Origin of the sequence: Succinispira mobilis DSM 6222, assembly GCF_000384135.1 — a bacterium.
Taxonomy (GTDB): Bacteria; Bacillota; Negativicutes; order Acidaminococcales; family Succinispiraceae; genus Succinispira; species Succinispira mobilis.
Genome location: NZ_KB913028.1, coordinates 244,351 through 302,021 on the forward strand (window position 1 = coordinate 244,351; position 57,671 = coordinate 302,021).

General features: G+C 37.1%; 58 protein-coding genes (2 of these 58 only partly in view). 33 read left to right on the forward strand and 25 right to left on the reverse strand.

The genetic code is table 11. The features are described 5' to 3' along the window. Both SUCMO_RS0101170 and SUCMO_RS0101175 read left to right on the forward strand, forming a co-directional pair. Window positions 1–676: the final stretch of a hydantoinase/oxoprolinase family protein gene (locus tag SUCMO_RS0101170; RefSeq protein WP_019878553.1), read on the forward strand. The gene continues 962 nt to the left of window position 1, outside the view; 676 of the gene's 1,638 nt are visible here — the last part of the coding sequence; its start codon lies beyond the left edge, outside the window; its stop codon occupies window positions 674–676. Window position 677: 1 nt separating this feature from the next. Next, window positions 678–1,988 carry a histone deacetylase family protein gene (locus SUCMO_RS0101175; RefSeq protein WP_019878554.1) on the forward strand — a complete coding sequence of 437 codons (1,311 nt, stop codon included), beginning with the start codon at window positions 678–680 and terminating at the stop codon, window positions 1,986–1,988. 146 nt (window positions 1,989–2,134) lie between these two features. Here the strand turns inward: SUCMO_RS0101175 and gyrA are convergent, their stop codons facing one another. The 12 genes from gyrA to dnaA form a co-directional block, all read right to left on the reverse strand. Beyond that, on the reverse strand, window positions 2,135–4,570 hold the full coding sequence (gene gyrA / locus SUCMO_RS0101180) for a DNA gyrase subunit A (protein ID WP_019878555.1): 2,436 nt from the start codon (window positions 4,568–4,570) through the stop codon (window positions 2,135–2,137). Window positions 4,571–4,605: 35 nt separating this feature from the next. Further along, window positions 4,606–5,343, reverse strand: a complete 738-nt coding sequence (locus tag SUCMO_RS0101185; RefSeq protein WP_051084563.1) for a TSUP family transporter — start codon at window positions 5,341–5,343, stop codon at window positions 4,606–4,608. A gap of 30 nt (window positions 5,344–5,373) precedes the next feature. Next, complete coding sequence (locus SUCMO_RS0101190) at window positions 5,374–6,075, reverse strand: thiamine diphosphokinase (protein WP_019878558.1); 702 nt, start codon at window positions 6,073–6,075, stop codon at window positions 5,374–5,376. A gap of 67 nt (window positions 6,076–6,142) precedes the next feature. Beyond that, on the reverse strand, window positions 6,143–6,436 hold the full coding sequence (locus tag SUCMO_RS0101195) for a hypothetical protein (RefSeq protein WP_019878559.1): 294 nt from the start codon (window positions 6,434–6,436) through the stop codon (window positions 6,143–6,145). 11 nt (window positions 6,437–6,447) lie between these two features. Continuing rightward, entirely contained in the window at window positions 6,448–6,864 is a 417-nt protein-coding gene (locus tag SUCMO_RS0101200; RefSeq protein WP_019878560.1) for a hypothetical protein, read from the reverse strand. A gap of 31 nt (window positions 6,865–6,895) precedes the next feature. Then, window positions 6,896–8,818 (reverse strand): DNA topoisomerase (ATP-hydrolyzing) subunit B, encoded by a 1,923-nt coding sequence (gene gyrB / locus SUCMO_RS0101205; protein ID WP_019878561.1) that lies wholly within the window; start codon window positions 8,816–8,818, stop codon window positions 6,896–6,898. Window positions 8,819–8,848: 30 nt separating this feature from the next. After that, a complete protein-coding gene (remB, locus tag SUCMO_RS0101210; protein WP_019878562.1) occupies window positions 8,849–9,100 on the reverse strand; it encodes an extracellular matrix regulator RemB in 252 nt (83 codons plus the stop codon). A 12-nt stretch (window positions 9,101–9,112) separates the two neighbouring features. Then, window positions 9,113–9,952: a DciA family protein gene (locus SUCMO_RS0101215; protein ID WP_019878563.1), complete on the reverse strand. Its 840-nt coding sequence runs from the start codon at window positions 9,950–9,952 to the stop codon at window positions 9,113–9,115. Continuing rightward, on the reverse strand, window positions 9,949–11,085 hold the full coding sequence (gene recF / locus SUCMO_RS0101220) for a DNA replication/repair protein RecF (protein WP_019878564.1): 1,137 nt from the start codon (window positions 11,083–11,085) through the stop codon (window positions 9,949–9,951). The genes SUCMO_RS0101215 and recF overlap by 4 nt, the downstream gene beginning before the upstream one ends. After that, entirely contained in the window at window positions 11,072–11,302 is a 231-nt protein-coding gene (locus tag SUCMO_RS0101225; RefSeq protein ID WP_019878566.1) for an RNA-binding S4 domain-containing protein, read from the reverse strand. Before SUCMO_RS0101225 ends, recF begins: the two co-directional genes overlap by 14 nt. 25 nt (window positions 11,303–11,327) lie before the next feature. Continuing rightward, a complete protein-coding gene (gene dnaN, locus SUCMO_RS0101230; RefSeq protein ID WP_019878568.1) occupies window positions 11,328–12,443 on the reverse strand; it encodes a DNA polymerase III subunit beta in 1,116 nt (371 codons plus the stop codon). A 226-nt stretch (window positions 12,444–12,669) separates the two neighbouring features. Further along, window positions 12,670–14,163, reverse strand: coding sequence for a chromosomal replication initiator protein DnaA (gene dnaA / locus SUCMO_RS0101235; protein WP_019878569.1), 1,494 nt, complete (start codon window positions 14,161–14,163; stop codon window positions 12,670–12,672). A 534-nt stretch (window positions 14,164–14,697) separates the two neighbouring features. Here dnaA and rpmH point away from each other — a divergent pair. From rpmH to SUCMO_RS10855, 27 genes are all read left to right on the forward strand, one after another. Next, window positions 14,698–14,832 carry a 50S ribosomal protein L34 gene (gene rpmH, locus SUCMO_RS0101240; protein WP_019878570.1) on the forward strand — a complete coding sequence of 45 codons (135 nt, stop codon included), beginning with the start codon at window positions 14,698–14,700 and terminating at the stop codon, window positions 14,830–14,832. A gap of 62 nt (window positions 14,833–14,894) precedes the next feature. After that, the gene (gene rnpA, locus SUCMO_RS10090; protein ID WP_019878571.1) at window positions 14,895–15,269 is read left to right on the forward strand and encodes a ribonuclease P protein component; all 375 of its coding nucleotides are present in this window, start codon (window positions 14,895–14,897) and stop codon (window positions 15,267–15,269) included. Window positions 15,270–15,273: 4 nt separating this feature from the next. After that, entirely contained in the window at window positions 15,274–15,489 is a 216-nt protein-coding gene (gene yidD, locus SUCMO_RS0101250) for a membrane protein insertion efficiency factor YidD (protein ID WP_019878572.1), read from the forward strand. Window positions 15,490–15,526: 37 nt separating this feature from the next. Next, window positions 15,527–16,165 (forward strand): YidC/Oxa1 family membrane protein insertase, encoded by a 639-nt coding sequence (locus SUCMO_RS0101255; RefSeq protein ID WP_019878573.1) that lies wholly within the window; start codon window positions 15,527–15,529, stop codon window positions 16,163–16,165. Between the two features lie 26 nt (window positions 16,166–16,191). Further along, window positions 16,192–16,923: an RNA-binding cell elongation regulator Jag/EloR gene (gene jag, locus SUCMO_RS0101260; protein ID WP_019878574.1), complete on the forward strand. Its 732-nt coding sequence runs from the start codon at window positions 16,192–16,194 to the stop codon at window positions 16,921–16,923. A gap of 66 nt (window positions 16,924–16,989) precedes the next feature. Continuing rightward, the gene (gene mnmE / locus SUCMO_RS0101265) at window positions 16,990–18,363 is read left to right on the forward strand and encodes a tRNA uridine-5-carboxymethylaminomethyl(34) synthesis GTPase MnmE (protein WP_019878575.1); all 1,374 of its coding nucleotides are present in this window, start codon (window positions 16,990–16,992) and stop codon (window positions 18,361–18,363) included. A 15-nt stretch (window positions 18,364–18,378) separates the two neighbouring features. Next, the gene (mnmG, locus tag SUCMO_RS0101270; protein ID WP_019878576.1) at window positions 18,379–20,256 is read left to right on the forward strand and encodes a tRNA uridine-5-carboxymethylaminomethyl(34) synthesis enzyme MnmG; all 1,878 of its coding nucleotides are present in this window, start codon (window positions 18,379–18,381) and stop codon (window positions 20,254–20,256) included. Further along, window positions 20,246–20,962 carry a 16S rRNA (guanine(527)-N(7))-methyltransferase RsmG gene (gene rsmG, locus SUCMO_RS0101275; RefSeq protein ID WP_019878577.1) on the forward strand — a complete coding sequence of 239 codons (717 nt, stop codon included), beginning with the start codon at window positions 20,246–20,248 and terminating at the stop codon, window positions 20,960–20,962. Before mnmG ends, rsmG begins: the two co-directional genes overlap by 11 nt. 31 nt (window positions 20,963–20,993) lie before the next feature. After that, entirely contained in the window at window positions 20,994–21,878 is an 885-nt protein-coding gene (locus SUCMO_RS0101280) for a ParB/RepB/Spo0J family partition protein (protein WP_019878578.1), read from the forward strand. A 19-nt stretch (window positions 21,879–21,897) separates the two neighbouring features. Continuing rightward, on the forward strand, window positions 21,898–22,722 hold the full coding sequence (locus tag SUCMO_RS10095) for a ParB/RepB/Spo0J family partition protein (protein WP_019878579.1): 825 nt from the start codon (window positions 21,898–21,900) through the stop codon (window positions 22,720–22,722). 9 nt (window positions 22,723–22,731) lie between these two features. Then, the gene (locus SUCMO_RS0101290; RefSeq protein WP_019878580.1) at window positions 22,732–23,421 is read left to right on the forward strand and encodes a DUF554 domain-containing protein; all 690 of its coding nucleotides are present in this window, start codon (window positions 22,732–22,734) and stop codon (window positions 23,419–23,421) included. Window positions 23,422–23,447: 26 nt separating this feature from the next. Beyond that, window positions 23,448–23,939 (forward strand): DUF4446 family protein, encoded by a 492-nt coding sequence (locus SUCMO_RS0101295; RefSeq protein WP_019878581.1) that lies wholly within the window; start codon window positions 23,448–23,450, stop codon window positions 23,937–23,939. 168 nt (window positions 23,940–24,107) lie between these two features. Then, the gene (locus SUCMO_RS0101300; protein WP_019878582.1) at window positions 24,108–25,031 is read left to right on the forward strand and encodes a M23 family metallopeptidase; all 924 of its coding nucleotides are present in this window, start codon (window positions 24,108–24,110) and stop codon (window positions 25,029–25,031) included. A 94-nt stretch (window positions 25,032–25,125) separates the two neighbouring features. Next, window positions 25,126–25,500 (forward strand): bactofilin family protein, encoded by a 375-nt coding sequence (locus SUCMO_RS0101305; protein ID WP_019878583.1) that lies wholly within the window; start codon window positions 25,126–25,128, stop codon window positions 25,498–25,500. 239 nt (window positions 25,501–25,739) lie between these two features. Further along, window positions 25,740–26,912, forward strand: a complete 1,173-nt coding sequence (locus SUCMO_RS0101310; protein WP_019878585.1) for an ABC transporter substrate-binding protein — start codon at window positions 25,740–25,742, stop codon at window positions 26,910–26,912. Between the two features lie 95 nt (window positions 26,913–27,007). Continuing rightward, the gene (locus tag SUCMO_RS0101315) at window positions 27,008–28,195 is read left to right on the forward strand and encodes an ABC transporter substrate-binding protein (protein WP_019878586.1); all 1,188 of its coding nucleotides are present in this window, start codon (window positions 27,008–27,010) and stop codon (window positions 28,193–28,195) included. Window positions 28,196–28,280: 85 nt separating this feature from the next. Beyond that, the gene (locus tag SUCMO_RS0101320) at window positions 28,281–29,177 is read left to right on the forward strand and encodes a branched-chain amino acid ABC transporter permease (RefSeq protein WP_019878587.1); all 897 of its coding nucleotides are present in this window, start codon (window positions 28,281–28,283) and stop codon (window positions 29,175–29,177) included. Window positions 29,178–29,186: 9 nt separating this feature from the next. Beyond that, window positions 29,187–30,146, forward strand: coding sequence for a branched-chain amino acid ABC transporter permease (locus tag SUCMO_RS0101325; protein ID WP_019878588.1), 960 nt, complete (start codon window positions 29,187–29,189; stop codon window positions 30,144–30,146). Continuing rightward, the gene (locus SUCMO_RS0101330; RefSeq protein ID WP_019878589.1) at window positions 30,124–30,891 is read left to right on the forward strand and encodes an ABC transporter ATP-binding protein; all 768 of its coding nucleotides are present in this window, start codon (window positions 30,124–30,126) and stop codon (window positions 30,889–30,891) included. The genes SUCMO_RS0101325 and SUCMO_RS0101330 overlap by 23 nt, the downstream gene beginning before the upstream one ends. 1 nt (window position 30,892) lies before the next feature. Continuing rightward, a complete protein-coding gene (locus SUCMO_RS0101335) occupies window positions 30,893–31,597 on the forward strand; it encodes an ABC transporter ATP-binding protein (protein ID WP_019878590.1) in 705 nt (234 codons plus the stop codon). A gap of 25 nt (window positions 31,598–31,622) precedes the next feature. Beyond that, window positions 31,623–32,273, forward strand: coding sequence for a CBS and ACT domain-containing protein (locus SUCMO_RS0101340; protein WP_019878592.1), 651 nt, complete (start codon window positions 31,623–31,625; stop codon window positions 32,271–32,273). Between the two features lie 135 nt (window positions 32,274–32,408). Continuing rightward, a complete protein-coding gene (locus SUCMO_RS0101345) occupies window positions 32,409–32,609 on the forward strand; it encodes a DUF951 domain-containing protein (protein ID WP_019878593.1) in 201 nt (66 codons plus the stop codon). Window positions 32,610–32,640: 31 nt separating this feature from the next. After that, window positions 32,641–33,744: a redox-regulated ATPase YchF gene (ychF, locus tag SUCMO_RS0101350; protein WP_028953823.1), complete on the forward strand. Its 1,104-nt coding sequence runs from the start codon at window positions 32,641–32,643 to the stop codon at window positions 33,742–33,744. Between the two features lie 146 nt (window positions 33,745–33,890). Further along, the gene (gene rpsF / locus SUCMO_RS0101355; protein WP_019878597.1) at window positions 33,891–34,175 is read left to right on the forward strand and encodes a 30S ribosomal protein S6; all 285 of its coding nucleotides are present in this window, start codon (window positions 33,891–33,893) and stop codon (window positions 34,173–34,175) included. Between the two features lie 17 nt (window positions 34,176–34,192). After that, window positions 34,193–34,609 carry a single-stranded DNA-binding protein gene (locus SUCMO_RS0101360; protein WP_019878598.1) on the forward strand — a complete coding sequence of 139 codons (417 nt, stop codon included), beginning with the start codon at window positions 34,193–34,195 and terminating at the stop codon, window positions 34,607–34,609. Between the two features lie 87 nt (window positions 34,610–34,696). Then, window positions 34,697–34,927 (forward strand): 30S ribosomal protein S18, encoded by a 231-nt coding sequence (rpsR, locus tag SUCMO_RS0101365; RefSeq protein ID WP_028953824.1) that lies wholly within the window; start codon window positions 34,697–34,699, stop codon window positions 34,925–34,927. A 467-nt stretch (window positions 34,928–35,394) separates the two neighbouring features. Continuing rightward, complete coding sequence (locus SUCMO_RS10855; protein ID WP_019878600.1) at window positions 35,395–38,376, forward strand: PAS domain S-box protein; 2,982 nt, start codon at window positions 35,395–35,397, stop codon at window positions 38,374–38,376. A 174-nt stretch (window positions 38,377–38,550) separates the two neighbouring features. On the opposite strand, the gene SUCMO_RS0101375 is transcribed toward SUCMO_RS10855, so the two are convergent. The 3 genes from SUCMO_RS0101375 to SUCMO_RS0101385 all read right to left on the reverse strand — a co-directional run bounded on the left by SUCMO_RS0101375 (window position 38,551) and on the right by SUCMO_RS0101385 (window position 41,589). Continuing rightward, entirely contained in the window at window positions 38,551–39,954 is a 1,404-nt protein-coding gene (locus tag SUCMO_RS0101375) for an anion permease (RefSeq protein WP_019878601.1), read from the reverse strand. 518 nt (window positions 39,955–40,472) lie between these two features. After that, on the reverse strand, window positions 40,473–40,682 hold the full coding sequence (locus SUCMO_RS0101380) for a tautomerase family protein (RefSeq protein ID WP_019878602.1): 210 nt from the start codon (window positions 40,680–40,682) through the stop codon (window positions 40,473–40,475). 19 nt (window positions 40,683–40,701) lie between these two features. Continuing rightward, a complete protein-coding gene (locus SUCMO_RS0101385) occupies window positions 40,702–41,589 on the reverse strand; it encodes a LysR family transcriptional regulator (RefSeq protein ID WP_019878603.1) in 888 nt (295 codons plus the stop codon). A 226-nt stretch (window positions 41,590–41,815) separates the two neighbouring features. Here SUCMO_RS0101385 and SUCMO_RS0101390 point away from each other — a divergent pair, with 226 nt between their 5' ends. Continuing rightward, window positions 41,816–43,219, forward strand: coding sequence for a sodium:solute symporter family protein (locus SUCMO_RS0101390; RefSeq protein WP_019878604.1), 1,404 nt, complete (start codon window positions 41,816–41,818; stop codon window positions 43,217–43,219). 180 nt (window positions 43,220–43,399) lie between these two features. On the opposite strand, the gene pdxR is transcribed toward SUCMO_RS0101390, so the two are convergent. Further along, window positions 43,400–44,803, reverse strand: a complete 1,404-nt coding sequence (gene pdxR, locus SUCMO_RS0101395; RefSeq protein WP_019878605.1) for a MocR-like pyridoxine biosynthesis transcription factor PdxR — start codon at window positions 44,801–44,803, stop codon at window positions 43,400–43,402. A gap of 216 nt (window positions 44,804–45,019) precedes the next feature. On the opposite strand from pdxR, the gene SUCMO_RS0101400 reads away from it, so the two are divergent. After that, the gene (locus SUCMO_RS0101400) at window positions 45,020–45,655 is read left to right on the forward strand and encodes a LysE family translocator (RefSeq protein ID WP_245539358.1); all 636 of its coding nucleotides are present in this window, start codon (window positions 45,020–45,022) and stop codon (window positions 45,653–45,655) included. Between the two features lie 105 nt (window positions 45,656–45,760). On the opposite strand, the gene SUCMO_RS0101405 is transcribed toward SUCMO_RS0101400, so the two are convergent. Together SUCMO_RS0101405 and SUCMO_RS0101410 are read right to left on the reverse strand one after the other, a co-directional pair. Further along, entirely contained in the window at window positions 45,761–46,084 is a 324-nt protein-coding gene (locus SUCMO_RS0101405) for a hypothetical protein (protein ID WP_019878607.1), read from the reverse strand. A 490-nt stretch (window positions 46,085–46,574) separates the two neighbouring features. Continuing rightward, the gene (locus SUCMO_RS0101410) at window positions 46,575–46,952 is read right to left on the reverse strand and encodes a rhodanese-like domain-containing protein (RefSeq protein WP_019878608.1); all 378 of its coding nucleotides are present in this window, start codon (window positions 46,950–46,952) and stop codon (window positions 46,575–46,577) included. 267 nt (window positions 46,953–47,219) lie between these two features. On the opposite strand from SUCMO_RS0101410, the gene SUCMO_RS0101415 reads away from it, so the two are divergent. Then, a complete protein-coding gene (locus SUCMO_RS0101415) occupies window positions 47,220–47,576 on the forward strand; it encodes a hypothetical protein (protein ID WP_019878609.1) in 357 nt (118 codons plus the stop codon). Window positions 47,577–47,709: 133 nt separating this feature from the next. Further along, on the forward strand, window positions 47,710–48,711 hold the full coding sequence (locus SUCMO_RS0101420) for a permease (protein WP_019878610.1): 1,002 nt from the start codon (window positions 47,710–47,712) through the stop codon (window positions 48,709–48,711). 260 nt (window positions 48,712–48,971) lie between these two features. Here the strand turns inward: SUCMO_RS0101420 and SUCMO_RS0101425 are convergent, their stop codons facing one another. The 7 genes from SUCMO_RS0101425 to SUCMO_RS0101455 all read right to left on the reverse strand — a co-directional run. After that, window positions 48,972–50,258, reverse strand: a complete 1,287-nt coding sequence (locus SUCMO_RS0101425; protein WP_019878611.1) for an adenylosuccinate synthase — start codon at window positions 50,256–50,258, stop codon at window positions 48,972–48,974. A gap of 36 nt (window positions 50,259–50,294) precedes the next feature. After that, on the reverse strand, window positions 50,295–51,587 hold the full coding sequence (gene purB, locus SUCMO_RS0101430; RefSeq protein ID WP_019878612.1) for an adenylosuccinate lyase: 1,293 nt from the start codon (window positions 51,585–51,587) through the stop codon (window positions 50,295–50,297). A 149-nt stretch (window positions 51,588–51,736) separates the two neighbouring features. Next, window positions 51,737–53,080 (reverse strand): replicative DNA helicase, encoded by a 1,344-nt coding sequence (gene dnaB, locus SUCMO_RS0101435; RefSeq protein ID WP_019878615.1) that lies wholly within the window; start codon window positions 53,078–53,080, stop codon window positions 51,737–51,739. Between the two features lie 21 nt (window positions 53,081–53,101). Continuing rightward, window positions 53,102–53,554, reverse strand: a complete 453-nt coding sequence (rplI, locus tag SUCMO_RS0101440) for a 50S ribosomal protein L9 (protein WP_019878616.1) — start codon at window positions 53,552–53,554, stop codon at window positions 53,102–53,104. Continuing rightward, window positions 53,526–55,553: a DHH family phosphoesterase gene (locus SUCMO_RS0101445; RefSeq protein WP_019878617.1), complete on the reverse strand. Its 2,028-nt coding sequence runs from the start codon at window positions 55,551–55,553 to the stop codon at window positions 53,526–53,528. The genes rplI and SUCMO_RS0101445 overlap by 29 nt, the downstream gene beginning before the upstream one ends. Before the next feature lie 31 nt (window positions 55,554–55,584). Next, the gene (locus SUCMO_RS0101450) at window positions 55,585–56,547 is read right to left on the reverse strand and encodes a YybS family protein (protein ID WP_019878619.1); all 963 of its coding nucleotides are present in this window, start codon (window positions 56,545–56,547) and stop codon (window positions 55,585–55,587) included. A 567-nt stretch (window positions 56,548–57,114) separates the two neighbouring features. Continuing rightward, window positions 57,115–57,671: the 3' portion of a calcium-translocating P-type ATPase, PMCA-type gene (locus SUCMO_RS0101455; RefSeq protein ID WP_019878620.1), read on the reverse strand. The gene runs 2,071 nt beyond the window's last position; only the last 557 of its 2,628 coding nucleotides appear in the window; its start codon lies off the right edge, out of view; its stop codon occupies window positions 57,115–57,117.

A 57,671-nucleotide genomic window follows, 5' to 3' on the forward strand; every position in this document is an offset into this window, starting at 1 on the left:
TCAAGGTACAAGTTTAACCTTAACGGATATTTTAGCCTATTTAGATTTAATTTCCCTCGGCGATAAACTGCTAGTGCAAACTTATTTACAGAATAATTTTCCCCAATATCCCGCTCTAAGCGTGGCGAAACAAATTTTGCAAATTGCTTTGCAGCAGTTTAAGCAAACAATTCAAGCGCTACTAAGTGAACTTAATCGTCAACCAGTCTATACCGTAGCTGATATTACGCAACCTAAGTTATTTCAACCAACGACACTTATTGGTGTGGGCGGCGCTGCGGCAGGCTTAATTCCTTTAATAGCTCAAGAACTAGCTTTAGAATATATAATCCCAGAGTTTGCTGCCGTAACCAATGCTGTCGGCGCGGCTTTAGCAAAACCGACCATTATGGTCAACCTACAAGCCAATACGTTAAGTGGTTACTATACTTTATCGCAAGCTAGTCAAAAATTTCCCACACAACCAAATTTCACCAGCCAAATAGCTTATCAAATAGCTAAAGAGCATTTATTAGCTTTAGCCGCCCAAAACAATTTAGCGATTGATGCTACAGATATTAAAGTGGTAAATCATGAAGAATATCCAATCTTGCAAAATTACCAACAAGGGCTTGCAATAAATCTAACTTTACAAATTCAACCAGGTATTGCTTTTTCTTTACTGGAGGTGCAGTAATATGTATAAATGTCCAAAAGATTTAGGCTTAATTTTTTTTCCAGCCTTTGACTGGATGCTTAGTCCTACCCACCCTGAACGTAAAGAAAGGCTGTTATATACCCGCGATCAACTGACAGAAGAAGGAATTTTTGATTTAGCTAATATTCAAGAATATAAACCGCGTCTGGCTACTTTAGCTGATATTCAGCGTGTACATATCGGGCCTAATTTAGATAAACTGTTAACTCCCGCACATTTAGTTTCAGCTGGCGGTTGTTTAGTGGCCGCCGATAGCGTGCTGCGCCAAGAAGTTCAACGTGCTTTTGCCTTAGTACGCCCCCCTGGACATCATGCGATGCGCGTAGTTCAAGGCATTCGCGGTTTTTGCACAATAAATATTGAGGCAATTATGATTGAATACCTCCGCCAAACTTATGGTATCAAAAAAGTCGCGATTGTGGATACGGACGTGCATCATGGCGATGGCACTCAAGATATCTACTACCATGATCCCAATACCTTATTTATTTCTTTTCATCAAGATGGACGCACGCTTTATCCTGGTTCAGGCTTTAACAATGAGTTAGGTAGTCCAGCCGCTTATGCAAGCACTATTAACCTGCCCTTGCTACCTGAAACTGGTGACGCTGGTATTCATCTGCTATTTGATGAGTTAATCCAACCAATTTTACAAGATTTTGCTCCAGATTTAATTATCAACTCTGCTGGACAAGACAATCACTTTACCGATCCCCTAGCTTCTATGCACTTTACCGCTCAAGGTTATGCTAAGTTAGCCAGTAAACTTCAAGCTGATATTGCGGTACTAGAAGGCGGCTATTCCGTAACTCAAGCTCTACCCTATATTAATACTGGTATTATTTTAGCCATGGCGAACTTGGATTTCAGTTGTGTTCAAGAACCATCGCAACCAGACTATTTACGTTCGCAACCTGTAGCTTGTACTAAGCATCTTGAACACTTAATCAAACACACCCAAAATATTTGGCAAAATCGTAAGCAAAAACAACAAGAGTTACTGGCACAAGCCCAAGGTGTTTTCCGACGCGATAAACATATTTTTTATGATCACAGTAATTTACAAGAACAGCAACAAGAAACGGCCTTTTATTGCAACAATTGCTCCGGTTATTTAGAGATTATTAGTAAAACCCGTGCCCATAGCACTATTATTTATATTATAAATCACGATACTTGCCCACACTGTCAACAACAGGTGCATGACAAGCTTACCAAAGCTAAAAAACAGCAAGCTTATGACTTTTATTTTCTCCAAAACAGACAACTCGATCAACTTAGCACTTGGTAAAGAGGGGTAAATAAACACTATAAATTCCATCCCTAACTATAGTTAACACTATAAGCTCTTTCAGCAACTAAATATCACCAACTAAGCTTATAGGCGCAAAAAACGAGTAACTACAGGAAAATACCTGTGTTACTCGTTTTCATTTTTTATTCTTCGATTATTTTTTTATTTACAGTCGCTAAGGCAACAACCTTATCGCCATCATCAAGACGCATAACTTTAACGCCTTGAGCACTGCGACCCACAATGGAAATGGCATTAACATCCGTCCGAATAACTATCCCTTCACTAGAAATGACGATCAATTCATCATCTTCGCGAACTATCCGCACACCAGCAACTACACCAGTTCTTTCATTAATCTTAATATTAATAATACCTTTACCGCCCCTAGTTTGAGCCCGATATTCAGATATTAAGGTCCTTTTTCCTAACCCTTCTTCCGTAATAGTCAAAATATAGCTATCATCACGGACTACATCCATAGCTACCACTGAATCATTTTTCTTAAGTGCAAGTCCACGTACCCCACGAGCTGTTCTACCCATAACCCGTACATCTTGCTCTGAAAAATGAATAGATAGTCCAAGTTTAGTAGCCATAATAATATTAGAATTACCATCCGTCAATTTAACACTAATTAGTTCTTCATTTTCTAATAAACTAATCGCGTTCAAACCACCCTTACGGGTATTGCCAAAATCTGTAAGTCGACATTTTTTTACAGTACCCATGTTAGTAGCCATAAACAACATTTTATCGGCCGTAAAACCTTCTACAGAAATAACCGTATTAATTTTTTCCTGCGGTTCAAACTGCAATAAATTTACAATTGCTGTACCTTTAGCCGTGCGGCTTGCTTCTGGGATTTCATAACCTTTTATTTGATACATCCGACCCCGATTAGTAAATACCAAAATATTATGATGTGTGGTCGTAATAAATAAATGCTCAACAAAATCTTCTTCCTTGGTCCCCATACCAGTAACACCGCGCCCACCACGTTTTTGATTTTTATAAGTGTCTGTTGGCAAACGCTTAATATAGCCATTGTGAGTTATCGTAATAACAATATCTTCTACCGCAATCAAATCTTCTACGGGAATTTGGGAATTATCAATCGTAATGATAGTTTTCCGAGCATCACCAAATTTCTTTTTAACTTCTAATAAATCTTCTTTCACCACTTGCATAATCTTTTCATCACTATGTAAAAGACTTTCTAAATAATTAATCGTCTCTAATATCTGTTTGTATTCATTATCAATTTTTTCTTGTTCTAAACCAACCAAGCGTTGCAAACGCATTTCTAAAATTGCTTGAATTTGTTTATCAGAAATACTCAAAGCTTCACTTAAACCGGTTTTAGCAGCATCGGTATCAGAAGAAGAACGAATAATCTTAATAACATTATCAATATTTTTTAGAGCAATTCTTAAACCTTCTAAAATATGCGCCCGATCTTTGGCTTTATTTAATTCATAAGTACTACGTTTTACCAAAATATCGCGTTGATGATTAATATAATGTACTAAGACCTGTTTTAAGTTTAAAACTTCTGGCTTCCCGTCTACCAACGCCAGCATAATAATCCCAAAAGAATCTTGCATTTTTGTGTGTTTGTATAATTGATTTAAAATTACATTAGCATTAGCATCACGTTTCAACTCAATAATAATCCGCATGCCTTGCCGATCACTTTCGTCACGTAAATCTGTAATACCTTCGATAATTTTTTCATTTACCAAATGAGCAATACCTTCGATTAAACGACTTTTGTTTACTTGATAAGGAATTTCCGTAACTAAAATACGTTCCTTACCATTACTCATGCGTTCAATTTGTGCTTTAGCTCTAATTTTTACAACACCACGACCAGTTGCATAAGCTTCATGAATACCTTCATTACCTAAAATCATCGCCCCAGTTGGGAAATCTGGACCTTTAATATGTTGCATTAATTCAGGTAACTCGGCCTCAGGATTATCAATTAAAGCTACTATTCCATCTACAACCTCACTAAGATTATGCGGGGGAATATTAGTAGCCATCCCTACAGCAATACCAGATGAGCCATTTACCAGTAAATTAGGAATCCGTGCTGGTAAAACTTCTGGTTCTTGTAAAGATTCATCATAGTTGGGAGTAAATTTCACGACATCTTTTTCGATATCTGCCAACATATATTCTGAAATTTTACTCATTCTTACTTCAGTGTAACGCATTGCTGCTGCCGAGTCACCATCTACCGAACCAAAGTTTCCATGTCCATCTACTAATAAGTAACGGGTGGAAAAATCCTGTGCCATCCGTACAATAGAACTATACACTGACTGGTCACCATGAGGATGATACTTACCTAGTACTTCCCCGACAATTCTCGCTGATTTCTTATAAGGCTTATTAGCCGCCATACCAGCTTCATGCATTGCATATAAAATACGTCGATGTACTGGTTTAAAGCCATCACGAACATCTGGCAAAGCCCGCATTACAATTACACTCATTGCGTAATCAATATAAGAATTTTTCATTTCTTTGTCTATTTCTATTGGTCTAACTCTTCCTAAGCCAAAATCCACAATCTCACCCCACAAAAATTTTCTTAATTAAAAATTTACTTTACCGCGATATCCCATAATTGTTTGCCAATCATAGCCATTGTAACCATTAAAAACAAAGGACGCACATAAGTAACTCCTTTGTTTATCGCAAATCTAGCTCCCACTAAAGCCCCAGCAATCATTGCTACCCCCATAACTAAACCATAAGCATAATTCACACTATCCATATAAATAAAAGTTACCAAAGCACCTAGATTACTAGCAAAATTCAAAGCTTTAGCATTGCCTGCCGCTGTTACAAAATCAAAACCGATAAGTAAAAAGGCAAATATCAGAAAAGAACCTGTTCCTGGACCAAAAAAACCATCATAAAAACCTAAAACTAGTGCAAATAATAGAGCTATTACACTATTTTTACGTGTGGCTCCATAAGTCGATATTTCGCCCCAATCTTTTCGAAAAAAAGTATAAATAGCTACTAAGGCCAACATAACAATAATAATATTCTTTAAATAAGCTACGGGAATTAATTTTATTGAAGAAGCACCTAGCATTGAACCTAAAATTGCTAAAATAAAAGGATATTTAATTGCCGCTAAATTGATTTTACCTGAGCGAAAAAAAGTAAGGGTACTGGTACTGCTACACATAATACTAGCCATTTTATTAGTACCTAAAACAATATTAATTGGTAAGCCAGTCATCATCAATGCTGGTGTACTAATTAAACCGCCACCGCCAACAACCGAATCAAAAAATGCAGCCACAAAACCGGCGCTTAGCAAAAACATAATTAGCTCTAAATCCAAACACTTCACCGCCTATCTTTGAATATAAACTGCTACACAGCCACTTTGTAAACAAATATGTGCATCTTTATTTAACTCAAATTCATTACTAATACTAAAAGGCTGTTGTTTTTCTAATTTTTTTTCATGTAGAGGCCATTTTACCCCAGTAATACTCACATAACTAGTTTTAGCTAAAGGTAATAAAGAAATATTTTTCACCTTAGCTTGGTATTCAATAATTACCTGCTCATCTATTTTATCTAAAAAGAAAATTATTTCTTTTTGATCTACTAAAATTATCCGTCGCTTATACTTGTTTTGGTAGGCCACAACATAATTAAATAAACTCCATAAATGATCAAAACGCCCTGCAAAAACTCCAGTACAAAGCAAATCATTAGGATTATCTTTAACAATCCTGTCTAATAGTATTTTAAAATCTGTATCATCTTTGTTAGGATTAAGTTTTTCAACTAATACTTTGTTTTTTTCCGCCCAAGCAATCGCGGTTGTAGAAACACTATCTAAATCTCCTAAAACCATTTGCGGTTTTAGCTGGGCTTTATAGCAAATATTTAAACCACGATCAGCACAAAAAATTCGCTTCTCGGTAGCTAAAGCCCGTAAAAATTTTTTCTTAGGTTTACGTCCCCCAGCGACTAAAAGATTGGTAAAAAAAACTTGAGTATTAAAAGTCAAGGTAACATCAACTAGCCTTACTTTTCCCGTCATTTTCTCAACCTACTTTATCACAAGTCAAAAATCCTCCCAACAAACTAACCTTGGAAGGATTTTGAATTTATTGTTTTTCTTTTACATAAATTATTATTTGATTATTCTCTTTTTTAACTTTCCATTCCACATTAGTTTTTTTATCCTTCAGTAATTGTGTCCGCATTTCTAGCATTAACTTAGAAAATTTTTCTTCAATTTCCGCTGGTAAAAAAACATTACTGGCTTCAGCTCCGCTTTTTTTATTGTTTTTCAGCCTACTATTCGCTGCTTCTTGTGGTTGGATGCTATTTTCAAAAGATAGCGTTTCTGAAAATCCGCGCAACATATCTTCATCAGATAAGTTCTTTTTTATTTTCATAACTATACCTCCTATCTACTTGTATACATACGCGGTCCGTTATGTTCACTGTTTTGAGCTTGTTTTTCACGTTGCTTTTTCACTAATTCCAATGTTACCGCTTCAATATCATTGGCAAATTCATGCTTAATTCGCTCTAAAACAGCTTGGTCTTTGGGGCTAATATCTATTTCTACTCGCCCTTTATCAATTAATTTTTCCAAAATTGCTATTTCTACACCAGTCGATTCAATTACCTTTAAAAAACTAGCACCTTGATTTTCTCGCAAAAATTCCCTTACTACTACTACTGCCTGTTCTTCCGCTTCATATTGCTCAAAAGCCAAACATAATTTTTTATTGGCGGCTCTAAATAAAGGATTTTGAATTTGCTCCCGCAAACGTTCTTTATCGTAATTGTCAAAATTTATTTCATCATCAAAACGCATACGTAACATCCTTTCTAAAATTTTTTATAAATTAAATATCAAGATTTCTTACTAATTTGGCATTGTCCTCAATAAATTTCCGTCTTGGTTCTACTTTGTCGCCCATTAAAACGGAAAAAATACTATCTGCCGCAATGGCATCATCAATAGTTACTTTTAAAATTAAACGCTCCTCGGGATTCATAGTAGTTTCCCAAAGTTGTTCAGCGTTCATTTCGCCCAAACCTTTGTAACGTTGAATATAAATATTATCGCGGCCAATTCTAGTTAGCAAAACATTTAAGTCATTATCATTATAAATATACCATTGTTCGCGACCTTTTTTTACCAAATATAAAGGTGGTTGCGCAATAAACACTTTGCCTTCACGAATCAAAGGCTGCATATACCGATAGAAGAAAGTTAATAGCAAGGTACGAATATGTGCCCCATCTACGTCAGCATCTGTCATGATGATAATTTTACCATAACGAGCTTTAGCTACATCGAACTCTTCCCCAATCCCACTACCAAAAGCTGTGATCATGGCTCTAATTTCTTCGTTATTTAAAATTTTATCCAAACGCGCTTTTTCAACATTTAAAATCTTACCTCTTAAAGGTAAAATTGCTTGAAAACGACGATCGCGCCCTTGTTTTGCTGAACCACCCGCTGAGTCCCCTTCGACTAAAAAGATTTCCGCTTGTTCCGAATCCCGAATTGAACAATCAGCCAATTTACCAGGCAAAGAACTACCATCTAAAACACTTTTACGTCTAGTAAGTTCACGAGCTTTACGAGCTGCGGCCCGTGCTCTTGCTGCCATTAACGCTTTTTCGATAATTTTCTTAATTACTAAAGGATTTTCTTCAAAAAATTCATTCAATCCTTCTGATACAAGATTATCAACAATTCCGCGCACTTCACTATTACCTAGTTTAGTCTTGGTTTGACCTTCAAATTGTGGTTCACGAATCTTAATACTTAAAACTGCAGTTAAGCCCTCACGCACATCATCACCGGAGAGATTTTCTTCCGCATCTTTTAAAATATTATTTTTCTTAGCATAATCATTAATTGAACGAGTTAAGGCTATTTTAAAGCCACTTAAGTGCGTTCCACCCTCTTCAGTATTAATATTATTAACAAAAGAATAGATATTTTCGCTATAGCTATCGTTATATTGCATAGATAACTCTACTACTACGTCATCTTTTTTTCCACTAATAAAAATTGGTGGTTGATGTAAGCTATCTTTATTTTCATTTAAATATTCAACAAAAGAATTTAAGCCACCTTCATAATGAAAAATTTCTTGATAAGCTTCTTCAGGGCGCTCATCAATTAAAGTTACATAAATTCCTCTATTTAAAAATGCTAACTCGCGAATGCGATGCTTTAAAATATCAAAAGAATAAACGGTGTCTTCAAAAATTGTAACATCGGGTTTAAAATGAATTTTCGTACCTGTTTGTTCAGATGAACCAATAACTTCTAAAGGATTAGTTGTAATTCCACAAGCAAAACCAATTCGATAAGTTTTGCCGTTACGCTTTACTTCAGCATATAACCACTCACTTAACGCATTTACTACCGAAACACCAACACCATGCAAACCGCCCGAAACTTTATAACCATCCCCACCAAATTTACCACCGGCGTGTAAAATAGTCATAACTACTTCAATCGCTGGTTTGCCGACTGTATGCATATCAACGGGAATACCGCGGCCATCATCTTCAACTATGATGCTATTATCTTTACAAATTTTAACACTAATTTTGCTACAATAGCCAGCTAAAGCTTCATCAATACTGTTATCCACTACTTCGGTCACTAAATGGTGGAGACCTTTACTAGAAGTACTCCCAATATACATGCCGGGACGCTTGCGTACAGCTTCTAGACCTTCTAGTACTTGAATCTGCCCAGCATTATAACTGCTTTGCACCATACTCTCATCTTGATTTGACATTGTCTTCCTCCAACTTAAATATTAACTGTATTAAACCTCACTTAATAATGTTTGACCTCTGCGCTTTAAGGTTATTGATGAGATGTTAGAAAAATAAACATTTCTATCTGTTAAAACACAGCTTTTAATATCTTTTTTATTTATATAAATATGTTGTCGGTCATTAAACAAATTATTCGCTTGAATTTGTTTATGTACTTCCGACAAATTTCCTTGTAACTCAAAAATCCCGATAATCTCTTTGTATTTAATCAATACATCATTGCCTATATGTAAAAACAAAACAAACTCTCCTCATTTTTTATTAACATGCACAATCTCCATTAAAGTATCCGCAATTATTTTCTCTGTTAACTTATCAGGCGCAATTCCTGTACAAAGCATCACATACGTTAATAATTCTTTCCGGTTATTAACTTGTTTTTCCAGCTTAACTTGCAGTTGTTTTTTTAACTTTTCTTTAATAGAGTCAAATAATATTGTATCACATTTAATATATTTTTGACACTCTTGGTAATTTATGTAAGGAACTTCTTGAAACACGACCCAAAGATTTTTAATTTTTTCTTGCTCTTGAATTTGTAAACAATTATGGCAAAATTCAGCTTGATTAATAAGTTGCCCACAAGTTTTACAGCCATAGTAGCCTTGGAGTTTTAAATGTTTCTTAAATTTAACATCAACGAGCAACAGTTTTTCTAGTTTTTCCTTTAATTCCAAATCCTGCACTGTAGATAATAAATTTTCTATTTGTGCTTTTTCTTCAGAATTAATGATTATTTGGTCCTGTTTTTTTTTAGTTAAACTTATATTCGCTGCTATAGAGTTTTCAATATTTACTGGTTTTTCAATTTTCCCCTGAACAAAAAAAATATCTTTAATAAAATTATGTGCCAAAAAATTATTTATCTCTTTAATTATTCCGCGACGCATCATTAGCAGTTGGCTATTTAGCATACTACTTTCAGAATAAATAAATAAAATCCCATTTTCCACCCGCTGTGGCAAACACTTGCCCGCTAAATCTTCGCCAACAATTTGAGCCCAATTATGAATAATTCGCAACTCATTATATTTTTTACTGCCAATATGTTTTTTCAATAAGGGAATTAAAAAACTCTCTAGCTTTTTCATAACACATCCCTCTTAACTTGACCTGCTTGTATTTGAAAAAAATCAACTTCAGAATTTGTTAATAAGGAATCAGGTAATAATTCTTTTTCTGTTACAGTAATAAATAATTGCAGTTTTTCACAAACAAAAGCCAATAATTTTTGCTTTTTTTGTTCGTCTAATTCACTTAAAACATCATCTAGTAATAACACAGGATATTCCCCGGCTTTTTGGTAAATATAGAGTATCTCCGCTAACTTCAAACATAAAACAATTGTTCGTTGTTGTCCTTGTGAGGCAAATTTATGCGCATCATGCTCATTTAAAAAAAATTGACAATCATCTTTATGTGCTCCTAGGGAAGTGCTACCCCTCTTTAAATCCAGCGGTAAATTAACATGTAACTTTTCTAGAAAACTCGCTTTATCTTGAGCCGTTACTGTGAATTTAGTGGCTGTCAACTCAACACAATTTGTTAAATATTGACAGTCTAAGCGTTCATGTGTTCCGGTCAGCTGTAAATAAATCTGGGAAACTAACGGTAAAAACTCCCGAAAAAATTCCGCGCGAATTTTAATAATTTCTAAATTAATTTCAGCATATTGTTCATTCCAAACTACTAATTGTGAGGCTAGTAATCGACCTTCTCTAATTTCTTTTAATAGTTTATTACGCTGTTTGAGAATATTTTGATTTTTTAAAAGCAAATTATAATAATAACTATTATTTTGCGCAATTTGAATATTAATAAAGCGCCTTCTGGTTGCTGGTTCACCCTTTATTATCTTTAGATCTTCCGGGGAAAATAGTACACTTTTAAAATTTCCAATATATTCTTTCGCCCCTAAGAGTTTTTCATTTAAGTAACAATGACGTTTTCGCGTCGTTTTGTTTTTTTTGATTTTACAGGTATGGCTTTGATATATATTTTCATAACGTCCAGCAACTAAAAATTCTTCACTACCATGATTTATTAGTTCATTTTCAATATTTGTCCGATAAGAAGATAACAAACTTAAATAATAGATTGCTTCCAAAATACTACTTTTTCCTTGAGCATTTTTGCCATAAAAGACGTTAATTTTTCTAGAAAAATCAACGTCTAAATTTAGATAATTTCTAAACCCCTTAAGAAATAATCTATTTATTTGCATTTTTATACACAGTAATACTGTATAAATTTTCAACAACTACCGTAGTATTGGGATAGATTTTCTTTCTTTTTGCTGTTACTTCTTCTCCATCTAATTGTACTAATCCTTGAGTAATTAAAGTATTTGCTTCCCCACCACTAGCAGCTAAATTTACCATTTTCAAGAGTTTATTTAACTCAATATATTCTGTATCTATTTCAATAGTTATTTTTTCCATATTTTCGGCCTTCTTTTCTTAATTTTTAATTATTTACACGCATGGGTGATAACACATAATTATAGCTTTCATCTTCTATTTGACGAATACTACAAGGAGCAAAAGCCGTATTAATTAATAATTCTGCTTCTTCTTTTTCTAATCTTTTCAAAATTTGAATAACATATTCCGAGTTAAAAGTTATATTTAAACTATCTCCTTGTGTAAAACAACCAATAACTTCTTTAGCTTTTCCGAGTACAGGGTTATCTACGGTAATAATAATTTCTTGTTTTTCAATTTGAAAATTAATATATTTACCATCTTTAGAAAATAAAGCTGCTCTTTCGACAGCACCGACTAATTCATCAACTTTAAACGTAGTTTTAATCGTAAAATTTTTCGGAATTACTCTAGTATAATCTGGGAACTCCCCTTCTAAAATAGAGGTTTGCATATACAAATTATCTATTTGCACTGCAATTTTTTTATGTTCTAAGAAAAAATTAATATTTATTTTTTCTTCAGGATTCGTAGGAATGTTTTTAGAAACTTCAATTAAAAATTCATTCGGCAATAAAATTTTAATATCAGGATAAGTTTTTTCTAAAACTGTAGTTTTAATTGCTAAGCGATGCGTATCTGTAGCCACAAAAGAGATATTATTTTCTTTTATTTCTAATAAAACACTTTTAAAAACAGAACGAGCATCGTCTTTTGCACAAGCAAAACTTGTTTTAGTAATTAAATCTTTCAACATTTGGGCATCAATAGTTAAAACTGCCGCTTTTTTATCTATTTCACTTAATTGAGGATAATCTTCTACGGGCATACTTAGCAAATTATATTCTGAAGAAAGTGTTTGCAGATAAATTAGGTTATCTTGGTTATTTTTAAAAATTTCTATTTCATCACTAGGTGTTCTTTTTAAAACATCAGTAAGATAGCGACCAGAAACAACAATTTTACCAGGAGTTTGAATTTGTGCTGGAATCGTAATTTTTACAGCAAAATCTAAATCGGCACTTTGTAGTTCTATGGCGTTATCTAAAGTTTTTATATAAATACCTGTAAGAATAGGTATTACTTGTTTACTGGTAAGTGGTTTTTGTAAGGCTTGTAAAGCTTTATTGAGAATTGAAGTTGAGCAAATAATATGCATGTTATCCACCTCTTAAATATATATATTACTTATTATTTATAAAAGATAATAGTCGTTGTCGTAGTAGGGGCTGTTGATATGTTGATAACTACTCTAACCGAGAAAAGAGCTTATTTTTAGGCGCTTAATAAACTGTGGATAAGTTGTATCGAGTTATACACATATACACAGAAATTTTAAAGTTGAAAGTTATACACATATTACACAGATAGTTACTAAGAAGTTATTAACTTTGAATACGAGTTACTAAATCTTTTAAAGTACTATCTAGTTTTAAATCTTGCAAACGTTCTTGAGCAATTTTATCATGCGCATGTATAACTGTTGTATGATCTCGGCCGCCAAACATTTCCCCAATTCTTGGTAAGGAAGCATTGGTAAGCTCTCGACAAAGATACATGGCAATTTGACGTGGATAAGCAATTTGGCGCGTACGTTTTTTAGCCATAAAATCTTCAAGTTTAATTTTATAGAAGTCCGAAACCATTTCTTGAATTTTTTCTATGGTTACTGGTTTTTTAATATTTTCAGGGAAAATATCTTTTAAAGCACTTTGAGCAAGTTCCATGGTAATAGGTTCTTTATGAATAGAAGAGTAGGCCATAACACGAATAAGAGCACCTTCAAGTTCTCGAATATTGTTGTCTATTCTACTGGCAATGAGCAGCATAATATCATTGGGAATATCTATTTGTTCTAAGAGGGCTTTTTTTCGTAAAATAGCAATCCGTGTTTCTAAATCAGGTGCCTGGACATCCGTAATTAAACCCCATTCAAAACGAGAACGGAGTCGGTCCTCTAAGGTAGGGATTTCTTTTGGTTGACGGTCACTAGAGATGATAATATGTTTATTGGCTTCGTGTAAGGTATTGAAAGTATGGAAAAATTCTTCCTGAGTATGTTCTTTTTTGGATAAAAATTGAATATCATCTACTAATAGGCAATCAATATTGCGGTATTTTTGTCGGAAGGCTTCGGGATTACCGTCTCGAATAGAATTAATTAATTCGTTGGTAAATTTTTCACTGGAAATATAAAGAACTTTAAGTCCAGGATTATTTTTTTTAATTTTATTGCCGATGGCATGCATTAGATGGGTTTTACCCAAGCCAACACCACCGTACAAAAATAGGGGATTATAAACACGACCAGGATTTTCGGCCACAGCTAAAGCTGCAGCATGGGCAAATCTGTTGGAGCTGCCCGTAACAAAATTTTCAAAAATATATTTAGGATTTAAATTAGAATCTAAATCCTCGGAAAAGTTTTGCGCAAAGAGATTGCCAGTTTCCGAATTTTGAGTTTTGGTTACATTAGAAAGCTGTTTTTTATCCGAACGTTCTGATGTCTGTGAAAATTGTAGCCCATTGCGGCTAGTTTGATTCGATCTATAAGTATTATTGGTAGGTGGCTGTTCAGCCTGATACTCTTCTTGAAAATTTGCTTGAGGCTGATCTTCTTCAGAAATATTTAAATTAATAACTTTCAGGGTTAAATTTTGTTTGGTTATGCTATTAATTTTTTCTTGGAGGCTGGCTTTATAATTTAGTTCTAACCATTCTTGAACAAATTGTTTAGGTACCCCTATTTCAAAATTAGTTTCATCCATGCGTAGCGGTATGGCTGTTTTAAACCAAGTGGAATAAATTATCGGGGATACTGTTGGTTGCATTTCTTTTAAAACACAATCCCAGATGTCCGCAAGTTGTTTTGTGTTCATAGGTAAGTCCTTTCAGTTATTTTGGTAGTTGGTGGTGTTTGTGGAAAAAAGATAGAGTTATCAACAAAAAAATATTTTGTGTGCATAAAATAAAAGTGTTAGTGCGAAAAAAATATTAATCATAATCTGCCTCACTTGAAAAATGGGGAGATATGATTAATTTTCGTTTTTGTGGATAACTCTGTGGATAAAAGGTTAATTTGTGGATAAGATGGGTGAAAGTAGTGATATTTTGCAAATTCAAATATTATCTCGACCCACATTTTAACAGATTATAAGTAAGTTATCAACAGGAAAATATTATTCCACAAGCAATAAAAAAGTTATACACATCTTTTTAAGAGTTAAAAGCGAGATAGCTTCTTGACAGGAGGGGCAAGCTAGACTATAATCGATATAGTTAAAATGTAATTGTAGTTTCAACAAGTTAATTTGAGTTTATGAAATAATTTTTTTGTTTTATAGACTATATTAAATAAAAAAAATAGCTATAGTACTATTTTTGATTAGATTTGACTGAGGAGGTGTTTAGTAGTGAAAAGAACATACCAACCAAACAATTTGTGGAGAAAAAGAACTCATGGTTTCCGTGAGCGTATGAAATCTTTAGGTGGACGCCAAGTTTTGAAAAGAAGACGTGCGAGAGGCAGAAAGAAAATATCTGCATAATAGGCCACTTTTGTTGGCCTATTTTTCCTATTTAAATTATTGTAGATGTTATAGGGTCAGATATGATAAAAAGAAAAAGATTTACATTTCGCAAGAAAAATAAGCTAACAAACAAGTCTGGTTTTCAAATGGTTTATCGCGTAGGGAAAGCATACGTGGACTACTATTCGGTCTTGTATGTACTCTCTACGGGTAGCGAAAATTTACGGATTGGCTTAGCCGTAGGCAAAAAATTAGGTAATGCAGTCTTACGCAATCGATTGAAACGTAAAATGCGGGAAGTTTTTCGGCATCAACAACAATTATTGAAACCCGGATATGATTTGGTCTGGGTAGCCCGCAAAGCTTTAATTAATAGTGAAATTGCCGTATATCAGAGAATTTTTTTGCGGTTAGCAAAAAAAGCAGGCATAATGAATTCACACAATAAGGATTGATTTTATGCATATTGGACAAAAAGTTTTAATTGCGTTAGTACGTTGTTATCAGCTTACTATATCCCCTTTGTTAGGCAATAACTGTAGATTTTATCCGTCCTGTTCTACTTATAGTATGCAGGCCATAGAAAAATATGGTTGCAAACGAGGGGTTTTTTTGACTTTAAAAAGACTTTGCAAGTGTCATCCTTTTAATCCTGGTGGCTACGATCCTGTTTGACAGGTTAAAAAATAAACAAAAAACGGAGTGATAGTGGTTGGATTTTTTGAGTGGAATAGTTCAAAATGTGTTGACAGTTTTTTATAATGTCACAAATAGCATCGGCTTTCCAAGCTACGGCTTGGCAATTATCCTGATGACAGTAATGATTAAAGTAATTTTATATCCTGTAACTGCCAAGCAAATTTCATCAATGAAAGCGATGTCAGATTTACAACCCAAAATGAAAGCGATACAAGAAAAATACAAAAATGATAAAGAACGCTTAAACGTAGAGTTGGCTAATTTGTATAAAACAGAGGGCATAAATCCGTTAGCTGGTTGTTTGCCAATGATTATTCAAATGCCAATTTTAATTGCGATTTTCTACGGAATTAGGGATTTTAGTTACGTGGGTACACCATCATTTTTGTGGTTACAGAGTTTAGCTGCTCCAGATCCAACGTATATTCTACCGATTGTTTCAGCATTGTCGACTTATGTACAATCTAAACAAACAATAACAGACGTAACAAATCCACAAAATAAAGTAATGCTGTATTTTATGCCTGTGTTTATCGGCTATATTAGTTTAACATTTCCCGCAGGGTTGGTATTATATTGGATAATTACTAACTTTATGCAAATTGGTCAACAGTGGTTAATGATGCAAAAAGAGGCTGCAAAGGCAAAATAAGTAGGAGTCGTTTGTGGGGGGAGCTTATGAGTTTTATAGAAAAAACAGGTAAAACTGTAGATGAAGCTGTTGAGGCAGCATTAAAAGAGCTAAATGTTCTAAAAGAACAAGTAAATATCGAAGTAGTAGAAGAATCCAGTAAAAAGTTTTTTGGGTTATTTGGCAAACAAATGGCCAAAGTTCGTGTAAGTTTAATTGAGCAAATGCGTGAGGCGGCTGACAAGCTAGATGAATTCGCAGATCAATTAGAACAAGAACCAGTATTAGAAACCAGTGATAGTGATAATGTAGATAAAGTTTCCCAAGAACAAGCCGTGGAAATGGCTAAGGATTTCTTGCAAAACATCTTTAAAAATATGCAGTTAGAAGTTTTAATGGAAAAACTAGTGGCGGCTGATGGTGTGGTTACTTTTAATTTACATGGGAAAGATTTAGGGATTTTAATTGGTAAACATGGACAAACTTTGGATTCGTTGCAATATATCACTAATTTGATTGCCAATAAAAATTCTAATCAACGTGTTCGAATCGTAATTGATGTCGAAAACTATCGCAGTCGGCGGGTGGAAACCTTGACTACTTTAGCAAAAAGATTAGCTAGTAAGGTGCGGAGAACAGGTGAAAGAGTTGTTTTAGAACCAATGAATCCGCATGAACGCAAGGTAATTCATTTAGCTTTACAAGAGGATCGCCGCATTGTAACTAATAGTGAAGGTGAAGAACCTTATCGTTATGTAGTCATTGAATTGAAAAAGTAATTTTGATATCATAAACCCAGTAATAAATAAATTACTGGGTTTAATTTTTCAGGAGGGATAGTTGTTATGACTATAGCGGCTATTGCCACGCCTTTAGGAGAAGGTGGCATAGGAATTGTACGGCTTAGTGGGAATAAAAGTTTAGCGATTGTAGAAAAAATTTTTCAGCCAGCAAGCTCAAAAAAATTAAAAAACAATTCACACTGCTTAATTTATGGGACGATAATTGAGCCTAACGGGCAAGCTATTGATGAAGCTTTAGTGGTTTATATGCGTGGACCACATTCTTATACGGCTGAAGATGTGGTCGAAATTCAAGCTCACTCTAGTATTGCGGGATTGCAAAAAATCCTTAGTTTAGTGCTAGCAAATGGGGCTAGATTAGCAAACCCTGGGGAATTTACGCAGCGGGCTTTTTTAAATGGGCGTTTAGACTTAACGCAAGCGGAAGCAGTTCTTGATATAATAAAATCTAGAACACAGGCATCTTTAAAACTGGCAATGCGACAACATAAAGGTTTATTGTCAAAAAAAATCAGTAGCTATCGACAACTATTAAAAGATATTGTGGTACAATTAGAAGCAGTTATTGATTATCCTGAGGAAGATATTGAAGATTTAACGGCTCAGGATGTGAGCGCAAAACTACAAGCCTTGCAGACACAACTACAAGAATTATTGGATAGTGCTAAAGTCGGGAAGGTACTGAAAGAAGGCTTGCGTGTTGTAATTACGGGTCAACCTAATGTGGGAAAATCTAGTTTGTTAAACTTGCTTTTACAAGAAGAGCGAGCAATTGTTTCTAACATTGCGGGGACAACACGTGATGTTATTGAAGAAAAATTAATCGTGGCTGGTATCCCCATCGTTCTTGTAGATACGGCAGGTATTCGGGAGACAGAAGATGTAATTGAAAAAATAGGGGTAGCTAAAAGTTATTCCAATATAGAAAGTGCGGATTTGGTCTTATTAATGCTAGATGCATCTCAAGGCTTGAATGCAGACGATGAAAAATTATTGGCAGCAATAGGGGAGCAAGAATACTTTGTCCTAGTAAATAAAATTGACGTGCCAGCAGATTTAGAGAAAATTAAGTCACAACTGGCCTTGTATAAGCCGAAAAAAACAATCTATCTTTCTTTGGTAACGGGAGAAGGCATGGCTGAATTTAAAGAGCAATTAACTCAGCAAGTATTTGGCAGTAGTGGTCAGTTGCTTGAGGATAATGTATATATCCAAAATGTTCGACATGAACAGTTATTACAGACCGCGGCGCAGCATTTACAAGAAGCTGAGCAGGCTTTGCAACTGGGAATATCTTTAGATTGTGCAGTTATTGATTTAAGATTGTGTATTGATAATTTAGGCTGTATTACTGGTGAGAGCGTACAAGATGAAATTATTAATGAAATTTTTTCCAGATTTTGTATTGGTAAATAGCTTTGAGGTGAAGAAATGGGTAGTAATGAATATGATATTATCGTAGTTGGTGCGGGGCATGCTGGCTGTGAAGCGGCTTTAGCTGCTGCTAGACTTGGTAAAAAGACTCTGCTGGCAACAATTAGCTTAGATAATGTGGCCTTGATGCCTTGTAATCCTTCTTTGGGGGGGCCAGCTAAAGGGCATTTGGTAAGAGAAATTGATGCTTTAGGTGGACAAATGGGCATTAATGCAGATCGGGCTTGTATCCAAATGCGGATGCTTAATACGGGTAAAGGGCATGCAGTACAAGCTTTACGCTCGCAAGCAGATAAAATTATTTACCAGAACTTAATGAAGCAAGTTATTGAGGCTCAGGATAATTTAGACTTAAAGCAACTGATGATTGATGCTATCTTAATTGAAGATAAGCAGGTTCAAGGTGTTTTAGCTGAAACTGGTGAGCAGTTTTTAGCACCATGTGTAATTTTAGCTACGGGTACTTATTTGGCTTCAAAAATAATTTATGGTAAATTAGCCTATGATTCTGGGCCCAATGGCTTAAGGACGGCGTTGAAACTTTCAGACAGCCTGCGAGCTGCAGGGGTGAAGATTATGCGGTTTAAAACTGGGACTCCTGCCAGAGTTGATGCGCGCTCTTTAAATTATGCGCGGATGGAAGAGCAAGCAGGCGATACCCAGCCACACTTTTTTTCTTTTTTAAGTACGGAGCGGACGTTACCACAAGTATCGTGCTATTTAACCTACACCAATGAGACGACGCATCAGGTAATTCATGATAATATGCATCAAGCGGCAATGTTTAATGGTTTGGTAGAAGGAGTAGGGCCGCGTTATTGTCCTTCGATTGAATCGAAGTTAATGCGTTTTGCGGATAAAGAACGGCATCAATTATTTGTGGAGCCAGAGGGCTTAAGTACGAGCGAGATGTATGTACAAGGGATGTCGACTTCTTTACCAGCTGATGTTCAAATAAAATTTTTACAGACTATCCCAGGCTTAGAACAAGCGAAAATGATGCGTGCGGGTTATGCAATTGATTATGACTGTTTAGATCCTTTGCAGTTACAAGCATCTTTAGAGCATAAGGAAATTAAAGGTTTATTTTCCGCAGGTCAAGCTAACGGAACAAGTGGTTATGAAGAAGCAGCCGCACAAGGTTTGATGGCGGGAATTAATGCAGTGCGTAAGCTTAATCAGCAAGAAGCGTTTATTTTAGGGCGAGCGGAGGCTTATATTGGCGTACTAATTGATGATTTAGTGACTAAAGGAACTAATGAACCATATCGGATGATGACTTCACGGGCTGAATATCGACTTTTACTGCGGCAAGATAATGCTGATTTGCGCTTAACACCCAAAGGGCGAGAATTAGGGCTAGTTGATGAGCAGCGTTATGCTGTTTTTTGTGCGAAACAAACCGAAATTGAACAGGGGTTATTACAACTTAGAACAACAAATATCGCTCCGAATCAAGAAGTGCAAGCTAAGTTGGCAACCTTAGGTACGCCGCCGATAAAATCAGGGATTAACTTATTAGAACTTTTAAGACGCCCCGAGGTCAGTTATCAAAGTCTGGTAGAAAAATTTGCTATGCCTAGATTAAGTGCCTCGGCCAGTGAGCAATTAGAAATTCAAGTAAAATATGAAGGCTATATTAAGAAACAGGAAAAAGAGGTAGAGAAGTCGAATAAGTTAGAGAGTAAAAAAATTCCGGCGGAGATAAATTATCAAGAGATAAAAGAGCTAGGATTAGAGGCGCGGGAAAAATTGATTGCCCGGCGTCCCTTATCTATCGGCCAAGCTAGTAGAATTTCAGGTGTTTCACCTGCTGATATCAGTGTTTTGTTAATATACTTGGAGCAAAAGCGTAGGGAGAAAAATGAAATTTAGAGATTGTTTACAAAAATACGCCCAACAAGCTGGCTTTGTCTTGTCAGAAGCGCAAGTAACACAACTAGAGCAATATTATGAGTTACTGATTGAAACAAATAAGGTAATGAACTTAACGGCAATTACTGAAGTTCGTGAAGTAGTCTTAAAACACATATTAGATTCTTTTTATGCCTATGAACCAGAAATTTTTAATAGCGGTGCTAAAATATGTGATTTAGGAACAGGGGCAGGCTTCCCAGGAGTACCACTCAAGGTTTTACAACCCAAGCTAGATGTTGTGCTAATGGATTCTTTGGCGAAACGCCTGAAATTTTTAGACCAAGTTATTGAGAATTTAGGTTTACAACAAATTGTTACCTGTCATTTGCGAGCTGAAGATGCCGGTCGGAGTAAGCAACATCGCGAACAATACGATCTAGTTTGCTCACGCGCTGTGGCACGCTTGCAGATTTTAGCAGAATATTGTCTGCCCTTATTAAAAACAGGCGGTGTTTTTGTAGCCATGAAAGCAAGCAATTATCAACTAGAGGTAGAGCAGGCTGAGGCGGCTTTAAAAATCCTAGGTGGGAAAATAATTAAAATAAAGCAGGTGCAATTGCCAGAGTTAGAGGATAAGCGCGTTGTGATTTATATTAAAAAAGAACGTTCTACAGCGAAGACTTATCCTAGAAAAGCAGGAATTCCCGAAAAAAATCCCTTGTAAATAATGTTGTATTTGGTGGAGGTGGCAGCTTGTGTCGGCGAGTTTTAATCAACGCGAAAGTAGTCTAAATGCAGATAAAAAATTGTCCAATATTATACAAGTAGATGTACAAAAAATAATACCAAATAAAGATCAACCGCGAAAAAACTTTATTCAAGAAAGTTTAAATGAATTAGCTGAATCAATTAGCAATTTTGGGGTATTGCAGCCGTTACTGGTTAGTCCAACAGATAGTGGAGAATACATGATTATTGCTGGTGAGCGAAGATATCGGGCCGCAAAATTAGCGGGCTTAAAGAAGGTTCCGGTGATTATTGCTAGTTATACTAATAAGCAAATTGCTGAAGTTGCCATGATTGAGAATTTGCAACGCGAGGATCTGCATTTTATTGAAGAAGCCGAAGGCTATCAAAAGCTAATGAGTGAATTTAATATGACGCAACAAGAAGTCGCGAAAAGAGTTGGCAAGCAACAATCGACAATCGCAAATAAATTGCGGATTTTAAGGTTGCCGCAAGCGGTAAGAGCACATTTGTATGAGCGGAAAATAACGGAGCGTCACGCGCGTGCTTTATTGAAATTAGAAGAAGAACAGTTGCAGTTAAAAGTTGTACAAGATATTTTAGCCAAAGATTTAACTGTGCGTCAGACAGAAACTTTAATAGATAATATCTTGTTAAATAAGCCAGAGGTGGCGGAAACGGATAATGGCGATAAAAAGAAGTTAAAAATAGTGGTTAAAGATGCGCGGATTATTATTAATACTCTAAAAAAATCTTTGGCAGAGGTAAAAGATATTTTAGCTGTTAATATTAAAATGCAAGAAGAAGTTTTGCCAGAAGAAATAGTTTTAACAATTCGTATCCCGAATAATGCCAGCAACAAAGCTAAAGTTTCACGTGAAACAAAAAAGTAAAAATAAGGTGAAAAACTAAGTGAAACAGCAGCAAAATACACCAGAAACAGCAGCAGAGTTAATTAAGATCGCCCAAATTTTACCCTGTAGATATCAGCCCCGCAAAGTTTTTGCGGCACAGCAGCTACAAGAATTGGCGATATCTATCAAGCAGCAAGGCTTAGTACAACCAATTATTGTACGTGTGCATCCTGAATTACCGACAAACTATGAATTAGTTGCGGGTGAGAGAAGGTTGCGAGCTGTTAAGTTATTGGGTTGGACAGCAATTCCCGCTTTAATTAGGCCTTATTCAGATGTACAATTGCAACAAGTCACATTAATAGAGAATATTCAAAGGCAGGATCTAAATGCGATCGAAGAGGCCCAAGCTCTGAAAAGCTTGTTGGAAAGTTTGCAAATTACTCAAGAACAATTGGCTCAAAAAATTGGCAAAAGCCGTACCGCTATCAGTAATGCTTTGCGCCTATTAGCTTTGCCAGAGTATATCCAAACCCAGTTGGCGGCGGGAAAGGTTTCGGTTGGTCAAGTGCGGCCCTTACTAGCTGTGAGTGAAGCCGGCGAACAAAAACGGTTGTGGCAACAGGTAATTGCTGAAAATTTGACAGCGCGACAGGTAGAGCAACTGGTAAAGCAACAAAAACCTAAATCAGCAGGGAAACCAACTATGTTGGCGGCTGGTGATGTGCATTTAAAAGCTATCGAAGAACAGCTGATTGAACGATTAGGAACTAAGGTGAAGATCCAAGGTACTCAAGCACAAGGAAAAATTGAAATTGATTATTATGGCCTGCAAAATCTAGAAGAATTGCTAGAACAGTTGTTGGGCACAAAACGGTGGTGAATGTAGTTAGTGAAAGGAACAATCGCAAATACAGCGGCAGTTTTACTGGGGGGCTTAATTGGCTCGGGTTTGGGCAACAGCTTTTTGCTAAAGTATCAACAGCCGATTATGCAAGCCTTAAAAATCACGGTAGGTATTATTGGTGTGCAAATGGCACTGAAAACCGAAAATTTGTTAATTGTAATTTTAAGTTTAGTTATTGGCATTATTATTGGCGAACAATTGAATTTAGAAAAGTATATGCAAAGTTTGGCGAGTAAACTGATGCAATTGACTAATTACCTTTTTCCTAAAATGCGGCAGAGCAGATTTCAAGAGGGTTTTATTACCGCGAGCTTAGTGTATTGTGTGGGGGCTATGGCTATTGTCGGCAGTATTCAAGATGGCTTGCAGGGACAAACGGAAGTGTTATATCTTAAGTCGGTATTAGATGGGGTGTCAGCGATAGTATTTGCAACAACTTTTGGAATTGGGGTAGCGTTTTCGGCAATTCCTGTTTTTGTTTACCAAGCTTCAATAACCTTATTGGCAGAATTTTTTAGTGCCTACTTTACGCCGGCGGTTATTCGCGAGATTACGGCGGTGGGTGGAGTAAGTATTTTGGCGTTGGCGATAAAAATGCTAGAAATAGAAGATATTAAAGTAGCTAACTGGTTACCAGCAATTATTGTGGCCGCAGTTTTAGCAACAATATTATAATTTTTTTGTGAGAAAGAAGGTTATTTATGTACGATATACAAATGGTCCTTAGTGTTTTATCCGGAGTGTGTGCCTTTTTACTATTGTTAATTATTGTTTTATATGTAAGACTTAATAATATGCGAAAAAAATATACTTTGCTTATGCAAGGTAGTGAAGATAAAAATCTTGAGGATATGTTTATTAAGCGCTTGGACGCAATTAACAAAAATGTGATAGATTTACAAAGGTTAGAGCAAAAACAGCAGTATTTGGAGCATAAAATGCAAGGTTGTATCCAAAAAGTCGGGATCATTCGTTTTAATGCCTATAATGACATTGCTGGGGATTTGAGTTATTCGATGGCGGTGCTCGATGAATACAATAATGGTTTGGTTTTGTCGGGATTAATTTCACGGACAGATATGCGTTGTTATGCTAAAGCTATAATTAATAACACTTCAGCACATGTATTAACAGAAGAAGAACAGTTAGCTATCAAAACTGCACAGGAAAAGTACAGCGAAAACAGTAAGTGATTGCTGGACAGAGCAAAAATAATACAAGACAATATTTGTAATTTTATGCAGCCACGCGCATTGACGTAGAGGCTGCATGTTTTCTTTTTATAAAGATTTTGACTTAATTACTAAAATATATTAGAATATGGGGTGGAGTTAATATATTGGTTTGGGAGGATTAGATTGGTGAAGTTAACAAAGAAAAAACCGGATAAGCGTGAATATACCTTTATGATCGTGCCGCACCGCGATGATAAAATTTATAGTTTAAGAGTACCAATCAAGCGTCTTAAGCTAATAGCGGGCTCAATAGCTACTTGTTTAGTGGTATGTGCAGGTTTATTTACCTACCAAGCATATACCGTGCAACAAGCAGCTAGTAGTCAGTCTGAATTACAAGAACTGCGAGCCAACAAAGATGTGCAAGAACAAAAACTGGTAGTTTTAGCGCAAAAGACTACGGAAATACAAAAGCAAATATCAGAAATAGAAGCGCTAGAAAATGAAGTTAAACGAGCTTTGGGCAACCCTGAAACGAGTTCTACTTCGCGCTCGGGTGTTGAAAGAACAGAACGTAGTGGTGGGCAAGGTGGTCCTATCGCTAAAAATAACGTAGATAGTCTGCAACTACAGCTAAATAGTTTGGAAGCGGCTTTGAAAAGCAAAGATGCTAGTTTAAAAGAATTAAAAAGTCAATTAGAAGAACGCAATCAAAAATTAGCGAGAACGCCTTCTATTTGGCCAACTGAAGGTGATATTACTTCACGTTTTGGGTGGCGACAATCTCCCTTTGGTTATGGGAGTGATTGGCATCCAGGCGTAGATATTGCCAATTCCATTGGGACGCCAATACATGCTACTGCGGATGGAGTAGTTACTAATGCTGGCTGGTATGGTGGTTATGGTCGGTATGTAGAAATAGATCATGGTTATGGCTATGTAACAGCGTATGGACATCATTCGGCTATTGTGGTAGCTATAGGTCAACAAGTTAAAAAAGGTGATGTTATTGCTTACGTCGGCAACTCAGGTATGAGTACTGGTCCACATGTTCATTATGAAGTGCGTGTAAATGGCCGAGAAGTTAATCCGATGACTTTTATGCAATAAGATAGTTTCGTGAAGCTACTGACTAAGTTAGCAGTTTTATCCTGTAAGTTATATAAGTTTAAAGTACGCAGATAAAGGAGCGAGAAAAAAATATATGTTTGGCTCAAGTAAAAAAGCGAAAGCAGCAGTAGATACTAGTAATATTGAAACTTTGCTCGGAAAAAGTTCAGAGTTTAAGGGAACGATCAGTTGTGCGGGAACTGTCCGCATAGATGGGGTTTTTGAAGGGCAAATAACAGTTAACGGCGATATTTTGGTAGGTAGTGAAGCTAAAATTGTCGCGGACATTAGTGTACATAATATTACTATCTCTGGTAATATTACAGGAAACATTAATGCTACGGGTAAGATTGAATTAATGGAAACAGCTTTTGTAACCGGCGATGTAAAGGCGGCTGCCTTTGTAGTTGAAGAAGGTGCGGTATTCAATGGTAGAAGTGAAAGTATAAAAAATACACAGGTACAATAATCTCTGTCTAAAATGTATAAAAAAGCGATAAGTTGTGATTTTTTCATAACTTATCGCTTTTTTATATTGTATTTTTTTCTAAAGATGTTGACAAGTAAAGGTATAATTTTTTATAATATAATACAAGTTGTTACAAGAGAAAAGAAAAGAAAGACTATGTCTATTCGATTGTAAACTTTAAAAAAACTAAGTTTTGTCAAAATGGACAAAATCTATCTAAAATGAGGGGGCAAATACCGATGAAAAAGTCTTGGAAAAAGGCAGTAGGTGTTTTGTGTGCAGGAATGTTAATGCTGACGGCGCTTACAGGCTGCGGGGGCGAGAAAAAAGCGGCTGACACTAATGAAATCAAAGTTGGCGGCAATTTCGAACTTACCGGTGGGGTAGCTAGTTTTGGAAAATCTACATTCAATGGTTTTAAAATGGCGATTGATGAAGTTAATGCCGCAGGTGGTGTAAATGGTAAAAAGATTAATTTTATTTACACTGATAATAAGTCTGAAATTTCAGAGGCTTCTAATGCGACAACAAAACTAATAACTAAAGATAAGGTTTCTGTTGTGGTTGGTCCAGTAGTTAGTGCTTCTGTATTAGCATCTGCACAGATTGCAACTGATAATAAAGTACCATTGTTAACACCAACCGGTACAAATGAAAAAATTACTTTTGATAATGGCAAATTAAGAGAATATCTCTTTAGAAGTTGCTTTATTGATCCGCTACAAGGAGAAGTAATGGCAAATTTTGCTGCTAAAAGCTTGAATGCTAAGAAAATCGCTGTCTATTTAGATTCGTCTTCCGATTACTCTAAAGGCTTGGCGCAAGTATTTACCGAGACAACTAAAAAATTAGGTGGACAAATAATTTCTCAGGAAGCCTTCTTGCAAAAGGATACGGATTTCAAAGCAACTTTAACTAAGATAAAAGCCCAAAACCCAGAAGTTATCTTTATTCCGGCTTACTACCAAGAAGTAGGTATGATTGTAAAACAAGCTAGAGAGTTAGGTATGAACATGCCAATTATTGGGGTAGATGGTTGGGATTCGCCACGTTTAGCTGAAATTGCTGGTGCGGATGCGTTGAATAATACTTATTTCTGTAACCATTATTCACCAGAAGATAAAGATCCAAGAATTCAAAAATTTGTAGCAGATTACAAAAAAATCTATAATCAAGCACCAGATGCCCTTGCAGCACTTGGCTATGATGCTGGTTTAATGTTAGTGGATGCACTTAAACGTGCCAATAGTACAGATCCTAAAGCAATTCGCGATGCTTTAGCTAAAACTAAAGATTTACAAGTAGTAACGGGTAAATTATCTTTAGATGCCAAACATAATCCTGTTAAAGGGGTAGTAATCATTGAAATGAAAAATGGTTTACAAACCTTTAAAGAAAGAATTAATTTATAATTTGGTTTTTAAGAGAATTCTAGAAACTATAGCTAAAAGCCTGTCTCCTTTGGAGGCGGGCCATAGCAATTTTAAAAAATATAGGAGTTGAGATAATGTTTGCCAAAAGTAAAAAACTCTTTAGTATTTTAGGTGTAGCTTTATTAGCAGGTAGCTTGCTAGTTGGTTGTGGCGGCGAAAAAAAAGCTGATAATAAAGCCGGCGATATTTTAAAAATTGGTGCTAATTTAGAAATGACTGGTACTAATGCTTCTTTCGGAAAATCAGCTTCAAACGGGGCTAAATTGGCTCTTAAAGAAATCAATGCCAAGGGTGGCGTTTTAGGTGGCAAGAAATTAGAATTGGTAGTAGCTGATAACAAAAGTGAAGTTGCAGAAGCAGCTAATGCTATGCAAAAGCTCATTACTAGCGATAAAGTAATTGCTTCTATTGCTCCAATTGCGTCTTCAAGCGTTATTGCTGGAGCTGAAATTAACCAAAAATATAAAGTATTAGGTATAAGTCCGACTGCCTCTAATCCAGCGGTAACGGTAGATCCTAAAACTGGTAAAACTAGAGAATATTTATTTAGAGCCGCGTTTATTGATCCTTTCCAAGGTTCAGTAATGGCAAATTTTGCTTCTAAAAGTTTGAATGCCAAAACAGCAGCATTATATATCGAAAATAGTAGTGACTATGCTAAAGGCTTAGGCAAATTCTTCCAAGAGCAATTTGCGAAAAATGGAGGTACAATTGTAGCTCAAGAAGCGTATTTACAAAAAGATACGGACTTTAAAGCAACTTTAACCAAAATTAAAGCCCAAAACCCAGATGTAGTTTTTGTACCAGGTTATTATCAAGAAGTTGGCTTAATTATTAAGCAAGCAAGAGAGATGGGCATTACGGCACCATTTTTAGGTGGCGATGGTTGGGATTCAGCTAAATTACCAGAAATTGCTGGACAAACAGCTTTAGACAATGCATTTTTTAGTAATCACTACTCCCCAGACGATTCAAGTGAAGCGGTAAAAGCTTTTGTAGCGAACTATAAAAAAGAATATAATGAAACTCCAGACGCTTTTGCAGCGCTTGCTTATGATGCAACTATGATGGTTGTAGAAGCGATTAAACGTGCTAATAGTGCAGATCCGACTAAAATTCGTGATGAATTAGAAAAGACTAAAGACTATGCGGCCGTTTCCGGAAAAATTAGCCTAAATGCAACACATGATGCCGTAAAAAGTGCTGTAATTGTTGCCTTTAAAGACGGTAAACAAATCTTTAAAGAAAAAGTAAATCCCTAGTCTTTGAAAAATAAAAATCTATAAACTAAGGTGGGCTAGATTCCCTAGCCCACCATAAAGTATTTTATCCAGGAGGATTAACTTTATGGAAAGCAGCTCATTTATCATGCAATTTTTGCAGCAATTAATCAATGGGGTATCTTTAGGGAGTATTTATGCTCTAATTGCCCTAGGCTATACAATGGTTTATGGGATTATCAAGTTAATAAATTTTGCCCATGGAGATATTTATATGGTAGGCGCATATGCAGGATTTGTAGCGATTACCGTTTTGAAATTACCATTTTTTCCGGCCCTACTATTTGCGATGGTGGCTGCAAGTATTATCGGGATGATTATCGAAAAATTAGCTTATAAACCGCTGAGAAACGCGCCAAGAATTGCGGTTTTAATTACGGCAATCGGGGTTTCTCTTTTACTAGAATATGGCATGATTTTATTTGTAACGCCTCAACCACGGACTTTTCCTAGTGTATTTGGCGCGGAAGTATACCACTTAGGCGGTTTAATTGTAAACAGCCAACAAATTTTAATTTTATCGGTAGCCTTAGTTTTAATGGTGGCTCTAACTTATATTGTTCAAAAAACGAAGGCTGGTAAAGCGATGCGGGCAGTATCTTATGATACTGATGCGGCGCGACTTATGGGAATTGATGTTGACAAAGTTATCTCCTATACCTTTGCCTTAGGTTCGTCTTTAGCGGCAGCGGCAGGGGTGTTAGTAGGTATTTATTATAACTCTATTGACCCACTTATGGGGATTATGCCAGGGCTAAAAGCCTTTGTGGCGGCAGTGTTGGGCGGCATTGGTATTATTCCTGGGGCAGTATTGGGTGGTTTAATCATGGGTGTGGTAGAAGCGATGGTTAGTGGCTTTATCTCTTCGACCTTGCGTGATGCTGCAGCCTTTGCGATTTTGATTTTAATTTTATTATTTAAACCAGCAGGCTTGTTGGGAAAAAATACGCGTGAGAAAGTGTAGGTGACGGTAATGAAGACAATGAAAAAACAAGATTTACTGTCTTTGCTTTTAGCAATAGCCGTGTTTATTTTAATGCAAGCTTGTATTGCGTTTGATATTATTGGGGCATTTTGGGAAGCCAATTTAGTTTCTATTGGTATTAATATTATTTTGGCGGTAAGTCTAAATCTCATCAATGGTTTTACGGGACAATTTTCTATTGGGCATGCCGGTTTTATGGCGGTAGGAGCCTATTTGTCTGCGATTGCGACCGTTAAATTAGCACTGCCTTTTGAAGTGGCTTTAGTTTTTGGCATGATCGCAGCCGGTCTATTAGGCTTACTGATTGGATTACCAACGCTACGCCTCAAAGGCGATTACTTAGCAATAGCCACGCTAGGCTTGGGAGAGATTATTCGGGTAGCGATTTTAAATATCAACTATGTAGGTGGGGCCTCTGGCTTTATGGGTATTGCCCGCGAAACTAACTTTACTTATGCTTTTATGTTCGCTTTATTTACAATTTTTGTGGTGAAAAATTTAATTAATTCAGCACCTGGGCGAGCCTGCCTAGCAATTCGCGAAAATGAAATTGCCGCGGAAACTATGGGGATTGATACCACGAAATATAAAGTGTTGGCTTTCACTGTGGGGGCAGCTTTTGCAGGTCTAGCGGGCGGCCTGTTCTCACATTACTACTATATTGCGCATCCAGCTTCTTTTACCTTTATGAAATCTTTTGATATTTTAACGATGGTAGTTCTAGGTGGGTTAGGTAGTATTACTGGTTCAGTGGTAGGGGCAATAGTGCTGACTTTTATTACGGCAGCTTTATCGGAATATCCAGAATGGCGGATGATTATATACTCGATTAGCTTAATTATTATGATGATTTATCGTCCGCAAGGTTTATTGGGTACAACAGAATTAAATTTACAAAGATTATTTCGCTTAGGAGGTGCTAAAAGTGGACATTCTGCAAATAAATAAAATGGGCATTACTTTTGGCGGCTTACGAGCGGTTTCTAATCTGAATTTAACCATTAAGCAGGGCGAGTTAGTGGGGTTGATTGGGCCAAATGGTGCGGGTAAAACTACCGCATTTAACTTGATTACAGGGGTTTATCAACCAACAGAGGGCGAAGTTGTGTTTCGGGGCAAAAATACTAAAGGGTTACCTTCTTTTAAAGTCACCCAAATGGGTATGGCTCGTACTTTCCAAAATATTCGCTTGTTTTCGGAATTAAGTGTTTTAGATAATGTTAAAATCGCGTATACTTATCATGTACAATACAGTTTATTAGAAAGTATTACTCGACTAGGGCGATACTACAAAGAAGAACAAGAGATTACAGAAAAAGCGCTAAAATTGTTAGAGATTTTTGGTCTACAAGATAAGGCTTATGAAATTGCTAAAAATCTGCCTTATGGCGAACAACGGCGCTTAGAAATCGCTCGTGCTTTGGCAACAGAACCACAGTTTTTACTGTTAGATGAGCCCGCGGCAGGAATGAATCCCCAAGAAACTCACGAACTGATGAAATTAATTGCTTGGATTCGGGAAAAATTTAAATTATCGATTTTACTAATCGAACATGATATGAGTTTGGTAATGGGTGTTTGTGAGCGGATATATGTGCTAGAATATGGGTGTCTGATTGCGCAAGGGACACCTGAGGAAATTAAAAATAATCCTCGTGTAATAGAAGCATATTTAGGCGAGGAGGTTAGTTAGGATGTTAAAAGTAAACAATATTGATGTTTTTTATGGCGCAATTCATGCCTTGCATGATGTAAGTATTGAGGTTAATCAAGGGGAAATAGTAACCTTAATCGGGGCTAATGGTGCGGGTAAAAGCACAACCTTACGAACTGTTTCGGGCTTATTGACACCTAAAAAAGGTGAGGTTACTTTTGAGGGGCAAAATATTGCTGGCTTAGCACCTCATAAAATTGTAAGCTTAGGCCTGTCACAAGTGCCGGAAGGGCGGCGTGTATTTGCCAATATGAGCGTTTTAGAGAATTTAGAATTAGGGGCATATTTGCGGAATGATAAGGCTGGAATTGAGCAAGATATGCAGGATGTCTTTAAGAAATTTCCGCGGTTATTAGAGCGTAAAGAACAGTTATCTGGTACTTTATCTGGGGGCGAACAGCAGATGCTAGCGATGGGCAGAGCCTTAATGAGTCGGCCAAAACTGTTGTTGCTAGATGAGCCCTCAATGGGACTTGCCCCGCTGCTAGTAAAAGAAATTTTTAATATAATCCAAGAAATTAATCAAAGTGGGACAACGGTGTTGTTAGTTGAACAAAATGCCCATATGGCTCTTTCCATTGCACATCGCGCTTATGTTTTAGAAACCGGGAAAATAGCTTTGGCGGGTTCGGCAAAAGAATTAGCGAATAGCGAAGAAGTGAGAAAAGCCTATCTAGGTGGCTAAAGCTTAATCTGAGGAGGGAAATATTGTGTTTGTACAAAACTATATGACCAGTAAACCAATTACCGCAAGTGTTGATATTAGCATTTTAGATGCGGCAGAAATTATGCGTGTCAGTAAAGTGCGGCGCTTACCTTTAGTAGATGCCCAAGGGATTTTACAGGGAATAGTTACTGATCGCGATGTGCGCCAAGCAACACCGTCGTCAGCAACGACTTTAGATAAACATGAGCTAAGTTATCTGTTAGGGAAACTTACCGCCAAAAGCATTATGACGCGCAATGTAATTACCATCGGTGGTGAGGCGACAATTGAAGAAGCGGCGCTTTTGATGTATAAACGTCGTATTGGTGGTTTGGTTATCGTTGATGCTGAAAATAAAGTTCAGGGTATTATTACCGAAACTGATATTTTTAAAGTTTTTGTAGATACTATGGGCTTGTTAGAAGGGAAAACTCGTTTAACAATCAATGCTAATGATCGCATTGGCGTACTCGGAGAAATTTCTAATGTGTTTCGCGATTTAAGTCTAAATATCACCAGTATTGTGACTACGCCCATGAAAAATGGGAAGAAAGAGTTAGTAATTCGCGCTGATGTGGTCGATAAAAAAGAATTATTAGTAGAAAAATTACGGGAAAAAGGGTTTGAAGTAACTCATATAACCGAAATTGGTTGATTGGTCGCGGAAAGAGTTTTTTTTGAAGGCTACTCGCTAGATATTGCAAAATTAGCGAAAAAATGATAATCTTAATAGGGCATAATCGACTTGTGTAGATGTTCGCAGGTCGATTTTTCTTTAGGGGGGATTTTTATGGAAATCATGAAATATCAAGTTGGCGATGTTGTGAAAATGAAAAAACCTCACCCTTGTGGTATAAATGAGTGGGAAATTACCCGAACAGGGGTGGATTTTGCGCTAAAATGTTTGGGTTGTCAGCGCCAAGTAATGATTCCGCGCATCAAATTTGAACGCGCGGTACGTGATATAGTTAAAAAAGCTGAAGGTAAATAGAAAAAATTAGAAGGTGGGATTTTCTTTGAGTATTAGTAGTTTAGAAGTTGGGATTGTTGGCTTACCAAATGTTGGGAAAAGTACTTTATTTAATGCAATCACAAAAGCGGGTGCCGAAGCCGCTAACTATCCATTTTGCACAATTGAGCCGAATGTGGGTGTAGTAGAAGTTCCAGATGCACGCTTAGAAGTTTTAAGAGCGATGAATAATAGTAAACGTGTATTACCAGCGACAATGCGCTTTGTGGATATTGCGGGTTTAGTAAAAGGCGCATCTACAGGCGAAGGTTTAGGCAATAAATTTTTGGCTCATATTCGCGAAGTTGATGCGGTAGCGCAAGTAGTGCGTTGCTTCCAAGATGAAAATATTACCCATGTAGAAGGTAATTTAGATCCATTGCGTGATATTGAAATTATCAATACTGAGCTTTGTCTAGCCGATATTGAAGGGGTAGAAAAGCGTATTGAGCGTTTACACAAAATGATTAAAGCTGGCGACAAAAAAGCAGCACAAGAAAAAGAAGTGTTAGAGAAAATAGCCAAACAATTGGGTGAAGCTATTCCCGTAAGGCGTATGGGTTTAAGTGATGAGGAGTTAGAAACAATTAGCGTTTTAAACTTACTGACTAATAAACCGAGTATATTCATTGCCAATGTTAGTGAAGAAGAAGTAGCTAATCCTTATGACAATGAATATGTACAAAAAGTTCAAGAATATGCGGCTTCAGAAAACGCGCAAGTCGTTTGCATTTCAGCAAAATTAGAAGCAGAAATTGCCGAACTAGAAGGTGAAGAAGCGGAAGAATTCTTACAAGCGGCAGGGTTAGAAGAATCTGGCTTAGCACGCTTGATTAAAGCTAGTTATAAACTGTTAGGGTTAACTACTTTTTTAACTGCAGGTGAGCAAGAAGTACGGGCTTGGACAATTAAAATTGGTACCAAAGCACCACAGGCAGCAGGCAGAATTCACAGTGATATTGAGCGCGGCTTTATTCGGGCGGAGATCGTATCTTATGATGATTTAATCGCTTGTGGTTCGCAAAATGCGGCTAAAGAAAAGGGCTTAGTGCGTCTAGAAGGTAAAGAATATATTATGAAAGATGGCGATGTAACTCATTTCCGTTTTAATGTATAAAATAAAGTTTGGACAAGGAAAATGCAAGTTTTTCTTGCCAAAGTCAAAGTGTAATGCTATAATATTATGTCTATATATTTAATTAATATAGATTCCCCTGCTCCTAAGCAAGTTAGGGGCCAAAGACCAGAGGAGGAGGTGCTTTCATGAACAATTATGAAGTAATGTACATCATTAAGACGATGGACGAGGAAGCGACAAACGCGGTAATCAGTAAGTTCGAGGCTTTAATTACAAACAACGGTGGTACAGTAGAAAAAATCGACCGTTGGGGTAAAAAACGCTTAGCTTATGAAATTAACGACTGTTTGGAAGGTTTCTATTGCCTAGTTCACTTTGCAGCAGAAGCAGCAGTAGTTACAGAACTTGATCGTGTAATGAAGATTACTGACGAGATACTACGTCACATGATTATTAGAAAAGGCGAATAACCGGGAGGCGTATATACGTGAATAAGGTTATATTAGTAGGACGTTTAACCAAAGATCCTGAGGTTAGATATACTCCCACAGGCAAAGTTGTTGCTAGTTTTACACTAGCTGTAAATAGGGGTTTTACCACGAAAGATAACGCTCAAGAAGCCGACTTCATACCAATTGTAGTCTGGGGAAATTCAGCTGAGTTTTGCGGTAATAATCTGAATAAAGGCAGCAAAGTTCTCGTAGACGGGAGACTACAAGTGCGCTCTTATGATGCAAAAGACGGTTCTAAACGCTATGTAACTGAAGTTATTGCTAATAACTTAGAAGCATTAGAGCGGAGACAGGGAGCAAGTGTTGCGAAATCAGAAGATAAAGATCAAGTGCAAGATGTAGTGCAATCATTCGGTAGTGATGTTGATTTAAACGATGAAGTGCCATTTTAAGCATGCTTAGAGTGGGATTACGCTATGGAGTTGCATAGCAATTTCAAAACAATAGTTTTGGAAGCTAAAAAAAGGGAGGTAGAGCAAATGAGACGTGATAAAAACAGACGCGCTAGAAAAAAAGTTTGTAGCTTCTGTGTTGATAAAGTAGAAACAATTGACTATAAGGATCTTTCTCGTTTACGCCGTTACGTTACAGAACGTGGTAAAATATTACCTCGTCGTATTTCTGGTAACTGTGCGAAACATCAAAGACAACTTACTGTGGCTATTAAACGTGCCCGTAATATTGCTTTGTTGCCATTTACAGCAGAATAAAAAGATCATATATAAAGGACTGTATCAATAAGAAATTATTGATACAGTCCTTTTTGTTAGCTAAAAAAGGTAAATATTTTTGCAAAACTTGAGTTTAAGTTGTTAATTTATTTTGCAGTTTTTGCAAATTAGAGTAGGTTTTAAGCAGCTGTAAGCTTCAAAACGGTAGCTTGTTTAATTTGTGAACTAACACTTTAGGGGCTAGTATATTAGAAAGCTGAGAAATAGACAGGAATATAGTCGGGAATACAACTGCGAATAGGTAAAGAACCTGCTAGCTATAAACAGCTTTACTATTTATAACGAGGAATGATTACAAAAAAGTAAGAAAAGCTATAAAATAAATTAAAAAACATCCTAGTAATTAGAAATAGGTGTATAATTAAACCAATCTGTCGTTATCGGAAAAATAGCTGAAAATTTGTACGAGAAACTAAGATAAAGTGTAGGATGGGCGGGATTAGAAGATGAAAACAGCAAGTGTAACAACAAGTAGCGAACAAGGGCAAAAGTATTTGGAGCTAATTTTGCAAAGTGCTGGTATCGGTACTTGTGAATGGAACATTAAAACAGGCGAAAGTGTTTATAATGAACGCTGGGCAGAAATAATTGGTTATACAAAGCAAGAACTTGCGCCGACCCTCACTACTTGGGAAGAGAATACGCATCCCGAAGATTTACAAAGAGCTTATGCTGCTTTGCAACAACATTTCTATGAAAAAACTCCCTATTATTCTGTGGAAACGCGGATGAAGCACAAAAATGGCTCTTGGGTGTGGGTGCTAAACAGTGGTCGCGTTATCGAATGGGATACTGAAGGGCAGCCGCAAAAAATGTTTATTACTCACGTCGATATTAATAAATTAAAGCTTGCGGAAGCCAAATTGCGTGAAAATGAACGGCGTTTTCAATTGGCTTTTGAGTGTGCCGCAGTCGGGTTATGGGATCTAGACTTACAAACTCAAAAAATGTATATAACTCCAGAATACAAACAAATCTTGGGTTATGCAGTTGATGAAGCAGAAGATGGTTACGAATTTTGGCGTAAACGCTGGCATCCAGAAGATAAAGAGCGGCTAGAGAATGTTATGCAGGCCTTTATCAAAGGGAAAATTCCTCGTTTTGAAGTGCCGCATCGTCTGCGCAATAAAGCTGGGCAGTGGCAATGGGTTGTGGCACGTGGTGGTATTTTTACCAACGCTCAGGGGCAAAAACATTTTATTGGTACCTTAGCTGATATCACAGATTTAATGCGTGTGCGCGAAAAAAATGAAGAATTGGAAGGCATTTTTGCGGTAAATCCTGATTTATTATGCATTGCCGATCTAACGGGTCGATTGCTTAAAGTCAATGCTGCCTGGACAGAAACATTAGGTTATCACACAGAACAATTAGTGGGCAAGGAATTTTTAACCCTCGTGCATCATGAGGATTTAGAGGCGACAAAGGCTGCCATGATTAGCTTAGGGAAGCAAGAACAATTACTGGGTTTTGTTAATCGTTATCGCCACCTTGATGGCTCATATCGCTATTTAGATTGGCGGGTGCATCCTTATGGGCAAACCTTGTTTGGTGTAGCCCGAGATGTAACAGCTAATATTGAACAACAACAACAATTAAAAAATAATTTAGCAATTAAAACGGCACATTTACAATTAACACAACTAAAGAATATTTCTTTGGAAGAGTTATTTGCTAAATCGTTGGAAGAAATAATTGCAGTTACAGGTAGTAGGATTGGGTATATTTTTTTATACGATGAACAAAAACAGGAGTTTTTATTGCATAATTGGTCGCAAACCGTGTTAGAAGAGTGTCGGGTTCACGAACAGCAAAGATTATATTCTCTACCTAATGTAGGTTTGTGGGGCGAAGCGGTACGACAACGTAAAGAAATTATAATTAATGATTATGAGAATTATTTAGGTAAGAAGCATGGTTGCCCCGCAGGACATCTACAGATTGATAAGTTTCTTTCGTTACCGGTGATTGATCGCGACAAAATTGTGGCCGTAGCGGGCGTGGCTAACAAGAAGTCCGACTATAGCCAAGACGATGTTTTTAATTTGCAAATGTTGATGAATGTAGTTTGGGCGCAAAGTGAGCGCTTAAGAACAGAACAACAATTAGCCCGCGAGCAGGCGATTTTTGCTGCGACAGTTTTATCTATCCAAGAAGCGGTAATTGTAACAGATGACTTGGGGAAAGTTCTAGTTGTCAATACAGTTGCTGAAACTTTAACGGGTTGGTCTAAAGCAGATGCTTTGGGGCGTGATTTAGAGGAAATTCTCGAGCTGCGGAATGCTACAACCAAACAGCCCGCAGCTAATCCGGCTAAACTAGTGTTAGCAGCTAGAAAAGCAATTGTTTCCCCAGAGAATATTGTCATTGTAGCTAAAGATGGAAGCGAATATTATATTGCGGGACAAGCAGCACCTGTTTTCGATAAAGACGACGTTGTAATTGGCACAGCAATTAATTTTCGCGATATTACTGAAAATTGGTTAAAACAAAAAGAAACGGAATATTATAGTAGTCGTGATGCGCTTACGGGTGCTTACAATCGCTTATATTTTGAAAGACGCATTGCCGAAGAATTAGAGCGGGCAGATCGCTATCAAGAGTTAATGGCGATGGCAATTTTGGATTTAGATCGTTTTAAACTTGTTAATGACACTTGGGGACACCCCGTAGGTGACGCTGTCTTGCGCAGAACGGCGGAAGTAATTACGGAAATTATTCGCAATACCGATTATTTAGTACGCTTGGGTGGGGAAGAATTTATTATTGTTATGCCGAATACAGATAGTGTGGGAGCAATGTTAGTTGCGGAAAAAATTCGTCAGGCCTTAGAAGCGAATAATCATCCCCAGGCTGGCAGGGTAACGGCAAGTTTAGGTGTGGCAGAAAGAATGCAGAGCGAATCCTTTGCTACTTGGTATAAAGGAGTAGATCAAGCTTTATATGAGGCCAAAAATTCAGGTCGAAATCGCGTGGTATTAGCAACAGAAGAAATGCTGCCGCCACAAAATTATCTACAACTTCAATGGGATAGCAAGTGGAATAGCGGCGATGGGCAGATTGATGCCGAGCATCAGGAATTGTTGGCCTTAGGAAATCAACTTATATACTTAGCTTTTAGTGGTGCTACAGCAGCGACGATTTCTCAGCAGTTAGAGTTAGTTTTGCAGCATGTAGAGCAACATTTCCGACATGAAGAAGTTATCATGGAAAAAATTGCTTATCCCGAATTAAAATGGCATCAAAAGACGCATCGCAACTTATTAGGTAAAGCTGCTAAGCTTAAAGCGGCCCAAGAACGACAGGAATTAAAACCTGCGGCCTTTTTCTCTTTTATTGTGGATGAAGTAATTGTAAACCATATGATGACGGAAGATGTTTTGTTTTTTTCGCTGTTGCGAGCAACTCAACAAACAAAAGCTATTTAATTAATTGTTTTTTACTTATAACATGAACAAGGGCTGCCTAAAACAGGTTAAAACCTATTTTGAGACAGCCCCTAAAGTAAACTGAATAATAATCTGATAAAGCTATAAATCTGATTTACGATGATATGTTGTGGTGTGTGGAAAATTTCTGCGGCGCACAACATATCTTTTTATTTACCAAAGACCGAGCAGTTTCCACCAGATGCTACCCAAGCCTAAGAAGCAGAGCATATTGACCAGCGACATAATAAAGCCGATCCGCCAAAAATCATTTTGCGAAACGTAACCAGAGCCAAAGAAAATTGGTGCGGGGCCAGTTGCATAATGTGTAAGGCTACCCATTAAACCCGAGATAACCCCCAAACTCATAGCGGCGAGAAAACCAGGGGCGCCAGTGGCAATAGCCACGGCTAAAAACGCTGCATACATCGCCGTTACATGGGCAGAGAGACTGGCAAAAGCATAATGCGAGTACATATATACTAACCAAAGTATGATTAGAGCAGTAGTCCAACTATAACCAACCATAGAACTAGCAACTAGTTTAGCAAACCAGCCAATAAAACCAACACTGGAAAGGGCGCCAGCTAAAGTAATCAAGGAACCCATCCAGATAAGGGTGTCCCAAGCCCCTTTTTCTTCTAAGACGTCTTTCCATTCTAAGGCATTAAAAATCAGCATGACACTGACACAGACAATTGCGGTAACCGTGGCATCGATTTTAGTAAAAGAGCCAGTGCTCCACATTAAAAGTGCTAACAAAAAAGTACCGGCAACTACTTTTTCCCCATATTTAATCGGACCCATTTTTGTAAGCTCAGCTTGAGCAATAACCTTAGCTTCAGGGGTATGTTTAATTTCTGGCGGGAAGAGTTTATACACTAAGTAGGGAGCAATTATTAAAGCGATTATTCCTGGTAAAATACAGGCCAAGGCCCAAGTTCCCCAAGTAATATTAATATTCCCCGTTTTAGCGGCCAAAGCGACTACCAATGAATTAGGCGCTACGGCTGTAATAAACATGGCCGAGGTAATACAATTTACTTGGAAAGTGCTGGTCATTAAATAAGCCCCAATTTTACGAGCTGTAGGCCCGGGTTCCGAATTGAAAGCTAGAGAAAGACTTTTTACAATTGGATAGAGAATGCCGCCACCTCGGGCGGTATTCGATGGAGTAGCTGGTGAAACAATAAAATCACTAATAGCTAAAGCATAGGCTAATTTAAGGGAGCTATCACCAATGCGCGCCATTACAGTATAAGCAATGCGATTGCCAAGACCAGTTTTGATAAAACCTTTAGCAAACAGGAAGGCTGATACGATCAACCAAATTACGGTGGTGCTAAAGCCCGTGAGAATTTGGGCTGGTTTTAAAATTCCCAACAGACCCGTGATCCCAATGCTTGCAAAAGCTACTGCACCAATTGGTAGGGGCTGTAAAATAAAACCAATAATGGTAGCCACAAAAACAGAAAATAATTGCCAGGCTTGTGGTTTTAAGCCAGCGGGAGTAGGTAGGAACCATAAGATAAGACCGACGAGCACAACAACAATACCATTTCTAAGATTCTTATTCATAGCAAGACCTCCTTTAAGATAGACAACAATACTATATAAACAGCGTAAAGGCTGAATAAACTTGATGACTACAAGGGGTAAAGAAACAAGAGCAAAAACAGCACTACAACTTATTGAAAATTTTACAACATTCGAACTAATTATTCAATGTTTTAGGAAATTGTATACAAAATACTGAACAAAGCGGCTGTTAAGCTAGTGAAGAAAAATATCCTTATTATTAGCTAGTGCGAAAATGGTTGTTAGTTGTTGGTTGTTGGTAAGGTTTAGTAAAAATATTTAATTTGGACAGGAAAAAATTGTTAAGCGGAAGTATAAATTTATCAGCCTGGATTTTTGAAAATGGTTAATTTTTTAGAAAAAAATATGTTGTGATATGCGGAATTTTTTTGTTTGCATAATTTCCACACACGACAACATATTTTATAGAGCGGATATTTTTAGACTTAGATCCGTTTATATTTTGCTACATCCTAATTATTTAAAGAATCAGAACAACAAGAAACAAGGAATGTGCTTTACTTAGGGGTTTGTTGCTTGCGAATATTGGTGACAGTTTCACCACCGATGCCCCAGTTATCGGTATCAACTTCTTCAATAACTACAACTGTAGTTTTAGGATTTTTGCCTAACACATCAACTAGCAGTTGGGTTGCGCCTTGAATAAGTTGCGCTTTTTGCTCAGGTGTTGCACCTTCTTTAGTTATTTTGATATTTACATATGGCATATTAAGTTCCTCCTTGTTATTAGTTAGTATGAGTTTGAATATAATTGCCAATCACGTCGATAAATTTAAGGGCGGCGGGGGAAAGGCGACGCTTTTTACTCCAAATCACCCCACGACCAGTACTAAGTAGTTCTTCGGTAAAAGGCAAAGTTGCTAAATCGGGATGCGTGAAAATATTATAAGCGGTGCTAGTTACAATTGCTAGCCCTAGACCATTTTTAGCCCAGGCAATTAGCGGTAAAATATCATCGCTTTGACAAAAGATATTAGGGGTTAGTTGCGCAGGCGTGCATACTTTTTCAATTAAGGGTAAATATTTATGGTGAATTAGGAGCGGCAATTGACTTATTGCTAGTAGGGAAATACTAGTTTGGTTTTGGAAATCAAAAATTTTTTTGTTATAAATAATGCAAAGTTTTTCGGCAGGCAGGGCTAAGGTATTATAGGTTTCGCTATCGAAAGGAGGACTTACGAAGCCGATTTCCGCCAAACCTTTGGCTAATAAATCGTGAACGCGTTGAGAATCACCTTCCCAGAGCTTAAAACTCACTTGTGGAAACTGCGGTTGGTAATTGGCAATAATTTTAGGTAAGTCAATAGTGGCCGCAGTGGCAATCGCAGCTAAACTTAAAACTCCCAGTACTTGCTGACTACTATTGAGTAGTTCTTGTTGGGTTTGGCTGACTAAGTTTAGAATTTCACGAGCGCGTTCTAAAAATAAATGACCTTGGGGCGTAAGTTTGATTTCCCGACTGCCGCGGATAAAAAGTTGAATCTGGAGACTTTCTTCTAAGGATTTTAACTGTCGACTTAGGGGTGGTTGGGCAATATGCAGGCTTTGCGCCGCTTTGTTAATACTACCTTCTTGGACAACTGCCAAAAAAGCTTCTAGATGTCTAATTTCCATAGCTCACCTATACCTTTATAGTATATCTCAATGACTTTATAGTATATTAAGTATAACAAAAAATTTGCTATACTTAAAGCATGACTATCACAATGTTTATTTAGGCTAGATTTAATTAATAAGCTAAAGTTAGTTTGAGAGCTGTCGTAGCTTAACAATAGATAAAAATAGTTGCCGCTATTTTATAATAATAGCTAGAAAATATCGCGATCGTGAGGGATAAATTATGACGTTGACAAATACCCATTTGTTGGTTGCCGCAATTTCTTTGGCCCTAGCTTTATATTTAGGGGCCCGCGCTGGTAAAAAAGTAAAAACTGCCGACGACTATAGTTTAGGTGGTCGTTCCGCAGGCGTGAAAATTGTAGCTGGAAGTTTATTAGGGACGATTGTGGGCGGCGCGGCGACTGTCGGCACGGCCCAAATGGCCTTTAGTATTGGCTTATCCGCTTGGTGGTTTACCTTAGGCTGTGGGCTAGCGCTAGTGTTTATGGGCTTGTTTTATGCTAGCAAACTCCGCACTAGTGCTTTATCTACTGTTCCAGAATATTTAGTTTTAAATTACGGTCCGAAGGCGGGTCCGCTAGCTAGTATTGCCTCTTCCGCAGGTTTATTTTTCAGTGTAGTGGCGAGTATGTTAACTTCAATGCACTTAATAATGCTGTTGTTTGGCGTAAATGAACTAACGGCAATAGTTTGTATTATCAGTTCGGTCTTAGCTTTAGTATATTTTGGCGGCATTAGTAGTTCGGGGGTTGCAGGGCTGTTTAAGATGGCTTTGATCTTTTTGACAATATTTGTAGCCGGCTATCAGGCATTTGCAAATCTGGGCCATCTCACAGGCGTACAAGCAACTTATAGTGAATACTATTGGTTGAGTTTAGGCGGTAAAAATTGGGGAGCTAATTTAACTAATTTTTTCTGTTTAATTGTCGGGGTAATTTGTACACAAACTTACGTGCAAGCAATTTTTTCAGCCAGCTCCGCTAAAACTGCATTACTAGGAACTTGTATTGCGGGTCTAATTACCATTCCGGTTGGCTTGCCTTCGGTATTTATTGGTTTATTTATGCGCCTACATCATCCAGAAATAATACCAATTGCGGCATTACCTTTATACATGGTAACTTATCTGCCCGAGTGGTTAGCGGGACGGGGGATTACGGCGATGCTCTTGTCAGCTGTGGGTTCTATTGGCGGTATTTCTTTAGGGATGAGTACGATGTTGACCCAAGATATTTATGCACCTTTTTCAGGAGAAACTGATAAAGCAAAACTATTAAAGCTAAATCGCTTATTTATGTTATTAGTGGTAGTCGCCTCGGCACTATTTTCCTGGTGGAATATGCAATCCATGGTTTTAACTTGGAATTATTTATCCATGGGTTTGCGGGGTGCGGGAATTTTTGTGCCGTTTACTTTGGCGATTTTCTGTAGAGGCTGTTTGCCCAGAACTTATGGAGTTGCGGCAATCTTTTTTGGTGTCTTAACTTCTTTAAGTTGGCGACTGTTTTTTCCAACTTGGCACAATACGCTTTTGCCAGCGCTAAGTATGAGTTTGTTAATTTGTTTATGGGGAATGTTTGTGGGCAAACAATCTAGCGCAAAAAAAATTGTTGTTAAAGGTTAAAAAGTCGATACTTTGTAGAACTTAGACTGGTAAAACAGCAGGGTTTTATTTGGTAATTGCTAGACGGAAATATTTTAGTAATTGGCAACAAGCAGATTATTTAACTTTTTAGGGAAAAATTAAATAACAAGAGGATTTAGAGCCAGTATGCTGGTTGTAAATCCTCTTGTTATTTATAGTCTATAACTTATGATTTTGGATAACTGTGGCTAGGCGTTCAATCCCTACTGTTATTTCTGACAGGCTAGTATTGCCATAGCCGAAGAGCAGGCTATTATTGCAGTGGGGAGTTTCTTTACTTGGGAAAAAATATTGGCTTAGGGGTGTAATCTCTAGCCCTTTCTGTGCGATTTTCCTCAATAATTCTGGCTCAAAGTTTAGGTCTGGAAAAGAGGCTATAAAATGCAAACCCGCTTCCGCTCCAGAAATTATAACTTGATCAGCAAAAAAATCCTGTAGGCACTTAATTAAATGATTGCGTTTTTTTAGATAAATTTTACGCATTTTTCGAAGATGACGTTCAAAATGTCCCGCTTCAATAAATTTTGCTAAAGTTTTTTGTTCTAAGATGGGGGAATGAATATCTGCGAGGTATTTTTCCTGGACTAATTTGCTAGTCAGTGAAGGCGGAAGTACCATATAGCCAATACGTAGAGCAGGCATCAATGTTTTAGAGAAAGTTCCAACATAGATAACTTGTTCAGGGGCTAGATATTGTAAGGCCTGAATAGGATGACCATCAAAACGAAATTCGCTATCGTAGTCATCTTCGACAATAAAGCTGTTATGTTGTTGAGCATATTTTACCAGTTCGATCCTACGAGCCGCTGGCAAAATAATGCCGGTAGGAAATTGATGACTGGGAGTAGTGAAAATTAGTTTGGGCGGTTTAGCGGGTAGCGCAGTCGTTTTTAGGCCATACGCATCAAGGGCAATTGGTTGAAGCTGGAGATTATTGCTTTTCAACGTGTGTAATAAACCCGTACTTAGAGGGTTTTCTAGTAAAGCATATTCAATGTCACTAACCAGCACGGTTAATAGATTAAAAGCCTGTGCAGCACCATTGGTAATTATGATATTTTCTGGACAGGTGCAAGCACCACGCATACGGTTTAAATAACGAGAAATTTGTGTTCGCAGAGCATAATCACCTTGGGCATCTTGGTAAGCTAAGTGTGTAGGCTTGCTATCTAAGGCTAGTTGTTGATATATGTGGGCCCACTTTTTTAGCGGGATATTTTCTAAGTCTGGTATTCCAGTGCGAAAAGAAATGGTTTTGGAACCTAAAGCCGGTTTTATTGGCGATATAGTTATGTTAGTTGGGGAACTATTTCTTTGAAATTGGAGACCAGCACAAATAAATGTGCCCGCCCCATTTTTAGAATAGGCATAGCCTTCGGCGATTAATTGTTCATAGCTTTCTATAATTACATTTCTAGAGATGTTTAATGATTTAGCTAGTTCTCTTGAAGAGGGCAATTTTTCATGTGCTCGTAAGGTGCCTTGGAAAATTGCGGATTTGATAAACTCATGAATTTGCGGAACTAAAGATAACTTATTAGTTCGCTCGATTTTAATGTACATAAAACAACACTCCCCCGCCGCAAAAGTGGTTCCCGAAAACTAGCAATAAGTGGACCTTATTAACGCCACTATTTTATGATAAATTATAACACAGAGCAAGCGAGAAGAGAAAGAGAGGGACTGTGTTAATGATTTATAAATATAGGCAAGTTTATTATGGGCAGATATCTGCCGACTTAATTGGCAAAAAGGGGAATTTTAAAGTCGGCCTAAGTGATGTTTACCTGTGCGGGTGTTTATATGGATAATTACGCTTTTTGGTTGACATCAATTATTATAATTTTAATCCCGGGTACAGGTGTGATTTATACAATTTCCACAGGTCTTATCGAGGGGAAATATAAGAGTATTTTTGCTGCTATTGGCTGTACATTAGGAATTTTACCACACCTAGTTATAAGTAGTTCTTTATCGACGGTACTATTGCAAGTTAATAATTCAATGTTGACAATTATGCGGCTAGTGGGAGCAATGTACTTACTTTATCTTGGTTTAGGCATGTTTTTTATTAAAAATAAGCTTGCATTTGCCGCGTCTAATTTGGGACTTAATAATTGGGTAATAGTTCGACGCGGGATATTGATTAATTTATTAAATCCCAAACTTACACTGTTTTTTTTCTCGTTTTTACCACAGTACCTGAGTTTGGAGCGTGGTAGTTATGTAGAGCAATTTTTTCTGCTGGGATGCGCATTTATGCTGTTGACCTTACTAGTGTTTATTAGTTATGGAATTTTAGCAGCGCTAGCTAAAAACATATTTGCGCGTTATCCGACGGGTATAATTGTCTTACAGAAAGGATTTGGTCTGGTGTTTATAGGTTTTGCTCTAAAGCTTGCGTTGGATACTTAATGCTTGATGGTTTAGGTTAAGATTGGCCTTGTTTCTAAAGGTAAAAACTGCTAATAGCTCAGTTTTTTGCTTAATCTTAGGTACGAGCTAGTACAGCTGTACAAACTAGGCTGTTAACAGAAAGTTAGGATCAGTGGTTTGACTCAGCTTGCTGATTTGCAAACACATACAGATTGCCGAAGTGGCCTTTAGATAATTTTGAATTACAGCGACTAGTAGCGTATCTAGCGGCGCAAAATTATTAATCGGCTTGCCGAGATTTAGAGTGTGTTTATGAATTCGTTTTTGTTTATCTTGGATAATAAAAGTAAGATTTTGACAAGACAGGGCCCGACTAGTTAAACTTTGACTGAGTTCTTCTGCTAATTTACTAATTTGAGAATCTAAGAGAGAATTGACTTTGATAAATTTAATGTTTGACATTTGCATAACAACACCACCCGAACATATGTTTATTTTTGTTTAGATTTTATCATACAAAATCTCAAAAAGCAAGCTTTGATTTGAGAAAAAATGTTGGTCTTTAGATAGTTTTTAGGGAAAGAAAAATAGAGAAAGTTAGTGATTCAAGGCTACTTTTCCGCAATAAGTCCTGCCTAAACGTAATAAATACTGGGATAGTTTGGTGAAAACTAGTAATACTAGTTGACTTTTAAAGAATAAAATTGTGCCGGAAAATTTTATATAAAAAAAACTTAGTTCGCAGCTTAATCTTGTTAAGATGTTTTGGCTTGGGGGTATCAGTTAATATTATAGTTTTGTTTTCAACGCACAGCTATAGCTTGTTTTTGCTTGAGCTCTGTCAAAATAAAGACAAAAACAGCGGCTGATTGTTAGTAAAAAGTGTCTTATCAGCAATATAAAGTAGCGTGAAAAAGAAAATGAGGTAGCAGTGCTACCTCATTCTAGCTTAGTTGTTTTACCAGGCGTTGATGCCACCTTGCACATTATATAATTGGGTAAAACCATATTTTTGCAAAATTTCAATGGCTTTAAGACTGCGGTTACCACTACGGCAAATCACTAAAATAATTTTATCTTTGGGTAATTCTTGATAGCGAGCTTCTAACTCCTGGAGCGGAATTAATACAGACGGCTCAATGTGTCGCTCTTGATATTCTTCTAAGGTGCGAACATCTAAGAGTAAGTGGTCTGGCTTAAGATAGAGTTCTTTGGCCTGTTGAGTGGTGATATTTTTAATGCGCAGCTCATTGGCTTGTTGAGCTTGACGATCAGCAGCAAAGGCATATCCAGCCACGATTAGCGCTAAAATAGTTAATAAAATTGTTTTGCTCATATTTGATTGATCAACCTCCTAATAGTGTAAGTCATAGCTATACTAGAGTTATGCTATTTCTTAGATATTCCATATTAGTTAAAGCTACTAGCTTTTAGCTATTTACAAGCTTATTCAAAAAGAATCTATAATGAATAGGGAATTCCAATAGCTATTTAACTAGCACTGAAATATTATATTAAGGTTATTGTATAAGTTTTTGCCTGGCTGGTCAAATAGAAAGTTTTTTAGTATAATTTGCATAACTAAACAGATGGAGGTTGCGTAATGGGAGATGTGTCCATATCTAGTGTTTTATCACAGGTACTATATTGTTTGAGTGGCTATTTTTTTGGAATGTTTGCTAGTCGGTTTGGCGTAATTTCTTTTCGAAACTTAAAGTATACCTTGCAAGAACCCAATGATTTTATTAAGTTAGTGTCCTTAGTGTTTTATGCGGCGGCAATTGCCGTATTATGGGTAGCTTTTCCAGCAGTTTTAGCACGCTATACGCAAGCGGGTGGCATTGTAATGTTAGTAACTACTGCCTACTATGTGCGTTTAGCGTTAAAGTTAGGCTATCACCAACCGCAAGTTATAGCTAAAAAGCAGGGTTCTAGCAAACGCTTAAAAAATAGTAAATAAAAATATAAGTGTGAAATAAGCGCGAAAGCGAAAAAGTTTAGCGGAAAAATATTGACAAATTAGCTAAATTAGATTAACATATAAACAAACTTAGATATGTTGATTTAAAGATAGAGGGGATGTCAAAATTTTTATGAATATTTTAGAATTTATTTCCAAACAAGTTTTAGGTATGGCTTGGCTAAATGAATTAGTTGGACAAATATTGGTACAGTTTTTTGGCTTAAATTTAAGTAGCCGTGTAGGTGGGAGTTTACAATTCTTTATTTATGATAGTATTAAAATTTTAACGCTACTGGTAGTATTGGTATTTATTGTTGCCTATATTCAATCTTATTTTCCCCCAGAACGCGCCAAAAAAATTCTCGGGCGGTTTAATGGTTTTTCGGGAAGCTTAATTGCGGCCTTATTAGGGGTAGTTACTCCGTTTTGTTCTTGCTCGAGTGTGCCGATTTTTATTGGCTTTACGCGTGCGGGTTTGCCGATTAGTTTGACTTTTGCTTTTTTGATTGCCTCACCACTAGTTGACGTAGCTTCTTTAGCATTATTGGTATCGCTGTTTGGCTTTAAAATTGCGATAATCTATATTATTTTAGGCTTAGCTCTAGCGATAATTAGCGGTACGATTTTAGGTAAATTAGATTTAAGTAACAAGCTAAGTGAGTATCGGGGTGGTGCAATTTTATATGGCGAATCAGAGAATTTTTCCCTAGCCCAAAGAATAGAGTATGCAAAAAATGATACGCGGATTATTGTGCGCAAAGTAGCTCCGTTTGTGCTATTAGGCGTGGGTGCGGGAGCGATTATTCATGATTGGATTCCCCAAGAACTAATTTTAAGTATTTTAGGTAAGGATAATCCGTTTACGGTGCTAGTGGCGACTGCGGTCGGGATTCCGATTTATGCTAGTATTTTTGGGACTTTACCAGTAGCGGAAGCTTTATTTGCCAAAGGGGTGCCAATTGGGACAATTTTAGCCTTGATAATGAGCATGACCGCCTTATCTTTACCGGAGATGGTAATGCTTAGCCAAGTACTAAGACCGCGCTTGTTAGCAACTTTTGTTGGCGTAGTAGCGTTAGGTATTATGATAGTTGGTTATGGCTTCAATGCTTTTGGTTATTTGTTTTTATAAAATATCTCAAAGATGTTTTGATTTTCTAAAACTTGAAGCGTTTGCTCTAGAATACGTAGGTAAAAATTAATTTAAGAGAAAAACAGCTTTAAGCAAAAACTGCTGTTTGTTTTAATTTTTATACAAAATCCATTGTGAAATTTAGTAACTGCTCTGCATTATTATTAATGCAAGTTGTCCACTATGGGGCGTTGACTATCTTTTCATAATTTCCCAGAACAAAAAAACAGGCCGTAGCCTGTTTTTTTTTACTGAAAATTTTATTTAAATAATTCGCACATAATCATCGTTTGTTCACGGCTTGGGCCAACAGAAACAATGCCTAGTGGTGTTTGGGTAATTTCACTCAGACGTTCTAGATAACGTTTCGCATTTTCTGGTAGGTCTTTGTAAGCTCGTACATTAGTAATATCTTGTTGCCAACCGGCAAATTCTTCATAAATTGGTTCGCAAGCAGCAAGTTCTTTAAGACTAGCAGGAATATGTTTAATTAATTCGCCGTTTAATTTATAGCCCACACAAATTTTTAAAGTTGCGAGTTCATCTAAAATATCGAGGCGAGTAATGGCCAAATAATCTAGACCATTTAATTGCGCCGCATAGCGAACTACACAAGCATCTAGCCAACCACAACGACGTGGGCGACCAGTAGTTGTGCCATACTCATGACCGCGTTCGCGGATGTGATGTCCGGTTTCATCAAGGAGTTCCGTAACAAAAGGACCTTCACCAACACGGGTAGAATACGCTTTTACTACACCAACTGCTGTTCCTACTTGTTTAGGGGCAACACCAGCGCCAGTGCAAACGCCACCAGCAATTGGGTTGGAGCTAGTTACATAAGGATAAGTACCATGATCTAAGTCTAAGAAGGAAGCTTGAGCACCTTCAAACAGAGTTTTTTTGCCAACACTGATATTTTCTTGGAGTAAGCTGCCTGTATCTGCAACATAAGGACGTAATTGTTCAGCAAATACCAAATATTGTTGATAAACAGTGTCTAAGTCTAACTCTGGCGCATTATACATGTTTTTAAATAGACGGTTTTTGTAAGCCAAGTTAGTAGTAAGTTTTTCTAGGAAAACTTCTTTATCCATTAAATCACAGATGCGAATCCCGGTACGAGTTGCTTTGTCAGCATAACAAGGGCCAATACCTTTTTTGGTAGTGCCGATTTTTTTATCGCCAAGATCATTTTCTTGTAATTCATCTAAAATTTTATGATAAGGTAAAATTACATGAGCGCGGGTAGAAATACGTAAATTACTAGTATCAACATGTTGCGCTTTCATGTTAGCGATTTCTTCTAAGACTTTTTCGGGGTCGATAACGACACCATTACCCACGATACAAAGCTTGTTAGGATAAAGAATTCCTGAAGGTAAAAGATGTAATTTATAAGTTTTATTATTGGCAACTACTGTATGTCCAGCATTGGAACCACCAGAATATCTTACAACTAGGTCAGCTTGTTCGGCTAAATAGTCGACAACTTTGCCTTTGCCTTCGTCGCCCCACTGGGTACCAACAACTACTACTGATGACATTAATATCACTCCTTGTTTTTAAGTGTTTAGTTATATTTATATACCAAATCTAGCCATAATTGTGTCGATGTGTTGCAACATAGATTGTGGATCAAAACAAGCATCGATTTCGGCCGCAGATAAGTAGTTTTTGATATCTGCATCATTAGTTATGTTTGTTTTAAAGTCAGCGCCATCTAACCAACGCATCATCGCGTTACGTTGTACCCATTTATAGGCATCTTCACGTAATACACCTTTATCAACTAGAGCGAGCATCACTTTTTGACTGAAAATCAAACCGCCAGTTTTATTTAAATTATTAAGCATTGCATCAGGATATACTAAAAGTTTTTCGATAAGGTTTGTAGTTTTAGTAAGCATATAGTCTAAAGTAATGGTGCTATCTGGTAAAATCACGCGTTCTACAGAAGAATGTGAAATATCGCGTTCATGCCAAAGCGCTACATTTTCTAAACTTGCTAGAGCATTACCGCGTAATAAACGCGCTAAACCAGAAATACGCTCGCCGGTAATCGGATTACGTTTGTGTGGCATAGCGGAAGAACCTTTTTGCCCAGGGCTGAAATATTCTTCGGCTTCGCGGATATCGGTACGTTGTAAGTTGCGCAATTCTGTAGCAATTTTATCTAAGGTAGAGCCAACAATAGCGATCGTAGTCAAAAATTCGGCATGACGATCTCGTTGCACAACTTGTGTGGCTAATTTTACAGGTGTTAAGCCCATTTTTTGGCAAACAAAAGTTTCGATTTCAGGGTCAATATTAGAGTAAGTGCCTACAGCACCAGAGAGTTTACCCACAGAAACAGCTTCTTTAGCTCGTTTTAGGCGTTCAATATTGCGGACAGTTTCATCCATCCATAAGGCAAATTTTAAACCAAAAGTCATGGGTTCAGCATGGATGCCATGCGTACGACCAATCATAATGGTGTATTTATGTTCTTGGGCTTTAGCTTTTAAAGCGGCATGCAATTTTTCTAAGCCCGCAATTAAAATGTCCGCAGCTTGTTTCATCATATAGCCAAGGGCGGTATCTTTAACATCACTAGAAGTTAAGCCCATATGAATATATTTAGAAGAATCACCTACGTATTCAGCAACATTAGTTAAAAAAGCAATAATATCATGGTTGGTTACTTTTTCGATTTCGCGAATGCGATCTACCGTAAAGTCAGCTTTGGTTCTGATTTCTTCAAAAGCTTCGGCTGGTACTTGACCAAGTTTAACCATAGCTTCACAAGCATGAATTTCTATTTCTAGCATAGTTCTAAATTCATTTTCATCTGTCCATATTTTGCCCATCTCAGGATTAGTATACCGCTTAATCATTAAACAAACACCTCATTTTTTATATTCACATAAAAATTACTCAAATAGGACAAGCTATTTGAGTAATTAAAAAAACCACACATAAATAATACCATTTTCTAGCAAATACGTCAATTATAAAGCGAACAATAACTTTGTTTGCGACAAAATTATTCGTATGTTGTGGTAATGTTGCCAAAGCGCGTATAGTGCTTTTGAAATAGCAATTGTACTGTATCGACAGGACCATTTCTGTGCTTAGCAATAATTAACTCGGTAATATCTTTGTTTTCCGTTTCCTTGTCATAATAATCTTCGCGGTATAAAAAGGCCACGATATCAGCATCTTGCTCTAGTGAACCAGATTCGCGCAGGTCACTGAGCATCGGACGCTTGGATTGGCGACTTTCTACACTACGACTTAATTGCGAAAGAGCAATAACGGGGACATTTAATTCCCGCGCTAGGGCCTTTAGGGAACGGGAGATTTCCGAGATTTCTTGTTGTCGATTTTCGTTTTTGCTGGAACTACTAGAGCCTTGCATTAATTGTAGATAATCGACAATAATCAATTGCAAATTATGTTCTAATTTAAGGCGTCGGGCTTTAGAGCGCATTTCCATAACTGTAATACCCGGGGTATCATCAATGAAAATATTAGCATTATTGAGCCGATCAGCAGCGTCAATGAGTTTACGCCAGTCTTTATCATCTAGAGCACCAATTCGAAGGCGCTGGGAATCAATCGGCGCTTCTGAGCAGAGCATCCGCTGTACGAGCTGCTCTTGCGACATTTCTAGCGAGAAAAAAGCTACACATTTTTTCTCGCGAATGGCCACATTTTGAGCAATATTTAAGACTAAAGCGGTTTTCCCCATACTTGGGCGAGCCGCAATTAAAATTAAGTCCGAAGGTTGCAAACCAGCTGTAAGTCGATCGAAATCAGTAAAGCCAGAAGCTAGGCCAGTAATAGCACCTTTATTGGAGTACAGTTTTTCGATTCGATTAAAAGCTGAAAAAAGAATTTCTTTAATTGGCGTAAATTCACGCCCGAGATTGCGACTAGAGATTTCTAAAATCATTTTTTCGGCGCGATCGACAATATTTTCGACTTCTTCACTACCTTCGTAGCCCATGGCCGCAATATTAGTGGATACCGAAATTAATTGTCTTAACAGCGCCTTCTCTTCAATTATTTTTGCATGATAACTGACATTAGCAGCTGTAGGTACAGCATTAGCTAAAAAAGAAATATAGGCGAGACCGCCAACTTCTTCGAGCTGATTATGCCGTTTTAAAACTTCTGTGAGGGTGACAATATCTACCGCCTCATTTTTTTCATAAAGCTCCAAAATGCGACGGTAAATTTGTTTATGGGCTTCTTTGTAAAAATCGCGGGCTTGTAACAGTTCTGTGACTTTGGAAATTGCCTCTTTTTCAATTAGCATTGCGCCGAGGACACATTGTTCGGCCTCGACATTTTGTGGCGGCACGCGATCAAGGTTATTTTGCACTAGTTTTATACCTCGTTGTAATTAATTTGCTTGCGCCTTGATATGAACAGTAAATTCAGCGGCAATTTCGGGGTGGATTTTGGCAACTGCTTTGTAGGTGCCCACACCTTTTACAGATTCTTTTAGTTCGATTTTGCGACGATCTAAGTCAATTTTAGTTTGTTTTAACAACTCTTCGGCCACATCTTTCGAAGCGATAGAACCGAAAAGTTTACCGTTTTCACCGAGACGAACAAATAGTGTAATTTCTACTTTCGATAATTGATTAGCCAAGACAATTGCTTCGTCTTTTTGTTGTTTGGCGCGATGCTCTTGAGTTGATTTTTGTTGTTTAGCTAAATTCATAGTAGCATCAGTGGCACTGATGGCTAATTTTTTGTTAAATAAAAAATTGCGGGCATAACCTTCGGAAACTTCCACAATATCACCTTTTTTACCTAAGTTTTTAACTTCTTGTTGTAGGATTACTTTCATTTTTCTTACACTCCTCTAACTGTTTTTGAATTAGAGCAATAATTTGCTCTTTAAGTGTAGCTAATTGCACTTGTTTTAATTGTACGCCAGCTACAGTTTGGTGACCGCCTCCACCTAGCTCTTCCATGACAATTTGCACATTGATTTTGCCTAGCGAGCGAGCACTTACTAAAGTAGTTTCTTTATCAATATTAGCAATAACCACAGAACAAATGATACCTTCCATTTGCAGCAGGATATCTGCTGATTGCGCAATTGCTACTGAAGCGGCAGGAATATCGAGTAATTCACAGCAACTGATTACTACACCACCTGGTTGGATAGTCGCACTGGAGATTAGTTGGGCACGCGCTTTGGCTGTAGCGAGATCTTCGCTAAATAATTGGCGCACCATATTAGGATCAGCGCCTGCTTTCCGCAACGCGGCGGCAGCTTCAAAAGTACGAGCTCCAGTTTGTACGGCAAAGTTTTTGGTATCTACGACAATACCCGCATAGAGTAAGGATGCTTCTAAGCGGCTAAAATCATGGAGATTTTCAAAATAGTATAGTAACTCTGTAACTAACTCGCTGGTCGAAGAAGAAGATGGTTCGAGATACACAATTAAAGTATCACGAATAATATCTTCGGCGCGGCGATGATGGTCAATAATAATTTTTTTAGAAGCGAGCTCCAGTATTTCTGGGGCGGCACTTAGACTGGCCCGATGATGGTCCACGACAAATAATAAACTATGAGGTGTAACCAGCTCTACAGCCTGAGCCCCCGAGATGAAAACATTATCATATTCGTGGTATTCTGGTAAGAGTTCGGCACATTTACTCAAAGAAACACCTTGACCACTAGTGATAATATGCACGGGCTTACGGAGGCAATGGGCCATTTTAGCAACACCTATTGCACTACCTAAGCTATCATAGTCTTCATTAATATGTCCCATAATAAAAACAATATCTGTCTCAGCAATTAAATCTTGTAGAGTATGGGCAATAATGCGAGCCCGTACGCGAGTGTTTTTTTCTAAGGCAGTAGTTTTACCACCAAAAAACTGCATAGCTCCATTAATAGAGACAGCAGCTTGATCACCACCACGACCGAGGGCGATATCTAAGCACGATTGGGCTTTTTGCCCAGTTTCAAAAACACTGTCTTCATCAGTGGCAATGCCAATGCTGAGTGTTAGCGGTGTTTTATTATTGCCCTTGTTCTCGCGAATTCGATCTAAAATATCGAATTTGTGTTGCATTAAATAGAGCAAAGCTTCTTTATCAAGAGTTACGAAGTAGGTATCCTCGGAATGACGCTTGTATACACCGCCAAACTCCGCAATCCAGGCCCCCACTAATTTATTTACCTCAGCTAAAACTGTACTACGTTGCCCGTCAGACATTCCTTGCAAAGCATCGTTGAGGTTGTCGATTTGAATATAGGCAATAGCTAGTTTTTCGTTTTCGTAGTCTTTAGTTAAATGCTCTAAAGTAGTAATATCTTGTAAATAAATTAAAAAAATCGGTTCTTCTTGTTCTTTTAAAGGGGAAGTTTTATAAGTAAGCAAATAGGTTTTGCCCATAATATTGATTTTCTTTTCCCCAGGTTCAGCATTAATTACCCCTAAACTTAGCTCTGGGATAATTGTATCTAAGCGCAAGCTGGTTATTTTCTCTAAGGGAAAGATGTTATAAAATTGGTCATTATGCCAAATTAAGTAACCTTTAGCATTAAATATAGCAGCGCCTAAAGGAACTTCTTGTAGAGCTTGAAAGGTCGATTGTTCTAACTCGCTGATCAAGAAATCCACGTGTTTGTCAATTTCTAAACGATGAATTTGCAAGCGACGTTTCGCATACCAATAGAGAATTATTAAGCTGAAAATGCCTGGAATTAGCCAAAAAATTGAATGTAGACCTAATAAGAGGGTAAAAACTATCAACACAAACAGATAGACCTTGGTATCGGCTACAAAAGATTTTAAAAAATTGGGAAATGCTTTTTTAAACATTAACTAAGCCCCCTTGCACAGCGTGCAGCAACTATTTGTTGCGCGTATTTAAACGTCGATAATCAAATACCACATCGAAAGCGCCCATTAAAACGACAACTTGCACTAGAAATTGATTGCTGAATAACAAGATTACAATTAAGCTTTTTAAAAAATTCGGCCAATTTTTATAGTGAATGTAATAATAAGCAATGCTAAGGCCTTGAATTAATAAAATTACATTAGTCACCATCTGCACGTTTACACCAATTAAGTATAAAATGTTAGTTGGGTCTTGATTATAGAAAGTAACTAGCAATAAGGAAACACCATAAATCCATAGTACATAACCCGGAATCTGCCAAAGACGAAATTCCGTAAATTCTGGTTGTGGATTACCGAGACGCGCTAGAATTTTTTTGGCAATTAGATAGTTAATATAGGTGTCAACAACTGAGGCTAAAGCAAAGCCGGCGGGCATAATATACTTTAATAAACCAATAGTAGTTTCCATGGTCGTGCGAATTTCTTGCAGTTGTTCGGCGGTAAAACCGAGACTTTGGTAAATGCTCAACGCTTGTTCGAGCGCTTGCCCAGTGGCTGCAAGTTGTACTGTTAATGGATTGATGCCCATGAGGACAATGCTAATTAATAAAACCGCACCCTTAGATAAGAGTGAAGCCCCTGTACCAATTATCATAGTTTTTAGCGGTGACCAAGCTTGATTAATGGCATAACCTAGCGCAATGCCAATAAAGCCAAAGCCAAACACTACGGAAATTGCTTGAATGGGATTAATTAAAATCGCAATAATTATCCCGGCGACAGCCAAACACATCAAACTGGCTTTTAGTCCATGACGCACGCCTAATAATAAGATTGGCACTGGCCAAATTAAATTTACAATTACACCTAAAAAAGGTAGATATACACTAATTAAAGCAAAGACTATGGCAATTGAGGCAAGAATGCCACCTTCGACCATTGAAGCAGTTTTTGTTGTTGAGTTTTGCACGCAGTCCTCCTAAAAAATGAATTTACTAAGCAATCTTTATTGTATCACAAAAAAAGTAGTTAAAACAGTTTTTTTAGTTATACAAACCTAACAGTATTTAGTTGCGGTTTAGGTTATTTGCTTAAAGAATTAATTTTTAGCAAAGTTGCCGAGGCAGTTTAATAGCTAAAAAGCCATACGTTTTGCTTGGATAAAAGTGCTTAAATAGAACTTGCTAGCGTGAAGATACAGCGCGACAAAACTATTATAGCTGTATCGTAGCTAAAATAGGGTTTTAAATATTAAGCCAATGACATTGGAGCAAGTGTAAACTAAAAAGTAGCGCTAATTTTTAAAACGGTTTGGTGAAAAAACTGCAACCGCTTCCGCAACAGACTGCTATCTATTGCTTCTTCAAAAAGTTAAAACTGGATTAAGAAATTTTACATTCTTAATCCAGTCTAAATATGCCTCTTTATTATTCACACCACAACATTTGATATAGAACCTAAATATATTTCTTTTGTGTATAGCACAAAAATTTAATCAAAATAGCTAGATTATATAGGCATTTAACGGCTCTTAAGTTTATCTCGTTAACAATTTGCGCATAAATTCTACAACTAAAATAGTAAGCGATAAACCAATAACTACAAACCATTCGTCTAATTGTAGAGGCGTAGTGCGGAGGATTTTGCCACCTAAGAAAGTCATAGCAATTTGAATGCCGAGAATTAGGGCCATAATTTTGGTAAAGCCCGGGTTTTTATCTAAATTTTGGAAGATATTTAAGCCTTCCGAACGAACATTGAAAGCATTAATAATCGCTAAGAAGGTGAACAGATTAAAAAAGCCCGTAAACATATAAATATTATTGGGGCTAGTTCTAAACAAGCCAGTAATAGCAGCAGAGCTTAAGAAAAATAAGCCTAGGGCAGTTAAGTATAGCCCGTTAGTGAAAATAGAGCTAAGCATTTGTGGGCTAACAATATTTTCATCGCGTTTTTTCGGTTTCTCTTGCATATATTTCATTAAAGCTGGTTCACCACCGAAAGCCATAGCCGCTAAAGTATCCATAACCAGGTTAATCCAGAGGATTTGGGTAATGGTAAGTGGTTTGTCAATGCCAATAAAAGGACCAATAA

Bases quoted from the DNA above. Each gene is read 5' to 3' on its own strand.
- SUCMO_RS0101375 (WP_019878601.1), bottom strand. From the start codon at position 39,954: ATGAATAAGAATCTTAGAAATGGTATTGTTGTTGTGCTCGTCGGTCTT.
- SUCMO_RS0101410 (WP_019878608.1), bottom strand. From the start codon at position 46,952: ATGAGCAAAACAATTTTATTAACTATTTTAGCGCTAATCGTGGCTGGA.
- SUCMO_RS0101305 (WP_019878583.1), top strand. From the start codon at position 25,126: ATGTTTGGCTCAAGTAAAAAAGCGAAAGCAGCAGTAGATACTAGTAAT.
- SUCMO_RS0101175 (WP_019878554.1), top strand. From the start codon at position 678: ATGTATAAATGTCCAAAAGATTTAGGCTTAATTTTTTTTCCAGCCTTT.
- SUCMO_RS0101335 (WP_019878590.1), top strand. From the start codon at position 30,893: ATGTTAAAAGTAAACAATATTGATGTTTTTTATGGCGCAATTCATGCC.
- SUCMO_RS0101190 (WP_019878558.1), bottom strand. From the start codon at position 6,075: ATGACGGGAAAAGTAAGGCTAGTTGATGTTACCTTGACTTTTAATACT.
- dnaN (WP_019878568.1), bottom strand. From the start codon at position 12,443: ATGCATATTATTTGCTCAACTTCAATTCTCAATAAAGCTTTACAAGCC.
- mnmE (WP_019878575.1), top strand. From the start codon at position 16,990: ATGACTATAGCGGCTATTGCCACGCCTTTAGGAGAAGGTGGCATAGGA.
- recF (WP_019878564.1), bottom strand. From the start codon at position 11,085: ATGCAAATAAATAGATTATTTCTTAAGGGGTTTAGAAATTATCTAAAT.
- rpsR (WP_028953824.1), top strand. From the start codon at position 34,697: ATGAGACGTGATAAAAACAGACGCGCTAGAAAAAAAGTTTGTAGCTTC.
- rplI (WP_019878616.1), bottom strand. From the start codon at position 53,554: ATGAAAGTAATCCTACAACAAGAAGTTAAAAACTTAGGTAAAAAAGGT.
- SUCMO_RS10855 (WP_019878600.1), top strand. From the start codon at position 35,395: ATGAAAACAGCAAGTGTAACAACAAGTAGCGAACAAGGGCAAAAGTAT.
- SUCMO_RS0101200 (WP_019878560.1), bottom strand. From the start codon at position 6,864: ATGCGTTTTGATGATGAAATAAATTTTGACAATTACGATAAAGAACGT.
- pdxR (WP_019878605.1), bottom strand. From the start codon at position 44,803: ATGTACATTAAAATCGAGCGAACTAATAAGTTATCTTTAGTTCCGCAA.
- SUCMO_RS0101345 (WP_019878593.1), top strand. From the start codon at position 32,409: ATGGAAATCATGAAATATCAAGTTGGCGATGTTGTGAAAATGAAAAAA.
- dnaA (WP_019878569.1), bottom strand. From the start codon at position 14,163: ATGAACACAAAACAACTTGCGGACATCTGGGATTGTGTTTTAAAAGAA.
- SUCMO_RS0101310 (WP_019878585.1), top strand. From the start codon at position 25,740: ATGAAAAAGTCTTGGAAAAAGGCAGTAGGTGTTTTGTGTGCAGGAATG.
- rsmG (WP_019878577.1), top strand. From the start codon at position 20,246: ATGAAATTTAGAGATTGTTTACAAAAATACGCCCAACAAGCTGGCTTT.
- SUCMO_RS0101320 (WP_019878587.1), top strand. From the start codon at position 28,281: ATGGAAAGCAGCTCATTTATCATGCAATTTTTGCAGCAATTAATCAAT.
- SUCMO_RS0101295 (WP_019878581.1), top strand. From the start codon at position 23,448: ATGTACGATATACAAATGGTCCTTAGTGTTTTATCCGGAGTGTGTGCC.
- yidD (WP_019878572.1), top strand. From the start codon at position 15,274: ATGCATATTGGACAAAAAGTTTTAATTGCGTTAGTACGTTGTTATCAG.
- SUCMO_RS0101425 (WP_019878611.1), bottom strand. From the start codon at position 50,258: ATGTCATCAGTAGTAGTTGTTGGTACCCAGTGGGGCGACGAAGGCAAA.
- SUCMO_RS0101400 (WP_245539358.1), top strand. From the start codon at position 45,020: ATGTTTACCTGTGCGGGTGTTTATATGGATAATTACGCTTTTTGGTTG.
- SUCMO_RS0101385 (WP_019878603.1), bottom strand. From the start codon at position 41,589: ATGGAAATTAGACATCTAGAAGCTTTTTTGGCAGTTGTCCAAGAAGGT.
- SUCMO_RS0101185 (WP_051084563.1), bottom strand. From the start codon at position 5,343: ATGTTTTTGCTAAGCGCCGGTTTTGTGGCTGCATTTTTTGATTCGGTT.
- SUCMO_RS0101380 (WP_019878602.1), bottom strand. From the start codon at position 40,682: ATGCCATATGTAAATATCAAAATAACTAAAGAAGGTGCAACACCTGAG.
- SUCMO_RS0101315 (WP_019878586.1), top strand. From the start codon at position 27,008: ATGTTTGCCAAAAGTAAAAAACTCTTTAGTATTTTAGGTGTAGCTTTA.
- SUCMO_RS0101195 (WP_019878559.1), bottom strand. From the start codon at position 6,436: ATGAAAATAAAAAAGAACTTATCTGATGAAGATATGTTGCGCGGATTT.
- SUCMO_RS0101415 (WP_019878609.1), top strand. From the start codon at position 47,220: ATGGGAGATGTGTCCATATCTAGTGTTTTATCACAGGTACTATATTGT.
- SUCMO_RS0101390 (WP_019878604.1), top strand. From the start codon at position 41,816: ATGACGTTGACAAATACCCATTTGTTGGTTGCCGCAATTTCTTTGGCC.
- mnmG (WP_019878576.1), top strand. From the start codon at position 18,379: ATGGGTAGTAATGAATATGATATTATCGTAGTTGGTGCGGGGCATGCT.
- gyrB (WP_019878561.1), bottom strand. From the start codon at position 8,818: ATGTCAAATCAAGATGAGAGTATGGTGCAAAGCAGTTATAATGCTGGG.
- SUCMO_RS0101445 (WP_019878617.1), bottom strand. From the start codon at position 55,553: ATGTTTAAAAAAGCATTTCCCAATTTTTTAAAATCTTTTGTAGCCGAT.
- purB (WP_019878612.1), bottom strand. From the start codon at position 51,587: ATGATTAAGCGGTATACTAATCCTGAGATGGGCAAAATATGGACAGAT.
- SUCMO_RS0101215 (WP_019878563.1), bottom strand. From the start codon at position 9,952: ATGAAAAAGCTAGAGAGTTTTTTAATTCCCTTATTGAAAAAACATATT.
- rpsF (WP_019878597.1), top strand. From the start codon at position 33,891: ATGAACAATTATGAAGTAATGTACATCATTAAGACGATGGACGAGGAA.
- SUCMO_RS0101225 (WP_019878566.1), bottom strand. From the start codon at position 11,302: ATGGAAAAAATAACTATTGAAATAGATACAGAATATATTGAGTTAAAT.
- SUCMO_RS0101405 (WP_019878607.1), bottom strand. From the start codon at position 46,084: ATGCAAATGTCAAACATTAAATTTATCAAAGTCAATTCTCTCTTAGAT.
- jag (WP_019878574.1), top strand. From the start codon at position 16,192: ATGAGTTTTATAGAAAAAACAGGTAAAACTGTAGATGAAGCTGTTGAG.
- rnpA (WP_019878571.1), top strand. From the start codon at position 14,895: ATGATAAAAAGAAAAAGATTTACATTTCGCAAGAAAAATAAGCTAACA.
- SUCMO_RS0101325 (WP_019878588.1), top strand. From the start codon at position 29,187: ATGAAGACAATGAAAAAACAAGATTTACTGTCTTTGCTTTTAGCAATA.
- SUCMO_RS0101420 (WP_019878610.1), top strand. From the start codon at position 47,710: ATGAATATTTTAGAATTTATTTCCAAACAAGTTTTAGGTATGGCTTGG.